The organism is Rhodococcus sp. LB1 (genome assembly GCF_001583455.1).
In the GTDB taxonomy this organism is placed as follows: domain Bacteria; phylum Actinomycetota; class Actinomycetes; order Mycobacteriales; family Mycobacteriaceae; genus Rhodococcus_F; species Rhodococcus_F opacus.
Window position 1 is genome coordinate 68,445 of record NZ_LTCZ01000423.1, and the last position, 49,323, is coordinate 117,767.

The following is a 49,323-nucleotide window of genomic DNA, read 5'->3' on the forward strand; positions in this document are numbered from 1 at the left end:
CGGGCACATGATGAGCGTTCGATGCCGCCGAGCGGGACGACATACACGCCAAGAGAATCCCAGCTAGGTGGCGTTCTGCACGGACCGTCGCGAATGGTCGGCCTGTCGCGAATGGGCAGGTGCCGCAATGGCCGCAACCTGGGCCCGGTCGCGATCCGGCTACAGGGAGCGTCGAACGACCGTTGACGAGCAACAGGGTCGGTGTTACCGTCGCCATATCCACTAATCGGTTCCAATATCCACTTATTGGACATGATTGAGGGTGAGACATCTTCTGCCTGCCGCATTCGCGCCCGAACGATCGGGGCGGTTTCAGGGCAACTGCCCCAAGCCGCGCAGGAATTCGTTGCCCCCACGAACGAAGGACATCCATGAGCTACTCCCGAACCGACGCGCGCTCCTGGGCCCGCGCGAACATGAAGGGCATCTGCGGATGCCTGCTGCCCACCTTCACCAGTGATCTGAAGGGCATCAACGAGCACGCCATTCGGCACGACATCGCCCGTGAGAAGGAGCTGGGTATCTCGGGGGCACTGCTGGTGGCCGAGTGCGGCACCACCTTCGACGAGTTGCTGCAGGTGACGGAAATCGCCGTCGACGAGGCTGCCGGCGGTCTCCAGACGGTCGTACACGCGGTCCTGCCCACCCTCGAAGACAACATCGCCCTCGTGCGCGAGTCCGAGCGTCTGGGCGCGGACATCGTCCTCGTCTCCTACCCGCTCACCTTCTACCCGAAGTCGGAAGAAGAAGTCTTCGAGTACACCCGCGCGATCGCGGAGAGCACCAATCTGGGCATCATCGTGTTCGCGATGCACTTGTGGAACTTCCGCCGCTTCCACCCGAGCCACTTCTCCCCGGACCTGATCGGCCGGATGATCAATGAGATTCCGAACGTCGTGGCCGTCAAGACCGAAGTCGGCGGTCCCGGCGTCGGTGGCATCGCGCAGATCTTCGAGCGCTACCGGAACGACGTGATCGTCATGGACCCGATCGAGTCGAACTCACCCGCCTGGCACGCCGCGTACGGCATGCAGTGGATGGGCACGTCCAACTACGAGGCCTACGGCCCCTGGGTTGCCCGCTACTTCGACTTGATGCGCGACGGCAAGTTCGAGGACGCGATGGAGATCTACTGGAAGCTCCACCCGATCCGGGAATCCGACGCGGTCGTGGTCGGCCAGGCACTCGCGGGCACCGCCATGGTGCCGAGGTACCTGTGGAAATACCAGGGGTGGCTCAACGGATTCAACGGTGGACCGCTGCGAGCGCCTCAGGCCCGCGTCAACGACGGGCAGATGAAGCAGTTGCGGGCCGGGGCGGTCGCGGCCGGCCTCGACGTCACCACCTCACTCGACGAGGAATTCCTGGTGGGCCGTAACCCGGCCTGACCCTCGTCGATCAATCCCACGACAGCCACCGGACCCTGGCCGGACTCAGAAAAGAAGGAACTTCTCATGTCGCTCAACTCCGCCACCCTGCCCCGGGAGTTGGTCATCGGCGCACACCCGATCGAACGCACCCGGGAGTCGATCGACGTCCTGAATCCGTCCACCGGTGCGCTGATCGCCACGGTCCCGGACGGCACCGTCGAGGACGGACTGGACGCGGTCGGCGCCGCGGCGGCCGCCCTGCCCGACTGGCGTGCCACCAGTCCGCGCGAACGCGCGGAGATCCTCCGCCGATGCTGGGAACTGATGACCGACCGCGCGGAGTCCATCGCCGAACTGATCTCCACCGAGAACGGGAAGACGCTCGCCGATTCGCGGGCCGAAACCGCATACGCCGCCGAATTTTTTCGGTGGTACTCCGAGGAAGCGGTCCGCGCGGTCGGTCAGCTCAGCACCTCCCCGAACGGCGCCAACCGCATACTCGTCGAGTACGAGCCGATCGGCGTAGCAGTGCTCGTCACCCCGTGGAACTTCCCGGCCGCGATGGCGACACGCAAGATCGCGCCCGCCCTGGCCGCCGGTTGCACCGTGGTACTCAAACCCGCGACCGAGACCCCACTCACCAGCCTGCTCATCGCGAAGATCTGCCGTGAAGCCGGTGTCCCGGACGGCGTCATCAACGTCGTGACGACCTCACGGGCGGGGCAGGTCGTCTCCGCCATGCTCCATGACTCACGCGTACGGGCGTTGTCGTTCACCGGCTCCACCGAAGTCGGCCGCACCCTGCTGCGCGAGTCGTCGGACTCGATCCTCAAGACGGCGATGGAACTCGGCGGCAATGCGCCGTTCCTGATTCTCGAGGATGCCGACATCGACGAGGCGGTCGACGGACTGATGATCGCCAAGATGCGCAACGGGGGCCAGGCGTGCACCGCGGCCAACCGCATCTACGTGCACAGGTCGCTCATAGACGAGGTCGCCGGTCGTCTCGGACAACGCATGGGCACACTGCGCGTCGGCGCCGGTACCAGCGAGCGTTCGGAGTGCGGACCACTGATCAACGACAAGGCCGTCGACAAGGTGGAGCAACTCGTCGACGCCGCCGTCGCCGACGGTGCGTCGGTGCTGACCGGCGGCCAGCGGCCGATCTCGAGTGGCTCCTTCTACTCCCCCACCGTCCTGGTCGGTGTCGACCCGCAATCGGCGATCGTGCGCGAGGAGATCTTCGGACCGGTCGCATCGTTGATCGCCTTCGACACCGACGACGAAGCGGTCGCCGCGGCCAACAGCACCGACCTCGGGCTCGCGGCCTATGTCTACAGCGGCAATCTGCAGCGCGCCCTGTCCGTCGCGAGCCGGGTGGAAGCCGGTATGGTCGCCGTCAATCGGGGTTTGGTGTCCGACCCCGCGGCACCGTTCGGCGGCGTCAAGCAGAGCGGACTCGGCCGCGAGGGCGCGCACGAAGGCCTGCTCGAGTTCATGGAAGCGAAGTACATCGCCACCAACTGGTGACGACACCGCTCATTTCCCAGTTCAGCTCCAGGAGACGACATGTCCTTTCCCTCAGTCCATCCCATCACGCACGTCCGCTCGGTCACCATCGCCGTCGAAGAACTCACCACCGCGTCGAACTTTTACCGCGACCTCTGGCAACTCGACCTCGTCACGAAAGATGACGGCAAGGCCTACTTCGGAACCGGATGCGCCGACAACTACGCCATCAAGCTCCGCGAAAACGATGTCGCCGGAATCGAACTGACCACGTTCAATGTGACCGACCGCGCCGGCGTCGACTTCCTAGCCGAGCGTGTCGCCGACAGCGGAGCCCAGATCATCCGTGAACCCGGCGACCGCGGCGACTTCGGCGGCGGCTATTCATGCATCTTCTTCGACTGCGACGGGCGCGCCATCGAACTCGCCGCCGAGGTCGACCAGCGAATCTTCCGCGAAGTCGAAGCCGGCGAGTCCCGACCGAAGTTCATCAGCCACGTCGTGTTCAACACCGCAAACTTGCAGAAGACGATCACATGGTACGGCGACGTCCTCGGCTTCAAGATCTCCGACTGGCTCCAGGACTTCTTCTGCTTCATGCGCACCGGTCGCTGGCACCACATCATCGCCTTCGCCCAGTCGAAGAACACCAGCCTGAACCACGTCTCGTTCGAACTGTACGGAATCGACGAGTTCATGCGCGGCACCGGCCGCATGATGCGGGCCGGCCACCAGCCGCTGTGGGGTCCCGGCCGCCACGGCGCCGGTGACAACACTTACTCGTACTTCCAGGAACCGTCGAGTGGCTTCGTCATGGAGTACACCACCGCCCTCCAGGTCATCGACGAAGAGCACGGCTGGACTCCGAAGGTGTGGGGCACCAGCCTCGAGGAACAGGATCAGTGGGGTACCGCCAACGTGTTCGACGAGGTGATCCTCGCGAAGATGGCACCATCGGACGATCCCGTGCTGTGGACGCCGCCGCAACTGTGAGTCGCACCAGCCGGCATCAGGCGCCGGTGACGACCGCGTTCAGAAAGGCGGGCGGAACCGTCGGCCATTCCGCACGCCATCGCGTCGTCCGTTGCCGTTCGAGGAGCCGAGAGGCGACTGCGACAACCCTCGGTCCCGCGTCGCACATCGGACGAACGAGACCCAACTCGGCGCACTGCGCGGCGAGCGGGACGAGTTCACTCTCGGCGTCGTCGTTCCTGCCCGACGCAGACAGGCAATCGGTGAACAGAAGTCGTGCCTCCAGGAGCGCCCGCGGCCGATTCTGAGCGGCGACCGCCTGCACCAGGGCACCCGCCCTGGTGCAGGCGATGTCGACCCGCTCGGTCGACGGCTCGGCAATCAGCCGGCGAATGGCACCGGACTCTGTCAGCTGCACCGTGATTGCCTCGATGCCGGTCGACGGACCCTGATCGTTTTTCACCGGCGTAAGGGAAACACCACCGGCCTGTCTACCCGGTCGCTCCCGAGCGACGGATGGGACGGGGAGCCCGAGGCGACTCCTCTCGTCATCGATCCGTGCCGACAATCGCGGCAGCGACATCGTTCGGGCAATCCGATCGCCCTCATTCAACAATGTTGTTGCAGAATCCATGTCACCCGCCATTACCTTGACTCTGCAGCCGGTCGCATAAATCGCGATCATGAAGTCGACCAACCCGATCTCGGATCCGAGCGCACGGCCCTCGTCGAGTAGGCCTTCGGCTTCGTCGAGGCGGTTCTGCTCATACATCAGTTCGCCGAGCAGTGCACTGGCCATCCGGGCGGCATGGGAATGGATACCCATCGACTTTCTCGCGATCCGAAGTGCTTGCCGATAGCTTTCTTCGGCCGCCACGACGTCCAGTTGCTCATTCGCGGCGAGACCGGCGTAGCAGTGGCCATAGACCGCGCTGAATGGACCGGTGGATCGTCGGTGATAGTCGGCGGCCCAATCTTGGAGATTTCGCGCCGCGTCGAACTCGAACCGGCAGATTCTCACGAACGAAGCCAGATTCGCTGCCACCGAAACGACCCACGGATTCACTGCATCCGGCTCGACCAGGCAGCCCGACACGAGATCGCCCACCCGGTCGATACGATCGGCGGTGACGTCGAGGACCGCACGGACGAGATCTGATTCCAGCACCAGATCGGAGTGTGTCGTCGGAAGCGGTTTCTGTGCGAGACAGGCTTCGGCACGGTCCAATGCCTTCTGCGCGGACGCCGAACGATGCAGTGACACGTCGGCCCACGCGACGGCAATCTGCAATCGCGGGCGCGCCAGAATCACATCCCGCGGAAGCTTCGCGACCAGACCGAGGAGTGTGACCAGCTGCCCGTGCGTCACCAGGAACATGCCGTGGGTCTCCACGAGTTCGACCGCGTCATCGATCTCGCTCGCCGCAAGGGCGTGATCGACCGCCTCGCTCAGCAGATCATGGTCGGCGAACCAACGAGATGCGATTCTGTGCAGTTCCCGCGTCCGCTCGGGTTGGTCGCGTTCGAGCCTGGCACGCAGAAACTCTGCAAACACACTGCTGAACCGACACCACTCCCCGTCATCGTCCACCCGGTACAGAAACAGGTCTCGATTCTCGACGTCCTCCAGCATTGCGCGACCGTGTTCGCTACGGATGAGCGCCGAGGCGAGGCCCCCGCAGATCCGCTCGGGCACGGATATCGACAGCAGGAAGTTCAACGTTCTCGGTTCGAGGGAATCCAGGACATTCTCCACGAGATAGTCACCGACCCCACGGTGGCGGCCCGACAGCTTCTCGACGAACGTCGCAAGGTCGTCACTGCCGCGCAGCGAGAGCGATACCAACTGAAGCGCTGCCACCCAACCATCGGTCGACCTCACAATCGAGGCGACCTGTGCGTTCTCGAGCGCCAGCCCACTTAACTGCACGAGAAACTCTGTCGACTCCGCGAGGTCGAATCTCAAATCCGTGGAGTCTATTTCGACCAACTCGTCGCGGACGCGGGTCCGGCTCATCGGGAGGCCGGACTTGTTTCTGCTCGTCACGATGAGCTGCAGATGGTGGCAGCCGTTGTCGATCAAGTACTCCACAGCGGCGACGGCGGCGTTGTCCGTGACACGATGCCAGTCGTCGATCACGATCGCCATACGCTCACCCCCCTCGTGGATCTCGTCGATCAACGATGCGAGGACGAACCGCTCGACGTCGTTCCCGTGTTCTTCCAGCACCCGGACCAACTCTTCGGCGAGGGTCGGCCGGACCTGCCTGATCGCCTCGATCAGATGGGCAAGGAACCAGACCACGTTGTTGTCGTCGTGGTCGACCGCGAGCCACGCTACCGCGATTCCTTCCGCGCTCAACTGCTTTCGCCATTGGGCAGCCAATGTGCTCTTGCCGAATCCCGCAGGACCGTGAATCACGATCAGGCGGCGTCCTCGGCCCGCGCGAAGAAGCCCGCTCAGCCGGGTGCGGTCGACCAACGGACGGACGGCAGTCGGCGGTCGGTACCTGGTCCGCGGAGTGGGCGGCGACAACCGTGAATGGCGCGCGTCACCCCTCCCCTGCCCGCCCGGCAGGGCCATATCGTCGATGGTGAGCGAGTGTCGACGCTGGACGAGACGGAGTTCGTCGCCGAATTCGACAGCGGATCTCGGGCGGTCGGCCGGATCCTGTTCCATCGCGTGCTCGATGGCGGCGCACAGATCATCCGGAACATCTTCGCACCGCAGGTCCGGGACCGGTTGACGCGCAACGCGAAGGAATTGAGCTACGACACTCTCCCCGGACCGGCGCTCGAACGCAGCATGGCCGGTGACGAGGCAGAACAGCGTCGCCCCGAGAGCGTAGACATCCGACGCTGCTGTCGGAGTCTGCCCGTGCAGCAACTCGGGAGCAGTGAATGCAGGTGAGCCGGTGATGATGTTCTCGGACGTTTCGAAGCCACCCTCGATCCGTGCGATCCCGAAATCGGTCAGGGCAGGTTCACCGTAATCGGTCAGTAGGACGTTGGACGGCTTTATGTCCCGGTGAAGGATGCCGGCCCCGTGCGCAACTTCGAGGGCACCTGCCAGCCGGACCCCGATGCTGACTGCTGCTCGCCAGTCGAGAGGCCCGTCGCCACGAATCCGGGCATCGAGCGAACCGCGCGAGTGGTAGGGCATGACCAGGTACGGATGCCCCGTCGCCGTGACTCCGGCGTGGAAGACGGAGACGATATTGGGATGCTCGGACACAGCGCCCATAGCCCGCTGCTCGCGGAGGAATCGCTCCCTGTTCTCACGATCGACGTCCGACCGAAGGACCTTGATCGCGACGGTGCGGTTCAGGTTGGGCTGGTCGAGCCGATACACCGTGCCGAAGCCGCCTCGGCCCACAACCTGGGCGTTCTCGAAGCCTTCCGCCTCCAGTTCGGGCACGATCCCTGCGGCCGCGTCTCGCTGAGTTGCTAGCGGATCGAATTCGGCCATCGCCGGCCTCGACTTCCGGATCGACTGTCTGCACTGTCCGCGCTTGACGCGGCACGATCAGCATAGTGCCTGGTGAACGGCGAAACTACTGACACATTCTCGGCCGAACACCCCGCTGTGAGCGAGTACGGTTACACGAAGGCCCCGGGATAGGAAGGCGACAGTTCTCATGTCCGCCGCACAACGCAAGTCGGGAAATTTGCCGTGCGAGCTGACGAGTTTCGTCGGCCGGCGCCGTGAAGCCGCCGAGACGAAACGCTTGCTGTCCGTGTCGCGGCTGGTGACGCTGACCGGCATCGGCGGCGTGGGTAAGACACGGCTCGCACTCCGAGTCGCCGACGACGCTCGACGCGCGTTCGCCGATGGGGTCTGGCTCGTCGAACTCGGCGAACTGCAAGCGCCGGAACTGGTCGAAGAAACCATTGCTACCGTGATCGGCGTGCGGGAGCAGTCGGCGCCGGGAACGTCGGCGATCCTGCAGAGACATCTGGCCGATCAGCAGTTGCTACTGGTCCTGGACAACTGCGAGCATCTGGTGGCTGCCGTCGCCACGCTGGCCGCGGCACTGCTGAAGAACTGCCCGAATCTTCGCATCCTCGCAACGAGCCGCGAGGCGCTGGGAATCGACGGCGAAGCTGCCCTCCGTGTCCCTCCGATGCCGGTTCCGGAATCGACCCGATCCTCGTTTCCCGCGGGGATGGCGCAGTACGACTCCGTGACTCTTTTCGCCGAGCGGGCGTCGAGGGCTGTCCCCGGCTTCGCCATCACGGACGACAACGGATCGACTGTCGCCAGAATTTGTGAACGCTTGGAAGGATTGCCGCTACCGATCGAGTTGGCAACCGCTCGGCTGCGGGCGATGACGGCGCAGCAGATTCTCGACCGGCTCACCGACCGATACCGGCTACTGACGTTGAGCAGCCGTGGCGCTCCGTCTCGCCAGCAGACACTACGGCTGTGTATCGACTGGAGCTATGACCTGTGCACGCGGAGCGAACGTGAAATGTGGTGCCGCCTGGCGGTGTTCGCCGGTGGATTCGAGCTGGATTCCGCCGAAGGCATCTGTGCGGGTGGCCTCGAACCGGAGGCGTTGCTCGATGTGATCGCTTCGCTGGTCGACAAATCGATCCTGATTCGTGAGGAGGCCGGCGACGTCGTCCGCTATCGGCTGCTCGACACCCTTCGCGACTACGGCCTGGAGCGGTTGCGTGAATCGGGCGAAGTCGAAGAGATGAGGCGGAAGCACCGCGACTGGTACGAGCGTCTGGCATCGGATGCTCGATCCGGGTGGATCGGCCCCCGACAACTGAGATGGGTCGCTCGGTTGAATCGCGAACAGCCAAATCTTCGTGATGCACTGGAATATTGCGTATCCGATCCGGCGGAGGCCGAGTCCGGTCTACGAATCGCGAACGACATGTATCTGTTCTGGCGCTCGTTCGGTCTACTGAACGAGGGTCGCCGCTGGTTCGACCGTGCGCTGGCCTATTCGTCCGCGATTCCGACCACCGACAGGATCACCGCCTTGCATGCCGCCGGCATGTTGGCGGGGGCGCAGGGCGACCTCGAGGCTGCGAGTTCCCTCGTGAGCGAGGGTCGAGATCTCGCTGACCGATCGGGCGACACCGCGATGACGGCACTCATGACTTCGGCCGAGGGATTCAATTCCCTCTTCCGCGGCGACGACCTGCACCATGCGGTCGAGTGCTTCCAGACGGCCCGGGACAGCTTCCGTGCGGACGCCGATCCCCTGCAGGAGATGTGGGCACTCCTCGGACTGGCCCTGGCGAGTGCGTACCTCGGAGACGTCACCCGAGCAGTCGAATGCCAGCGGGAGATCCAGAAAATCAGCGAGGCGCACGGCGAATCCGTATACCGCGGGTGGTCACTGTGGACCGCGGCGCTGGCGATGTGGCAGCGCGGAGACCACGAGCGGGCCGGTAGCTTCCTGGAGGACGGGCTACGACAGACGCGTCGCGCGGACGACGTCGTCAACTCCGCGTGGTGCATGCAGATCCTGGCCTGGATCGCCGCCGACAATCACCTGCCGAAACGTGCCGCGACCCTCATGGGTGCGGCCGAAGCACTGTGGCAGGGTGTGGGCGGCCCGGCGGCGGTCTTCCCGCAACTCGCCGGCCACCACGACGAACTCGAACGACGAGCGCGCCGTGAACTCGGCGGACGGGAGTTCGACACCGCGTTCCGGCGCGGGTCGGGCCTCGACTTCGAGGACGCTGTCGCGTTCGCCCTGAACGAGCAACCACGAGCGATCACGGATTCGCCCGGCGAGCACCCGTCCCTGAGCCGGCGCGAGCAGCAGGTCGCCGAACTCGTCGCAGAAGGCCTCACCAACAAGGCGATCGCGACCAAGCTGGTCATCTCGCAACGCACCGCGCAGGGCCACGTCGAACACATTCTCGTCAAGCTCGGGTTCACGTCTCGCTCCCAGATCGCCGCCTGGGTCGTCGAGCAAGGTCGGATCGGCCGGCCCTGATCAGCGCTTGCCGACCAGGTCGAGCACCCACGCGAATTCGAACGCTACTTCTTTCCACTTCTCGTAGCGTCCGCTGACGCCGCCGTGTCCGGCGCTCATCTCGGTCTTGAGGAGCAGGGGTGTGTCGCCGGTCTTGGTGGCGCGCAGTTTCGCGACCCACTTGGCCGGTTCGACGTAGAGCACCCTGGTGTCGTTGATGCTGGTGATCGCCAGGATCGCCGGGTAGTCCTTGGCCTCGACGTTCTCGTACGGACTGTACGAGCGCATGTATTCGTAGACCTCGGGGTTCTCGAGCGGGTTTCCCCACTCGTCCCATTCGATGACGGTCAGCGGCAGTGAGGGGTCGAGGATCGACGTCAGAGGGTCCACGAAGGGAACGTTGGCGAGGATGCCGGCGAACAGTTCGGGTGCCAGGTTGGCCACCGCACCCATCAGCAGGCCGCCTGCGCTGCCGCCGTCGGCGATCATCTGCTGCGCAGTGGTGCGTCCGGTGTCGATCAAATGCTGTGCGCTCGAGACGAAGTCGGTGAAGGTGTTCTTCTTCGTGAGCGTCTTGCCGGTCTCGTACCAGTGCCGGCCCATCTCGCCGCCGCCGCGCACGTGCGCGACCACGAACACCACTCCGCGGTCGAGCAGGGACAGCCGCGCGACGGAGAACGCGGGATCCATGCTGGCCTCGTACGATCCGTACCCGTAGAGGAGGGTGGGGGCGGGGTCGTCGACGCCGTTCGTCTTGCGCCGGACGATCGAGAGCGGGATGCGCGTCCCGTCGTCGGCGACGGCCCAGTCGCGTTGCTGCTCGTAGTTGCCGGCATCGAATTCGCCGAGCACGGGTTGCGACTTGCGCAGGGCGAGTTCACCCGTCGACAGCACGTAGTCGTAGACCTGGCCGGGCGTGATGAACGACGTGAACGCCATCCGCAGTGTCGGCTGCCGCCATTCCGGGTTGGCCCCGAGCCCGACACTGAAGAGTTCCTCGTCGAATTCGATCTCCGTGAACTCGCCGTAGCCGTCCTCACCGAGCGGCCAGATGGCCAGCCGGGTCAACGCTTCGCGGCGGTAGCCGAGCACGAGGTGGTCGGCGAACGCGTCGACCTCCTCCAACCGCACGTCGGAGCGGTGCGGAATGAGGATGGTCTGCGACGTCGGGTCGGACACCGGCGCGTCGGCGAGCACGAAGTTCTCGGCCTTCTCACCGTCGACGACGTCGTTGTGCATGATCAGGAAGCGGTCTTCTCCCGCGACGACCGCGTGCTCGACGCCGTACTCGACGCCCTCGCGTCGCGGCAGCACCACTCGGAACTCGCCCTCGGGGTTCTCCGATTCGAGCACCCAGCCTTCGCTGGTGATCTTCGACCCCACCCAGATCATGAGGTACTTCTCGCTCCGCGTGGACCCGACCGACACCCAGAACCGCTCGTCCGGCTCGTGGAACACGGTGACGTCCTGCGCGCGGTCGGTGCCGAGCTTGTGCCGCCACACGGTGTCGGGACGCCAGGACTCGTCGACGGTCAGGTAGAAGACGTGACTGTGGTCGATCGCCCAGGTGGCGCCGGGCGCGGTGTCGGGGATTTCGTCGGGCAGCAGGTCGCCGGTCACGAGGTTCTTGAAACGCAGCGTGTACCGCTCGTCGCCGACCACGTCGACCGAGTACGCGAGGAGCGTGCCGTCGTGGCTGAGCGAGAAGGCGCCGATGGAGAAGAAGTCGTGACCCTCGGCCTCGGCGTTGCCGTCGAGCAGCACCTGCTCACCGGGGAGTTCGACACCCGGAGTCAGTTCCGGCGGGGTCCAGTCGTCGGGGCCGGCGATCGGTGCCCGGCACTGGACGCCGTACTGCTTGCCCTCGATGGTGCGGGCGTAGTACCACCAGTCGCCCATGCGGGTGGGAACCGACATGTCGGTCTCCTGCGTGCGGGACTTGATCTCCTGGAAGATCTGGTCCCGCAGCGGCGCGAGATGGGCGGTCTGCTGCTCGGTGTACGCGTTCTCGGCCTCGAGGTACGCGACGACTTCGGCGTCTTCCTTGTCGCGCAGCCACTCGTACTCGTCGACGAACATGTGACCGTGGTGGACGCGTTCGGTGGGGACCTTCTTCGCGACCGGCGGGGTGAGTTTCGCGCCTTCGGAGGTCATGTCTCAGCCCACCCAGTCCGCGAACGACAGACCCGAGATCCGCTCGTACGCTTCGATGTACCGCTCGCGGGTCGCCTCCACGATCTCCGCGGGCAGCGGCGGCGGCGGAGTGTCGGACGCTCGGTCCCAGCCGGATTCGGGGCCGGTGAGCCAGTTGCGGACGAACTGCTTGTCGAAGCTCGGCTGCACCTTCCCTGCCTCGTACCCGTCGGCCGGCCAGTACCGGGACGAGTCGGGGGTGAGGACCTCGTCGGCGAGAACCAGGTTGCCCTGCGGGTCCAGTCCGAACTCGAGCTTGGTGTCGGCGAGGATGATGCCCCGGTCCGCGGCGAAGTTGGACGCCCGGCCGTAGATGTCGAGGGTGTCGTCGCGCAGCTTCACGGCCAGGTCCTGGCCCACCTTCTCGACCACGGCCTCGAAACTGATGTTCTCGTCGTGCTCGCCCAGCTCGGCCTTGCTGGCGGGCGTGAAGATCGGGTCGGGAAGCTGGCTCGCCTCCACCAGCCCCTCGGGCAGTGCGACGCCGCACACCGCGCCGGTCTCGTTGTAGTCGATCAGCCCCGACCCCGTGAGGTAGCCGCGGGCCACGCACTCGACGGGGACCATGTCCAGCTTCCGGACCACCAGCGCGCGGCCGAGAACCTCTTCGGGGATCCGGCTGTCGTCGGGTTCACCGGCCAGATGGTTGTTGCCACCGAGGACGCCGAAGAAGAAGACGCTCATCGCGGTGAGCACCCGTCCCTTGTCCTGGATCGGGGTGCTGAGGACGTGGTCGTAGGCGGAGATCCGGTCGCTCGCGACCAACAGAAGGTGCTCGTCGTCGATCGTGTAGAGGTCGCGGACCTTGCCACCGGCCAGATGGGCGTATGAATCGAGTGAGGGGCGCACGGTGACCCAGCCTATCGGTCGGGCACCGACCGGCGGCCGCTGACCTTCGAGCTGGGGAGACGTCCCGCCGTCGACTTCCCCGTCATCTCGTCGCCCTCGACGAGGACATCGAACTGCAAGTGGAGGCGCAGCGGCTTGGTGATGGACTGAGACCAGGTGAGCCGGTTCCCGTCGAGCGCCGGGTCGGTGAGCGGGACTTCCTCGGAGGCTCCGCGAGCGGTGCCGCGGAGTTCCCCGTCCTGCGTGACGAAGGTCAGTTCGACGCGTTGCTTCCCGACGGGCGTGGCGATCACGACGTTCCAGGTGCCGTCGACAGACATGGTCCGCTGCTCAGATGATGGTGGGTTCGAGCCCACGGGCACGCCAGACGGTGCCGCGGCGCTCGTAGGCGAACAACGTCTCGACCGCGTGCGCGATGCGCGGTCCCAGCTCCCGTTCGAGCAGATACAGTCCGAGATCCAGACCGGAGGTGACGCCGGCCGCGGTGACGAGGTCTCCGTCGTCGACGACGCGGGCGTCCACGGCGACCACCCCGGTGGCGTCGAGCAGATCCATTCCCAGGTGATGGGTGACGGCGTGGCGGCCTTCGACGAGTCCGGCCATCGCGAGGACGAGCGACCCACCGCACACGGTGGCGACGATCAGTTCGGGGTCGGCGCAGGCCTCCCGCAGCACGTCGGGGAGCCGCGTCTCGAGGGTCCGTCCGAGAATTTTCGGGATGGTGTCGTCGCCCTCGGTGCGCTCTTCCACACGCCCCGACGCACCCGGCACGACGATCACATCGGCCCGGCCGGCGTCGAGCGTCGCGGCGGCCCGCAGACTCAGCGGCACTGTTCCGCTGGGGACCTCGCGCACGCCCTCGGCGGAGGCCAATTCGACGGTCAGCGCGCCGTCGGCGTAGAGGCCACCCGCGTGCAGTACCTCGAACGGGGCGATGACGTCGAGCGGGTCGAAGCCGTCGAACAGCGCGATCTGGACATGCATCCGTGGGCCTTTCACTGTCTGCCTTGTGCCGAGTACACGAGGCGCTAGTGACGTCAGCCAGCCGATCGAGGCCTGAGAACTGGCATTTTTGCCACAATCCAACGGATTGTCGCCACGCTATTTCCGCAGATTTTTGCACAGCGCATCGACATTCACCGGGGTTATGAACGCTTGGCGGAAATCAATCGTCTGCGTATGTTGTAGCCATGCACACCGTGGCAGTCCTGGCACTCGACGGTGTCATCGCGTTCGATCTCGCCACGCCGGTCGAGGTCTTCGGTCGCACCAGGTTGCCGGACGGACGCGCGGCCTACCGGGTGAAGGTGTGCGCCCCGGACGGTGACGTGGATGCCGGCGCATTCACACTCCGCGCGCCCTGGGATCTGAGCGCTCTGGACGCGGCCGACACGATCATCCTGCCGGGGCTGGCCGACCCCACCGCTCCGCTTGCACCCGAAGTACTCGAGACACTGCGCCGGGCGGCCGGCAGTGGCACCCGGATCGCGTCGATCTGCGTGGGAGCGTTCACCTTGGCCGCCACCGGACTGCTCGACGGCAGGCGGGCGACGACGCATTGGGCGGCCGCCGAACTCCTCGCCTCGCGTCACCCGCTGGTCGACGTGGACCCGGCCGTGCTCTACGTCGACAACGGCCAGTTCCTGACCTCGGCCGGCGCCGCGGCAGGCCTCGACCTGTGTCTGCACATGATCCGCTCGGATCACGGTTCGGCGGTGGCCGCCGACGCTGCCCGGTTGTCGGTCATGCCGCTGGAACGCGAAGGCGGACAGGCGCAGTTCATCGTTCACGAACGTCCGCCGTCCGCGGAACTGACGAGCCTCGAGCCGCTGCTGCTGTGGATGCAGGAGAACAGCCGCGCAGACCTGACACTCGACGACCTCGCCCGGCGAGCCGGGATGAGCACCCGCACCCTCAATCGGAGATTCCGCGAGCAGACCGGCACCACACCGTTGCAGTGGCTCCACCGCGTCCGGATTCATCAGGCGCAGTACCTCCTGGAGACCACCGCTCACTCCGTCGACCGCATCGCCGCGCAGGTGGGGTTCGGGTCGCCGACCGCGTTCCGCGACCGGTTCAAGCGCGTCGTCGGGACCAGCCCCCACTCCTACCGCGCGGCGTTCCGCGGATCCTCGGCGACCGCGTAGCGGCGTCCCGGGCACAGCCGCGGAACACTTCGTCTCCCGTTGTCGTTACCGTTGGTCAGGAACTCTTGTGAGCGCGGTAACGGAGAAGGTGGGTAATGGCGACGGACACGACCCCGGTCGACGTCGGGTTCCGTTCGGAACGCGGACCGATTCTCATGTCGCTGATGCTCACGACTTCACTGGTCGCGCTCGATGCGACCATCATCTCCACCGCCGTCTTCACCATCGTCGGGGACCTCGGCGGCTTCTCGCAGTTCCCGTGGCTGTTCTCGATCTACCTGCTCACCCAGGCCGTGTCGGTGCCGATCTACGGCAAGCTGGCCGACATCTTCGGCCGCAGGCCCGTGATGCTCCTCGGCATCGCCCTGTTCGGCGTCGGCTCGGTGCTGTGCGGGATCGCGTGGAGCATGCCCGCTCTCATTGCGTTCCGCGCGGTGCAGGGTCTCGGCGCCGGGGCCGTTCAGCCGATGAGCATGACCATCGCCGGAGATATCTACACCCTCGCCGAACGTGCCAAGGCCCAGGGCTATCTGGCCAGCGTCTGGGGCATGTCGGCGGTGGTCGGCCCGACCCTCGGCGGGGTGTTCTCCGAGTACCTGTCGTGGCGGTGGATCTTCTTCGTCAACATTCCTCTCTGTCTGCTCGCGGCCGTGATGCTGATCCGCAACTTCGACGAGAAGCGGGTGCGCACCCAGCGGTCGATCGACTACGCCGGCGCCGGAATCCTGGCAGTCGGGGCGACGCTGCTCATCCTCGGACTCCTCGAAGGCGGGCAGGCCTGGGCGTGGAGTTCCCCGATCAGCCTCGGCATCTTCGCGGCGGGTTTCGTGTTCCTGATCGTCTTCGTCCTCGTGGAACGGCGGGCCGCCGAACCGGTACTTCCGCTGTGGGTGTTCACCCGTCGGGTTCTCGCGGCGAGCAGTCTCGTGTCACTGCTGGTCGGGGCCATCGTCCTGGGCCTGACCACCTACGTGCCGACCTTCACCCAGGGCGTCCTCGGGACGGGCGCACTGGTGGCCGGGTTCGCGCTTGCCACCCTGACCATCGGCTGGCCGATCGCCGCGTCGCAGTCCGGGCGCGTGTACCTGCGCTTCGGCTTCCGGGTCACGGCCACCGCGGGCAGCCTGCTGGTCGTGACGGGCACCGCTCTCACGTTGAGCCTGTCCATCGACTCGGCGGTGTGGCAGGTGGCGATCTGCTGCTTCGTCATCGGCGGCGGCATGGGTCTCGTCGCGAGCCCCACCCTCATCGCGGCGCAGTCGAGCGTCGACTGGTCGGAGCGCGGCGTCGTCACCTCGACCAACATGTTCGCCCGCTCCATCGGCAGCGCCGTGGGGGTCGCCCTGTTCGGCGCCCTCGTCAACGCGCGACTGGGCGGCGCCGACAACCCCGCCCCGGCCGAACTGGCCGGGGCCCTGCATCTGGTGTTCGTGGCCGCCCTCGGCGCGGCCGTCGTACTCGTCGTGGCCGCGGCGGCGATGCCGAAATCCGCCTCCGCGCCGGAGGTCGAGCCGAGCGCACCGACGTCCGACCGCCGGCTGTGAAGGAGGGACCCGTGCCCGACCCGTGCATCGACGTGCTCGTCGCGTCGTATCTCGAGCAGGACCTGGTCGACAGGATCGCAGGCTGCGACCCTCGGGTCCGGGTGGCGTACGCACCCGAACTGCTCCCCCGGCCTCGATGGCACAGCGATCACGTCGGGGTACCGCGTGATCTGACGGCCGGCGAGCACGACCGGTGGTCGTCGATGTTGCGGACCGCCGACGTGATGTTCGACTTCGACTGGCGGCACCCCGAACGCACACTCGAACAGTCGCCGAATCTGCGATGGATTCAGGCGACGTCCGCGGGTGCCGGGCAGCTGATCGAGAAATTCGGGCTGTCGCGTGCGCCGCTGACGGTGACGACCGCCGCGGGAGTCCACGCCGAGCCGCTGGCGGAGTTCGCGCTCGCCGGCATTCTGTATTTCGCGCGCGGACTCCCCCGGCTGATCGCCGACCGGCAGACCCGGACCTGGCGCAAGCAGGAAACGTCCGAGCTCGCGGGACGCCACGCGCTGATCGTGGGCGCCGGCAAGATCGGCTCGCGCACAGCGGAACTCCTCCGGTGCTTCTCCGTCACCGCAAGCGGGGTCGCCCGCAACCCACGACCCGCAGGCGCCCCCTTCGACAGCATGACCACCACGGACCGGATCGCCGAGCACCTGCCCGCCGCGGACATTCTCGTGATCTCCTGCGCCCTCACCGACGACACTCGCGGACTGATCGGACGCCGGGAACTCGCGGCCCTCCCCGACGGCGCCCTGGTCGTCAATCTCGGACGGGGGCCGATCATCGACGAAGACGCTCTCGCAGAAGCACTGTCGACGGGCCGGCTGGGCGGGGCGGTCCTGGACGTCACCTCCACCGAACCGCTCCGAGACGATTCGCCGTTGTGGACGGCCGACAACGTCATCCTCAGCCCGCACAGCGCTGCCAACGTGCCGTCGGAGAACGCGAAGATCGTCGATCTGTTCGTCGAGAACCTCGGACGCTACCTGTCGGGTGACGACGCGCTGCTCAACGAGTTCGACTTCGACGCGGGATACTGACTGCGCCGAGCGGCCGCCGCCGCTACCGTGGGTATCCACCATGACCGACCGTGACCTCGTCGACCGGATCGACCGGCTCGTACACGACCAACTCGCGAACCACGACAACCGATCCGGGCACGACTCGAACGTGAACCAGGACCCGTGCCCGCACTGCGGACGCGCATGGCACGGGCTCGCGATCACCGAGCGCATGCAGCAGATGCGGCACGCCCGGGCTCTCGACCCGAGATACAGCTACGCCCACGACCACAGCCGGGTGCTGTGCGCGGGTTCCCCGTTCATCGGCCCGATGCCCGAAGAGGTACTGATGCTCGGGGGTTTCGACGTGCACGCCGCCTGGCGGGACATGGTTGCGGCGGCTCGGCAGGCGCCCGATCGGATCGAGCAGCCCGACCCGTTCGACGCGTATCGCACCGCCGGTCCGCGCGGAGGCGAAACACCGGCCGTCGGCCTCGCCGGCGGATGCCACCGCGCGTCGTGGCACTGCCCGCAGTGCGGCGACCGAGCGCACTTTCTCGACGCCGGCCGCGAACCCAACGCCTTCGCGGTCGCGCTGCGCGCCTACGCCGCGCACATCGCCGCGGCGCACGACCCGTCCACGGACGACGAGGACGACACGTCCGCGTTCTCCAGCCGGTGGGCCCTCCCCACTCGCGGGGTGCTCTGGGACAGCAGGCACACCGTGATCGGACGATTCGGGCCCGGCGGGAGCACTTTCGAACCCGGCGCCACCGCCCGCGACCTCCGCGGCTTCGGCGGTCCACCGCCCGCGCGAGCCGGACGGGAGGTCACCGACCTGACCACCTCTCGGAGAGCGCCGGCGAACGGAGACCGCTGATGGACGGCCGCGACGAACAGCCATCCCAGCACAGGCCACGCCACCGGGCGGACACGCCGCGGTGGTGGCGGTTGGCGACCGGAATCGTCCTCACCGCCCTCGTCGCGTTCGCCTGCGCTGCGACGCTGGTGATCACGATTCCGATCGACCCGGTCTTCCCGTACGTCGTGCTGGCTGGTTTCGCCCTGCTGATTCTGGGTGCCGTGTGGCTGGTCCTCGCCGGCGTGCAACTGGGGCGGTACCGGTGGGATCGACGCATCTGCGTTGCGCCGGCGATGGTGGCGCTGACGGCGACCCTCGTATTCTTCGGTGTGCCTTCCGACCTCGGGTGGCGGCTGTCGGTGGGCGAACTGACCGCATACGCGCAGACGTGCACACCGTCGTCCGAGGACCAGAGGATCGGCCTGTACGACACCTGGCGCGTCGAGCAGCTCGACACCGGCTGCCACTTCTACCTCGAAGGTGGCCTGGTCAATCTTGTCGGAGTCGCTCATCTGCCGGGCGGCACCGACAAGATCGGCCGACCCCAGCGTGACGGAGAGATCGGATATCAGCACATCGAATACGACTGGTACCGCTTCGTGCAGATCTTCTGAACCGTGCCGGCCGGTGGAGTCGAACCCAGGCCACCGGTCGTGTGGGCGGGCGGACTCCCGGACGGTTCCGGGACGTCGCTGTTCAGAGTCCGGTAGCCGCGACGATGCGGGCCCCCGAGATGGCCTCGAGGAGGGCCTGATGGTCTCGGGTGTTCTGCTCTGCGTACGTTTCGGCGAATTCGGCTATCGCATGATCGAATTCGGTGTCGTCCCCGAGGTAGGCGGCGATCGCGATCCGGTCGCCGGCCCGCGCGTGCGCATAGGCGAGGACGCGTGCACACAATCGCCCATACAGCATCATGACGCTGGGTGTCTGGGATTCGACCACCGCCGAACCCTTGCCGTCGCGCAGTTGGCGCACGTAGAAGTCCCGCTCGACGCCGTCGGGGCCCGCACCACGTTCCCAGCCCAGGAAGATGTCGCTCGCGGCCTGCATCAGCCGCTGTCCGCTGACCACCCGCTCGCCCTCGGCAGCGAACGACGGGCCGTCGACGTAACGCGACAGCACGGACGGACCCGCCTCCTTCACCTGCAGAAACAGCGGATCGTCTTCGTCTGCTCCCAGCATCAGAATGATCCAGGTGCGGGTGCCCACACTGCCGACCCCGACCACCTTGCGGGCAATCTGCACCATCCGGAACTGGTCGTAGAGGACGCGGTGGTCCCACCGCAGAGACTGTGCATACACGTTCAGACGATGCCGTAGGTCTCGGTACAGCGATGCGAGGTCCTCGCCCGCGTACAGCTCCTCGACCGGGACCAACAGTGGCGGGTTGCTGATGATCCGCCTCTCCCCGTCCACGACGGCGGTCAGCTTGGAGAGCGCTTGAACGCTGTCCCGGCGGCGCGCCTTCTCCAGAGCGGTTCGGGCGCGTTTCCTCTGCGACTTGTCCAGCTCGTCTCGAAGCCCCACGAGTTCCGCTGTGGGCTCGATGTGGGAGTACCAGACGGCCAGGTTTCCCAGTTGCGCCTGGCCGGCCATGGTTTCGCGGTATTCGGCGGCGCAGGCGCGGGTGATCTTCCTGGTCTTCGTGCCGCTGAATCCGTTCTCCTGCGCCGCGATCGCGAGGCTCGAGACCAGGCGTTTGACATCCCATTCGAAGGGGCCGGGATGTGTCTCGTCGAAGTCGTTGATGTCGAATGCCAGCCGGCGTTCCGGGGTGGCGAAGATTCCGAAGTTGCTCAGGTGCGCGTCGCCGCAGAGCTGCGTGCGCAGGCCCGTGGTGGGCGAGTGGGACAGATCGTCGGCCATGATCGCGGCGCCGCCGCGGTAGAAGGCGAAGGCCGTCGCCGCCATACGCCCGTACCGGATCGGAACGAGTTCCGCGACTCTCTCCGTCGCCTGCTTCTCGAGGAGGCCCACCGGGTCGCGCCGATCGGCCACACCGTATTCCGCGAGCGCAGCCGGCGGAGTGTCTCGGCGGGCGGCCGCCCCTCGTTGTGCGCGCTCGGCCCGGCTCGGATGTGCCACCGGTTCGTCGTGTTCCGCGGACATGGCAGTCTGCCTTCCTCGAGTGACGCGATATGGCCGGTTGATTCCCATCCTCCTCCGCTCGGACTGCGTTCGCGGCAAATACCAGCAGGTTCATCGGTAAACGGGGGTGGGCACACCGATGTGGTTCTGCTTGAATTGATGTATGTGCCGGTGGATGGCGTACTCGGGGGAGCCGATCCTCGCGGAGGACCTGCTGTTCCGCCCTAAACATTCGCTGATCGACCAGAGTCTGCACTCCCGTCTCGGGGCGACGACCACCAATGGCGACGGGTTCGGTGTCGGCTGGTACGGCGAAGGCAGTGAGCCGGCGGTGTACAAGAGCATCGAACCGGCCTGGAACGACAGCAATTTGCGGGAGATCGCCGGTCAGGTGCGAACGCCGATGCTACTCGCTCACGTGCGCGCCTCGACCGGGACGCCGGTGCAGCGCAGCAATTGTCACCCGTTCCGGCACGGGCGGTGGTTGTGGGTACACAACGGCGCACTGCGCGGGTTTCACGAGACCCGGCGCGACCTGGTGATGGCCGTCGACCCGGAGCTGTTCTCCGACCTCGAAGGGTCGACGGACTCCGAGGCACTGTTCTTCCTCGCCCTGACGTTCGGCCTCGTCGACGACCCCCTCGGTGCTGTGGCCCGTGCGGTCGGCTTCGTCGAAGATGTCGGCCGCGCCCATGGGGTCGAGCATCCGGTGCAGATGACCGTCGCGACCACCGACGGCGAATCGCTGTGGATCTTCCGCTATTCGAGTGAGCGGCAGTCGAGGTCGTTGTTCTTCTCCACCGAGGTCGCGAAGCTGCGCGCACTGCACCCGGAGGTCGAGGTCCTGCACAACCTGGGCGGGGAGACCCGATTCGTGGTCTCCGAACCCCTCCGCGACCTCGAAGGCGCGTGGAACGAGGTGCCGGAATCCTCGGCCGGGGTGGTCCGACCGGGCCAGGACGAAATCCGGCCGTTCGAACCGATGTCACCGACCTGACTTCGCGGAGCTCACCTGGCGGTGCTCTTGCGGGGCCGCCCCCGACGCGCGGTCTTGACGGGAGGCGGACTCTCCGATTCCGGTTCCGCGTCGGCCGTCGACTCTACGGACGGATCGTCGCGCCAACTGATTTCGATTTCGATCTCGGTCTCGTCGCCTTCGACCTCTATCTCGAGCTCCCACCGGACCCGGTCGGCGACGACGACGGAAATCGAGTCACCACCCGAGCCCAGTTCCACCTCGGAGCCGCTCGCGAGTGCCTGTCCGAGCGCGATGAGCCGGTCGGACACCTCTTTCCGGGAGAGCTCGGACTTCCTCTTGATCTCCAATTTGGGCACGGCGACTCCTCACCTCGGTGCAGTGTCTCATCACCGTAACTGTCGCGAGACCGGTGGCCGGATCGAACCGATAACAAAGTGAAGATGTAGCTTCGTCGTCCCCACGCATGGGACACTCTGTGCAGCGCGCGATGGACGGACGGTGGGCCTCCGATGACCGAAGAACCGACTTCCAGTGATTCGAAGCGGGTAGCGGGCCCTCAACGCCTGCTCGGACTGCTGCTGGCGATGGCGATGTTCGTGCTCGTCGTCGACACATCACTGATGAACGTGTCGATCTCCTCGGTGGTTCGCGACCTCGACACGACCGTCAGCGGCGTCCAGGCGGCGATCGCACTCGAGGCGCTGGTATCCGCCGCGTTCATCCTCATCGGTGGCAAGGTCGGCGATCTCATCGGACGCAAACGGGCGTATGTGCTGGGCCTGCTCGGCTACGCAGTCGGTGCGTCGGCGATGGCACTCGCACAGAGCCTGACCGCGATCATCATCTTCTGGGCAATACTCGGTGGAATCGGCGCGTCACTCCTCTTGCCCGCCATGCAGTCCCTCATCCACGGCAACTTCGAAGGCGCCGCTCAGAAGAAGGTCTACGCCCTGGTCGGGGCGGCGGCCGCGATCGCCGCCGCCGTCGGACCGCTGCTCGGCGGTTTCATCACCACCTACCTCTCGTGGCGCGTCGGGTTCGTGCTCGAAGTCGTCATCATCGCGGTCGTCCTGTCCGGCATCAAACTGGTCCGCGACGTGCCCTACACCGGACCCCGAGTCATCGACCTGGTGGGCGCGGCCCTCTCCGTTCTGGGCATGGGCGGGATCGTGCTCGGAATCCTGGTGTGGCAGGAGGGTGGCGAATCCGTTGGTGCGCTCCTGGTGATCGGTGCGATTGCGATGGCTGTGCTGGCGTACTGGCTCGTGCGGCGCAAACGTCAAGGGAAGCCGGCACTGCTGGACCCGGACCTGTTCCGCTCCAAGGTCTTCCGACTGGGCATCTCTGGGCAGATGCTCCAGCAGATCGCCCTGGGTGGCACGATGATCGCGCTGCCGATCTACCTGCAAATGGTGCTCGAGTACAACGCGATGCAGGCGGGCTTGTCCCTCGCACCTCTCTCGCTCAGCATGTTCGCAGTGGCGGTGCTCGCGGGCAAGAAGGCGGGCGACCGGCGCCCGAGCAGCATCATCCGGTGGGGATTCGTGCTTCTGACGATCGGGATCGCGGCGCTGATCCCGATCGTGCCGCGCGCCGAGTTCGGTTGGGGCCTGGTGATCCCGTTGGTGATCGCCGGATCCGGGTTGGGGTTGCTGGTGTCTCAACTCAACAACTACACGCTGGCACCGATCGAGGAGGAGCGGATCAGCGAGGCCGCCAGCGTCAATTCCGCGGCGGGATCGTTCGGGCTCTCGTTCGGGCTGGCGTTCGCCGGCGCCATCATGCTGGCAACGCTGTCCTTCACCTTCACCTCGATGGCGGAGTCGAGCACCGTGCTCCCGCCGGCCGAGCAGCAACAGGTGGCGCAGGTGCTCGAGGACGACGCCGAAGTCATGAGCAACACCCAGCTCGAACAGTTGCTCGTCGACCAGCCCCCGGAGATTCAGGACGAGATCATCCGCATCAACACCGACGCACGACCGCTCGCCCTTCAAATCGCCCTGCTCATCCCCATCCTCGCCGGTCTCATCGGGGTGTTCAATTCGTTCCGCATGAGGCGCATACCGGACCCGACACCACAGAACTCCGGCGAAGGGACAGACCTGGGCTGAGTCCCCCGCGCGTCGAAACCGCACGGATCGTGGGCACGACTGTCGTTCAGGAGTTTTGCGGGCTCTCCGCGGCGGGGGCATCCCAGGCGGCCGGTGTGCGTTCTGCGTACTTTCGTGCCTCGTCCATGAGCGTCCGCGCGGGTGGCGTGAGATGGGTTCGCCGGCAGACGGCGGCGATGTGCAAGTAGGACTCGGGGACGATGCGGTGCACGGTGGCGCCGGACTGCCGGGCCGACGGCGCCCACGACGACGGCATGACGGCCTGCCCGAATCCGCTGAGGACCATCGGAAGGATCGAGGTTCGGTGGGCGACCTCGGCGACGATGGTGGCTGCGACGCCGCTGGCGAGGACCTCGTCGACGAGGGTTCGCATCAGCGATCCGCGCTGCGAGACGATCAGTCGAAATCCGGACAGTTCCGATCTCCGAATCTCCGGGCGGCTCGGTGTCTCGGCGCCCGGCCCGGAGATGAGGATCAGCGGCTGGCTTTCGAGCGCGACGACGTCGAGTTCGGGGGCACGCACCGCGGCCGGTGAACCCAGGATCCCGACCTCGCAGACGCCGGTGCGCACGGCGTGCAGCACCTCTTCGGGAGTGAACGCCGCCTCGGCATTGACAGTGACCGAAGGATAGGTGCGGCTGAAGCTGGTGAGGATCGTGGTGAGGGGTTCGATCCCGGGTGACGGCATCGTGATCAGGTCCACGCGACCGGCCCGTAGCCCTTTCAGCGCATCGACGGATGCCTTCGCATCCTCGAGATCGCGCAACACCACGCGGGCCGGGCCGACGAGCGTTTCGCCGGCGTCGCTGAGCACCAGCCGGCGTCCGACGCGGTGAAAGAGCGGTACCCCGAGTTCACGCTCCAGCGCGGAGATCGACTGGGAGAGCGAGGGCTGCGCGATCAGCAGTGTTTCCGCCGCGCGGTTGATGCCTCCCTGATCGACCACAGCCAGGAAGTACCGCAACTGACGCGCGTCCATCCAAACCCCTCATTCCCGTCGATATGCGGCCGAACCCTCGAGCGTGGCTGTCGGCGACCGCCGCATGCACACTCACTCTACCTGCGAAAACGCGCCTCGATTAGGTGAAACCTATAAGCCGGATCGACTCTTGGTCATGGACGCTGCGTGATTGTGACGGGTTAATGAATGCATCACACACTGTGACGAGCACAACACGATGGAGGCAACGACATGGCACTGCAGACGTTCAAGATTGCATCGATCCCCGCCGACGGCGTCGGCAAGGAGGTCGTCGCTGCCGGACGGCGCGTGCTCGACGTCCTCGCAGAACAGTCCGGTGGGCGTTTCGCCTTCGACTGGGAAGAATTTCCCTGGGGATGCGGGTACTACGAGCAGACCGGGAAGATGATGGCCGACGACGGCCTCGACACCCTGCAGGCGTTCGACGCCATCTACTTCGGCGCGGTCGGATGGGAGAACGTCCCCGACCACATCAGCCTCTGGGGGCTGCGGCTCAACATCACCCAGAACTTCGACCAGTGGGCCAACGTGCGGCCCGTGAAGTTCCTCCCCGGCGTGCGGTCCCCGCTGCGCAAGGCCGACGACACCGAACTCGACTGGGTCGTCGTCCGGGAGAACAGCGAGGGCGAGTACGCCGGCCTCGGCGGACGTAACCTCAGCGGCCGCGGTCCGGGCAACGAGGTCGCACTGCAGACCGCGCTGTTCACCGAGAAGGGCTGCGAGCGCATCATGCGGTTCGCGTTCGACCTGGCCCGCACCCGCACGGTGAAGAAGGTTTCCAGCGTCACCAAGTCCAACGCCCAGCAGTACGGCATGGTCCTGTGGGACGAGGTCTTCAACCGCGTCGCCCTCGACTACCCCGACGTCGCGACCGAAAGCGTCCTCGTCGACGCGATGAGCGCCAAGTTCATCCTGCACCCGGAGGATCTGTCCGTGGTGGTGGCGTCGAACCTCAACGCCGACATCCTCTCCGACCTCGGCTCCGCGCTGGCGGGAAGCCTCGGCATCGCGGCGAGCGCGAACCTCAACCCGGAGCGCCGCTTCCCGAGCATGTTCGAACCCGTCCACGGTTCCGCACCCGACATCGCGGGCCAGGGCATCAGCAACCCGATCGGCGCGATCGCCAGCGCCGCCCTGATGCTCGACCACTTCGGGCTGCACGACGAGGCCCGCCGCGTCGAAGCCGCCATCGAGGCCGCCACCGCGAGCGGAGCACTGACCCGCGACATCGGCGGCTCGTCGGACACCGACGCCGTCACCGAGGCGATCGTGCACGCGCTGCAGACCGCGCTGACCCCGGCCTGACCGCAATCCACAGTCACAGCCGGCCCGACTCGGCAGGATCTGCCGGGTCGGGCCCCCACCCCTCGAACGGTCGGTAACTCTCGGCCACCCCCGTCTTCACACCTGAACACTCTCACCCGAGGTGAATGTCATGGAAACACCCAGCAGCGCAGCGAGTTACCAACCGGCGACTGTGAAGAAACCTTGGTACAGGCAACTGTACTTCTGGGTTCTCATCGCGATCGTGCTCGGCATCCTGGTCGGGTGGCTCTGGCCGGACACCGGCGAGGCGATGGAGCCGATCGGCACCACCTTCATCACCGCCATGAAGATGCTGATCTGCCCGATCGTGTTCCTGACGATCGTCGGCGGCATCGCGAGTGTCGCGGACCTGAAGAAGGTCGGGCTGACCGGAATCAAGGCGCTGACCTACTTCCAGGTCGGAACGATCCTCGCGCTGCTCACCGGCCTCGTCGCGATCAACCTCTTCCGTCTCGGGGACGGGGTGAATGCCGACGCCGCCTCGCTGGAAACGACCGACTCCGCCAACAAGCTGATTCAGACCGGTGAAGAGAAACAGTGGTGGGAGTTCATCACCCACCTGGTCCCGGACAGCGTGTTCGGCCCGTTCGTCGAGGGCGACATCCTCCAGGTCATCTTCCTCGCCGTCATCTTCGGGGTCGCCATCAACGCGGTGGGGCAGATCGCCGCACCGATCCGGGACGCCGTCGAACGCCTCACCGCGGTGGTCTTCAAGGTCCTGAGCTTCATCATGAAGCTCGCACCCCTCGGTGCGTTCGGCGCCATGGCCTTCGCCATCGGCAAGTACGGTGTCTCCACCCTCACCAGCCTCGGCAGCCTGATCCTGCTGTTCTACGTCACGTCCGCGTTCTTCGTCTTCGTTGTCCTCGGATCGGTCATGGCGTATCTGCGGCTCAACATCTTCCGGATGCTCGGCTTCTTCAAGGAAGAGCTCCTGCTCATTCTCGGCACCTCCACTGCCGAGCCCGCACTGCCCGGTTTGATGCGCAAGCTGGAGTACGCCGGCGTCAAGAAGACCACCGTCGGTCTCGTCGTGCCCACCGGTTACAGTTTCAACCTCGACGGGGCAGCCATCTACCTCTCGCTCGCCGCGCTGTACATCGCGCAGGCCACCAACACCGACCTGTCCATTCCGCAGCAGCTCGGCCTCCTCGGCGTCATGCTCCTCACCTCCAAGGGCGCCGCAGGTGTCGCCGGAGGCGGATTCATCGCGCTGACAGCAACGTTGAGCACTCTCGGCACCATCCCCGCGGCCGGCATCATGCTCATCTTCGGTATCGACAAGTTCATGTCCGAATGCCGCGCCCTGGTGAACTTCATCGGCAACGCCGTCGCCACCCTGTTCGTCGCCAAATGGAACCACGAACTCGACGTCGACCGCGCCCGCCGCGTCTTCTCCGGCGAAGTACTTCCCCCACCCGACGGTGACGTCGAGAACGACTTCGACATGGAGATCCTGGAACAGGAACCACGGGACAAGCACCACCACATGATCGAGGAACCGGACGCTGTCAGCATCGACCACGAACGGCTCGACCCCGCGGCGACGACGCCCGCGCACTCCACCCAGCGATGACCGCATCCGCACTGCACACGAGAAAGGAAGGCCGATGAGGGTTCTGGTTGCCCCGGACAAGTTCAAGGGCTCGCTCTCCGCAGCAGCTGTCGCCGAACATCTCTCGGTTGGCCTCGCGTCGGCGGGAATCGACAGCAGGCAACTTCCTCTCGCCGACGGAGGCGACGGCAGCGTCGACGCGGCGGTGGCGGTCGGATTCACTCCGCACCCGGTCACCGTCGCCGGCGCAACGGGAACACCCCAGCGCGGACGCATCGCGGTCAACGGCACCACCGCGGTGGTCGAAGTCGCCAACACCTGCGGACTGGCCACCCTCCCCAGCGGGCGCACCGCTCCCCTCGACGCCTCCAGCCTCGGGTTCGGCCAGGCCATCGGGCACGCCCGCCGCCACCACCCGCGCCGCCTCGTCCTCGCCCTCGGCGGCAGCGCCGGTACCGACGGCGGAATGGGGATGCTCGCCGCCCTCGGGTTCACCTTCTCCGACACCACGGGACGACCCCTGCGGGCGTGCGGGCGAACCCTTCCCGAGGTCGCGACGATCGACTCCTCCCGCGCAGTGAACCTGTCCGGAATGGAGATCGTGATCGCCGGCGACGTCACCAACCCGCTGACCGGACCGCACGGCGCCGCCGCCGTGTACGGCCCCCAGAAGGGCGCCGACCCCGCAGCCGTGCGCTACCTCGACACCGGCCTCGACAACCTCGTCGAGGTGTTCACCCGCAACGGCTACCCGCAGGCGCGTGCGGTGGCGGACTCCCCCGGCGCCGGTAGTGCCGGTGGGATCGGATTCGCCGCCATGCTGCTCGGCGCGCACATGGTCTCCGGCGCCGAATACTTCCTCGACCTACTCGATTTCGACGGCTACCTCGCAGGAATGGACCTGGTGATCACCGGCGAGGGCAGCATCGACGAGCAGACCGAACACGGCAAACTGCTCGCGGTCCTGGCCCGCCGCGCCCAGCCGGTCCCGGTGATCGCCGTCGCCGGCCGCAACACTCTGTCCCGGAAACAGTGGGCTCCTGCCGGTTTCGAGTACATCCATGCCCTCGGCGACTACACCGACCGGAACACCGCCGCCGACCCGGAGCTGACCGGCGAACTCCTCACCCGCATCGGGCGCGACATCGGCCGCGGCTCACTTCTGCACAACGAAGGACCACGATGACTCTCACCGACATCCCCTCGCCACTCACTGCCGATGTCGACTCGGCGTCGCTGCTGTCGCCGCGCAGGGCGAAGATCGTCTGCACGCTCGGGCCCGCCACCGCCACCGACGAGCGCACCCGCAGTCTCGTCGAAACCGGGATGGACATCGCCCGACTGAATTTCAGCCACGGCGACCACACCGACCACGAAGCCAACTACCGGCGCGTCCGCGCCGCAGCCGACAGCACCGGCCGAGCCGTGGGAATCCTCGCGGACCTGCAGGGACCGAAGATCCGCCTCGGCCGCTTCGCCGACGGCGCGACCGTATGGGCGGCCGGCGAACAGGTCCGGATCACCGTCGAGGACTGCGCGGGCACCCACGACCGGGTCTCGACCACCTACACCCACCTCGCCCAGGACGCACGCCCCGGAGACCGCCTCCTCGTCGACGACGGCAAGATCGCGCTGACCGTGATCGCCGTCGACCGCAACGACGTGGTGTGCCGAGTGACCGAGGGCGGCCCGATCAGCAACAACAAGGGCGTATCCCTGCCCGGGATGAACGTCTCCGTCCCCGCCCTGTCCGACAAGGACATCGACGACCTCGAATTCGCCCTACGCCTCGGGGTCGACCTGATCGCCCTGTCCTTCGTGCGCGCCCCCACCGACATCGACCCCGTCCACGAGGTGATGGACCGGATCGGCCGCCGGGTCCCGGTGATCGCGAAGATCGAAAAACCCGAAGCCGTCGACGACATCGAGGCGATCGTGCGGGCCTTCGACGCGGTCATGGTCGCGCGCGGCGACCTCGGCGTCGAGGTCCCCCTCGAACAGGTGCCGCTGGTGCAGAAACGGATCGTGCAGATCGCGCGGGAGAACGCCCGACCGGTGATCGTCGCCACCCAGATGCTCGAGTCGATGATCGCCAATTCCCGGCCCACCCGGGCCGAGGCGTCGGACGTGGCCAACGCGGTCCTCGACGGCGCCGACGCGGTGATGCTGTCCGGGGAAACCTCCGTCGGCGCCTACCCGATCGAGACCGTCGCGACGATGGCGCGGATCCTCGCCGCCGTCGAACACCAGTCCACCACCGTCCCCGCCCTGACCCACACTCCCCGCACCCACGGCGGGGTTCTCTCGTTCGCCGCCCGCGACATCGGCGAACGCCTGAACGCCACCGCGCTGGTCGCGTTCACCCAGTCCGGGGACACCGTGCGACGACTCGCCCGACTCCACACCCCGCTGCCACTGCTGGCATTCACCCCGGTACCCCAGGTGCGCAACGAACTCGCCCTCACCTGGGGCACCGAAACGTTCCTCGTCGACCCGGTCGAATCGACCGACGAGATGATCCGCCAGGTCGACACCGCCCTCCTCCGACTGGGCACCTACCGGCACGGCGACCTCGTCGTCATCGTCGCCGGCTCACCCCCGCACACCGTCGGATCCACCAACCTCATCCACGTCCACCGCGTCGGCGAGGACGACGTCACGAAGGGCTGGACGCTGCCGCCTGGAGCAGGTGCGGACGGGTGGCTCCGACGGGGTTGAGCTGCTCGTACGCCCGCGCCACGTCGAGCAGGAACAGGTCGTTGCCGGGAGCGGCGACGATCTGCACGCCGACCGGCAGACCGTCGGCGCTGAATCCGGCCGGAACGGAGATCGACGGGCACCCCAGGACCGTCACGGTCAACGCCGACGTCATCCAGTCGAGGTAGTCGTCGCAGCGGCGTCCGTCGACGGCGGCCGGGTATTCGAGTTCGGCATCGAACGGAAGTACCTGGGACACGGGCATCACCAGAACGTCGTGGCGGCCGAAGAATTCGACGGCGCGATACTGGATCTCCGCCTGCGCCACCATGGCCTTCGCGACGTCGTCGGCGGACAGCCGGTCTGCCTGCCGGATGTTGTCGAGGAGCGACGGCTTCAGCATGTCGGGGGTCGCGTCCGCCTGCGCGCCGAAGTCGATCTTGAACCGCCATGCCCGCAGCGTGCGGAACACCCACTCGGCGTCGGGAATCGACGGCGCGTCCTCGGCCACCACCGCTCCCGCCGCGGCGAAGATCGACGCCTGACGGTCGTGAATCTCGCGGACCGGCGCGTCCAGGGGGAAGACGCCGTTCAGATCCGCGGACACCGCGACACGCAGACCGTGAAGGCCGGCGACACCGAGACGAGGAGCGACGGCATCGGCGCTGAGCGAGCTGCGGACGCGTGCGTCGGGTCCCGCGATCACCGACAGCAGCAGTTCGACGTCGTCGACGTTCCGGGCCATCGGGCCCTGCGTCACGAGCGAGTCCCAGGGTGCGCGGTTGGGCCAGCACGGAACACGGCCCGGGGTCGGGCGCAGTCCGACGACGTTGCAGAACGACGCCGGGTTGCGCAGCGAACCACCCATGTCGCTGCCGTCGGCGAGCGGTACCAGCCCGGCGGCGAGCGCGGACGCGGCGCCGCCACTCGACCCGCCCGCGCTCTTCGTCGGGTCGTACGGGTTGGTGGTGGTCCCGAAGACGGTGTTGAACGTGTGCGAGCCGGCGGCGAATTCGGGAACGTTGGACTTGCCGATCGTGACGGCCCCGGCCGCGGTGACGCGTTCGGCGATCAGCTCACTGGTCTCGGGCACGTTGTCGACGAACAGCGGCGAACCGGCGACCGTGGGGAACCCGGCGACGTCGTGAGTGTCCTTGAACGCGAACGGCAGTCCGTGCAACGGCCCCACCGGCCCGCCTGCTGCCGTCTGTGCGTCGGCGGCGGCGGCGGTGGCGTGCGCACGGTCCAGGTCGAGGCTGACAAGCGCGTTGACCGTCGGATTAACCTGCGCGATCCGGTCCATGTGCAGGCCGAGCAGCTCCCGCGCCGAGATCTCCTTGCTGCGGAGTGCGGCGAGCATCTCTCGCGCGGTCGAGTAGTGATCGATGGTCATGTCGTGGTCTCCAGGATCGGGGTGGCAGCCGGACGGTCGTCCGACGGCGCGGGGGTCGGGGTGCGGGGACGGGTGACACGGACGGCGGCCTCCACGACGGCGATCACCGCGAGGTTGAGGACCAGTCCGCAGATGCCGGCGTCGATGTTGGCGAGGTTCAGTTCGAAGACGGTCATCACGATGACGGTGAGCATGCCGACGACGAGCCCGGCGAACACGGACTGCTTGGCCAGCAACGGCTTCTCGGGCAGGGCCAGCGCCAGACCCGGAGCGAGCTGGCTGAGACCGCCGAACGTGAGCAGCAGCAGGTTGGCCAGCAGGTCGGGGCGCGTCAGGCCGAGCACCAGGGCCGTGGTGGCGGCGGCGATCACGACGAGGTGGTTGAACCGGAGTTTCGTGCGCTCACTCTGGATCTTGACCAGGTTGTGCGACGCCAGTGTCGAGATGCCGATGCAGATGGCGCCTGCGGGGAGCATCGCCGCCGAGGCTGCAGCGATCGCGATCAGTCCGAGCGCCCAGTTCGGCAGGGCGCCCCCGGCCAGCGTGAGCAGGACGGCGTTGCTGCTGGTGTTGGGGTTCAGGGCGAGGATCCCGACGAAGCCCAGCATGATCGGGAGAATCATGACCACCTGGTACATCGGCAGAAAAGTGTTGTTGGAGCGGATCACTCGGCCGTTCTTCGCGGCCAGCAGCGGCGGCCAGAGGTGCGGGGTGGTGAGGAATCCGCAGCCGATCGCGGAGATCAGCAGGCTGGTGGTCCACCAGACCTTGTCGTAGTCGCCGGGATTCACGGTCAGCATCTCGCTGTGCGTCTGCGCGATCTGGCCGAACACGTCGCCGATGCCACCGGCGAAGTGCAACGGGATCACGATGGACAGCACCACGACGGCGAGCAGGATCAGGACGTCCTTGACGTAGGCGGTGCGTGCCAGGCCGTGGATGCCGGCCCACAGCACGAACCCGACGACGAGGACGGTCGCGACGATCATGCTGAGCGTGCCCGAACTCGCGCTGCCCGTCACTAGGCGGACGATGAGGCCGAGGCCGGTGATCTGCAACTGCAGGTACGGCAGCAGGAAGATGATGCCGCACAACGCGACGAGTCGGCCGAGCAGCGGGCTGCGGTAGCGGTCCGCGAAGAAGTCGGCCTGGGTGATGTAGCCGCGGTCCTTGCTGAGCTTCCAGATCCGCGGGCCGATGAAATACAGGGCCACGTAGCCGAGCGGGATGTACGGGATGGCGTAGGTGGCGCCGATGCCGGCGGTGAAGGCGATACCGGCGACACCGAGGAACGTGAACGTGGTGAACGATTCACCGGCCTGCAGGAAGAAGCTGGTGACCACACCGAAGTTCCGCTTGCCGACCGTCCACTCGCTCAGGTTCTGAGCGCGTTTCCGGCGTCCACCGACCGCGATCACCGCCAGCCCGATCATGCCGGCCAGGGTGATCCACAGAGCTGAATTCGTCATAGTGTCGCCTCCTCGTGCGGCCGGACGAGGCCGAACTCCACCGCCGCCAGCGCGGGCAGCAGCAGGAGCACCCAGGCCGAACACCACACGAGCAGCCGCGGCATCCCGAGCCACAGATCGGCTGTGTTCACAAACGGCAGCCACACGGCGGTGACGAGTGCGAGAACCGGGGCGACCGGGACGAGCAGCAGCCAACGGCGCTGCGGCGAATCCTCGATCGCCCCGAGAATGGCTTCTCGTTGCATGCTGTTCCTTCTTCCATCCGGGGAGTAGAGGAAGCATGCGTGGTGTGGATCACAGCACTCAACAGCTGTGCGAGGTTCGGCGAAATCGGCCACCGGACTGTCGGAGATCGCAATCAGGGGCGCCGGAGGGGCCGTCCGATGTCGAAATCCGTCACATGACCCGTCCGCTGCGCTTGACCGCCTGCACCACCATGTTGGTCTCGAGGGCCATCGCGTCGGCCACCCACGGCGCGGTGGTGATGTAGTCGTAGAGCACCGACTCGTCGGGCGCGGCGATGTTGGCGACCACCTGGTATTCGCCCGCCGTGCCGGCCGCGTACCGCACGTACGGCATCTCGAGCATTCCCCGCACGAGCGGTTCGATCCGGTTGCGCTGGGTCTTGATGAACAGCATCGCCTCGGCGCGCAGCCCGAACAGGGCGGGGTCGACCACCACCCGGAGACTGATCGCAGCCTCGGTGAGCAGCGCCTGGACGCGTCGCCGGGCCGTCGCCTCGGAGACACCCGCGGTCCGGGCGAGCGCCGTGGTCCCCACCCGCCCGTTCTGCATCAGCTCGCGGATGATCGTCCGGTCGACGGGGTCCCGGGTGCCGCGTTCCAGGTCCGTGAGGAAGGTCGCCGGAGGCGCCACCCCGCCGATCGCTTCTTTCTCGGCGGGGGTCAGGACCCCGGCCTCCCATTCGCGGACCGTGCGGAAGTACCGCAGCACCGGGTCGGTCCAGCTTCGGACGACGCCCATCGTCGCGGGCAGTTCGTCCATGACGAGCTTCGGGAGACGATCCCGGGACACGTGGATTTCGGCCACACAGTCGGCGGTGCCGGTGAGGATGTACACGAAGATGCAGTCGCTGCGCTGAGCGAGGGCGCTCGCCGCCACCCGCACCGTTCCCGGTGAGCACTGCAGGCGCACGATCGCGGTGCCGCCGCTGTTCGCGACGGCGGTGACCGCCACCCGGCCGGACTCGAGGAGCGCGATGCCGTGCCGGGTCACGTTCCGCTCGGGTTCGCCGAGCGCCTGCGCAATTCGGCTCCAGGAGCATCGCCCGTCGACCTGGAGGGCGGCGACGATCCGCTGATCGAGCGAGAACCTGCGTTCGGTCATTGAAGCCGCCTGCCCTCCATGCAACGTGTGCATGCGATGTTAGGCCAGTCGGTGGTGGCGAGAATCCAGATGCTGTTCGCGGCTGATATCGCGCCCCATGTCGCGACTCGAAATCGCTGGTCTGCAACGGAATACGTGTCGCAACGGGACCGCAGGCGGACAAGCTGAATCACCAAAGGTTAGGCTAACCGTATATGGTCTGAACGTGACGGTGCGCATCGCCAGGCGCACCGCGTTGTCCGCTACGAAAGGTGATCGCATATGCAGTCGACGGCCGTTGCCGAGTCCGCAGAGACTTCGGCGGACCTCCCGCCGGGCGCGCCGTTCGTTCTCTCCCGCCCGCACGGCACCGTGATCGCCGACGGCATCCACACCGGTTACGACTCCGCCCGCGACGCCGCCGCGGCCCTGCGGAGCGGCACCGCGACGTCGGTGGTCGGCGCGCTCGCCTTCGACCCGTCACATCCCGCCGCGCTGATCGCACCACAGACGCTGCGTCATCGCCCGCGAAGCTGGTCCCCGCGTCGGCAGGCCCTTCCACACGTACGCGCCGGCAAGTCGATTCCCCCGGAGGACGAGCACGTCGCCCGGGTCGCCGCCGCCATTCACGTGCTGCGAGAGCCCGAGGCCGCACTGCACAAGGTGGTGCTCGCCCGATCGGTCGTCCTGCACGCCGACGAACCGCTGCATCCGCACGCACTGCTCGCGCAACTTGTCGCGAACGACCTCGGCGGCAACGGCTTCAGCGTCGATCTGAGCGCCGCGGGCACCGGCTGGTCGGGACGGCACCTCGTCGGCTCGAGTCCCGAGGTGCTCATCCGTCGCCACGGCGACACCGTGACCTGCCATCCTCTCGCCGGATCCGCTCCCCGGCACACCGATCCCGAGATCGACAGGCTGACCGCGGAGAACCTCGCGGCGTCGGAGAAGAATCTGCGTGAGCACGCCCTCGTCGTCGAGGCTCTGCGAGCGAGCCTCGAACCGTTCTGCACCGAACTCGACATCCCCGACCGGCCCACCCTCACCAGCACACCGCAACTGTGGCATCTCGGCACACCCGTGTCGGGACGACTGCGGGACCGCTCGGTGACCGCACTGGACCTCGCCGTCGCCGTGCACCCGACCCCGGCCGTGTGTGGCACCCCCACCGACGCCGCGCGTGCACTGATCGGCGAACTCGAGGGCGACCGCGGCTTCTACGCCGGCGCCGTGGGCTGGGCCGACGCCGACGGTGACGGCGAATGGATGGTCACCATCCGGTGCGCGCAGATCGACGCCGACCGCACCACCGTCACGGCGTACGCCGGCGGCGGCATCGTCGCCGCCTCCGAACCGGACGACGAACTCGCCGAGACCACAACCAAACTGGGCACAGTCCTCGCCGCACTGGGACTCCCCCGATGAGCGGCACGACACTGGTCGTCGGGGCGGCCCAGGGCATCGGACGGGCCACGGCCGTCACACTGTCGCGGTCCGGCCACCGCCTGGTACTGCTCGATCGTGATGCCGACGGCCTCGCCGCCACCGCGGCACTGCTCGACACCCCGCCGCTCGGCACCGCCGTCACCGACATCCGCGACACCGCCGCCGTCACCGACACCGTCCGCCGGATCGAGGACGAGCACGGACCCATCACCGCACTCGCGCACGTGGCGGGTGTACTCGAGACCGGCTCTGTTCTCGACGCCGACCCCGAGAGTTGGCAGCGCGTGTTCGACGTCAACGTCACCGGCCTCGTCAACGTGCTGAGGGCGGTCGGCACCGGAATGCGCGAGCGTGCAGCCGGTTCCATCGTCGTGGTCGGTTCCAACGCCGCGGGCGTCCCCCGCACCGGAATGAGCGCGTACGGCGCGTCCAAGGCCGCCGTCTCGATGATCGTCCGGGTACTCGGCCTCGAACTCGCCGAATACGGGATCCGCGCCAACATCGTCGCCCCCGGCTCGACGGACACCGCGATGCAGCGGTCGCTGTGGTCGGATCCCGCCGACGACGCCGGAGCACGCGGAGCGATCGACGGAGACCTGGGCTCGTTCAAGGTCGGTATCCCACTGGGCCGCATCGCCGACGCCGCCGACATCGCGGACTCCGTCGAGTTCCTCCTGTCGGATCGGGCACGTCACATCACCATGCAGGCGCTCTACGTCGACGGCGGCGCTACCCTCCGAGCCTGACGACCCCGAACAGCCATGCCCGTGAAAGGACTTTCGATGACCACGAGCGTTCGCGCTCCCCTGGAGACCACCATCGGCTACCCCGCCGACCTCGCCGCACGCTACCGTGACGCCGGGTACTGGACGGACGAGACGTTCCAGCAGTTCCTGGGCGCCCGCGCCGAGCAATTCGGGGACGCGATCGCCGTGACCGGACCGGACGCGTCCGGGGCCGACCGCGCCCTCACCTACCGGGAACTGTCCGACCGCGCCGACCGGCTCGCCGCCGGGCTGCAGTCGTCGGGGGTGCAGCCCGGCGACCGGGTCGTGGTGCAGTTGCCGAACATCGTCGAGTACGTCGAGGTGATCTTCGCGGTCTTCCGGCTCGGCGCACTGCCGGTGTTCGCGCTGCCCGCGCACCGCGCCCAGGAGATCTCCTACTTCTGCAGCTTCACCGACGCCGCGGCCTACGTCGTCACCGATACGCACGCCGGATTCGACTACCGCACACTCGCCCGCGACGTGGTGGCCTCGGCCGAGAATCCGCCCAGAATCATCGTGGCCGGGGACGCGGAGGAGTTCACGTCACTCGACGAACTGCGGGCGGCGGAACCGATCTCGGACGGGCCGGCGGTGGGTCCGGAATCCGTGGCGTTCCTGCAGCTCTCGGGCGGAACCACCGGGGTGTCGAAGCTGATCCCGCGCACCCACACCGACTACCTGTACTCGGTGCGCGAGTCGGACCGCATCTGCGGCGTCGACGCGAGCACCCGCATGCTCGTCGTTCTGCCTGCGGCGCACAATTTTCCGATGAGCTCACCGGGCATCCTCGGCGTGCTGCACGCCGGTGGTCGCGTGGTGCTCGCGCCGGATCCGAGCCCCGACACCGCGTTCGCGCTCATCGAGAAGGAGGGCGTCACGATTGCGTCGCTGGTGCCGCCGCTCGCGTTGGCCTGGCTGGCCGCCCGTGGTCGCACGGTACGGGACCTCTCGAGCCTCGAGGTGCTGCAGGTGGGCGGTGCCAAGTTCAGCGCCGAGGCCGCGAAGCGGGTGCGTCCCGAACTCGGGTGCACGCTGCAGCAGGTCTTCGGGATGGCGGAGGGCCTGGTCAACTACACGCGGCTCGACGATCCGGAAGTCACGATCGTCACCACCCAGGGCAGACCGATCAGCCCCGACGACGAGGTCCGGGTCGTCGACGACCTGGGCGAGCCCGTCCCGAACGGCACGTCCGGTCATCTGCTCACCCGCGGCCCGTACACGATCCGCGGGTATTACCGCGCTCCCGACCACAATTCGACGTCCTTCACCGAGGACGGCTTCTACCGCACCGGCGACATCGTCCGGCTCACGGACGACGGCTACCTCGTCGTCGAGGGCCGCTCGAAGGATCAGATCAACCGCGGCGGCGAGAAGGTGGCCGCGGAAGAGGTCGAGAACCATCTGCTCGCACACCCCGCCGTCGCCGACGTCGCGGTGGTGTCGATGCCCGACCCGTATCTCGGCGAACGGAGTTGCGCGTTCGTCGTGGTGCGAGGTGAGCAGCCGAAGGCCGTCGAACTCAAGAAGTTCGTCCGCGGCCGCGGGCTCGCCGACTACAAGGTGCCGGACAAGGTGGTGTTCGTCGACGAATTCCCGGTCACCGGCGTCGGCAAGATCAGCAAGTCCGACCTGCGCCGGGCACTGGAGAAGACGTTCGTGACCTCGTAGCTCACCCCGGCTATCGGGACAGTCTCCCCAGCAGCGCGGACGCGACGGCGATCCCGAGCACCGCGGCCGCCACGAGCACCCCGAAGTCCAGCCAGTAGTTCGTGGGCTGGCCGATCAGCAGCCCCCTGAGTGCGGACACCTCGTAACTCAGGGGGTTCACGCGGCTGATCGCCTGAACCCACCCCGGCATGAGTTCCACCGGGTACAGCGCGTTCGACGCGAAGAACAGCGGCATCGTGATCGCCTGGCCGATCCCCATCAGCCGGTCACGTTTGAGCACCACCCCGGCGATGGCCACCGATAGGCACGAGAAGAACGCCGCGCCCAGCACCACGACCGCGACGACACCCAGAAGACGCACCGGATTCCACGTCATTCCGACCCCGAGCAGCGCCGCCACGACCACGACGACCACGGCCTGGGCAACCGCGCGGACGCCGGCGGCGAACGCCTTACCCGTCACGAGAGCCGCGCGCGGAGTGGGTGTCACGAGCAGTTTGGTCAGGACCCCGGCGTCGCGTTCCCAGATGATCTGGATGCCGTAGAAGATCGCGACGAAGAGCGCCGACTGGGCGATGATGCCCGGTGCCAGGTAGTCCAGGTAGGGGACGTCGCCGGTCGGGATCGCGCGGATGCGGCTGAACGTCTCCCCGAAGATGACGAGCCACAGAATCGGCTGGATCGCCCGGGTCATTAACTCCGTCCGGTCGTGGCGGAGCTTCTGCAGCTCGACCAGACAGAACGTGACGATCCGCGACAACAACCGGAGCACACCCCGGGTCGGCGGTTCAGCCCAGACGGCGGGCAGTGCGGCGGGCGCTACGGACATCCCGGAGCCCTCCCTTCTCGTCGGCGGTGAGACTGTCACCGGTGAAGTGGCGGAAGACGTCGTCGAGGGTCGCGTCGGGCCCCAGTTCGGCGACGAGCCCCGATGGGGAACCGACCGCCCGCAGTTCGCCGCGGTGCATCAACGCGACCCGATCACACAGTGCCTCGGCCTCTTCCATGTAGTGGGTGGTGAGCAGGACCGTCATCCCGTACTGCTTCTGCATCTCGGTGACGCGGGTCCACACCGAATCCCGCGCCACCGGATCCAGCCCGACCGTCGGCTCGTCGAGCACCAGCAACGACGGCCGGTTGACCAACGCCTGCGCGAGTTCGAGGCGCCGGACCATGCCGCCCGAGAAACTCGACGCCACCCGGTCTGCGACGTCGGCGAGATCCACCATCTCCAGCACCTCGTCCACCCGGCGCCGGCGTTCGGACCGGGGCACGTCGTAGAGGCGGGCGAACCAGGACACGTTCTCACGGGCGGTGAGCGCGCCTTCGATCGACAACTGTTGCGGCACATACCCGAGCAGCCGTCGAACGGCCATGGCCTGGGTGCGCACGTCGTACCCGAAGATGCTCACGTCGCCCTCCTGCAGCGGAAGAAGCGTGTTGAGCAGTCGGATCGTGGTGGTCTTCCCCGCCCCGTTGGGGCCGAGAAGGCCGAAGCACTCCCCCGCCTCGATCACGAGGCTCAGGTCCTTCACCGCGGTGTAGCCCCCGAACGAGTAGGTCACGTGCGACAGTGCCAGCGCGTCGTGGGACGGCCGCTGTCGTGCGGCGGTCCGCGCCCTGCGAAACATCATCTGGCGACCTCCTGATCGCTCGGCCCGGCCTGATCCGGGTGGAGGGCTCCGGCGAGGCGGGTGATGGCGGGTACGGCGGATTCGATGGCCTTCCGGTCCTCGGCACTCAGTCCGTCGAATGCGGCGGCGACCTCGATGTTGCGGCGGTCGCGCCACCGTTCGACCTGGGCCCGCGCGTCGTCGGTGAGCGCCAGGCGGGCGACGCGGCGGTCGGACTCGTCCGGCACCCGTTCGATCAGCCCGGCGTCGGTGAGTTGCCGCACGAGGGTGGAGACGGTGTTCGCCGCGAGGCCCAGGGCCGCCGCGGCTTCCGCGACGGACGTGCCGGGCCTGCGGCGGAGCAGCCGCACCAACTCCACCTGCGACCCCGTCAACGGTGTCTCCGGCCACGGCCGCCCGACCCGACGGCGCGTGTGCCGGCGCAGCAATCCGATTGCGGCGAAGAGCTGTTCGGCAGGCGCCGAGTGGTCGGGTGCCTCGTTCTGTGCCATGGATTCAATATAGCTCTGTTTCAGAGGTATTACGAGGGCGGCTACGCTCGGGCATGCACACCGAGTTCCGATGATCGAGGTGACGAGGAGACGTCTGCATGTGCCTGGTCCTGTTCGCCTGGCATACCCGCCCCGATCTCCCCCTCGTCGTCGCAGCCAACCGCGACGAGTTCTACGCCCGCCCCACCGAACCGCTGAGCAGGTGGGACGACGGGTTCCTCGCGGGCCGCGATCTGCTCGCCGGCGGCACCTGGATGGGAATCGCCGACTCCCTGCGATTCGCGGCCGTCACCAACGTCCGCAACGGCGCACCCTCCACCGGGGCACGGTCCCGCGGGGCCCTGCCCGTCGACTACCTCCGCGGTCGGCTGTCACCCGCCGACTACGCCGCACAGGTGGCCGCAACGGGCGCCGAGTACGGCAGCTTCAACCTGCTCGTCGGCGACCCCGCGGAACTGTGGTGGGCCACCAACCGGCCCCATGGTCGGCGGCAGCGGGTGGAACCCGGCGTCCACGGCCTGTCCAACGCCGAACTCGACACACCGTGGCCGAAGGTGACCGGCGGAAAGCAGGCGTTCGCCGCTGCACTCGCTGCCGACGACGGCAGCCCCGATGCGGATCCGGGGGCATACTTCGACGTGCTCGCCGACAGCGACCCCGCACCGTGGGAGGCGCTACCCGACACGGGCATCGAACCCGAACTCGAACGCGCCCTGTCGTCCCGGTTCATTCACTACGCCGACTACGGGACGCGGGCGTCGACACTGCTGCGGGTCCGGCCGGACGGCACCTTCGACATCACCGAACGACGGTTCGACGAGAACGGCCCCACCGGCGAGGTCCGCTACCCCGCACGTGAGTGACAAAGTGTGCTCCCGCACGCTTTGCCACTCACGTCAGGGAGGAACGGATGACGCCCGCCGTCTGATCGAGCGCGATCCGGCTCGGCGACTTCGGCATTCCGCGCAGCCCGAACCCGTCACCGGCGGTCCGGGGAACGACGTGCAGGTGGACGTGGAAGACCTCCTGGCCGGCGGCGATCCCGTCGGCCAGGAACAGGTTGACGCCCTGAGCCCGCATCGGCCCGCGGCGCAGCGCGGTCGCGATGCGCTGCCCCACCGCGAACACCGCCGCGCCGTCACCCGCGTCGAGGTCGGCGAGCCCGGTCGCGTGCCGCTTCGGGACCACCAGCAGGTGTCCGGAGGTCCACGGCCGGATGTCCATGAACGCCATCACATCGTCGTCCTCGTGCACGACGCTGGCGTCGGATCGGCCCGACACGATCTCGCAGAAAATGCAGTTCACGGGTTAGGCACCTCCGGTGCTTGTGCGTGGTTGACGAGTGCCTGCACTCGTTAACCACGCACGGGCGGCGAAGCCGCCTACAGGATCGGGGACGGCTGGTAGGCGGCTGCCTCGGGGTTGGCGTCGACGAGCTTCTGCACCTGCGCGACGACCGTGGCGACCTGCGACTCGGCGGCGCCGATGAACGCCTTCTTGTCGGCGAGGGCCTCGTCGAGGGCGGCCCGGTCGAGGGGCAGGCGGTCGTCGGCGGCCAGGCGGTCGAGGAGGTCGGGCTCCTTGCCCTCCTCGCGCATCGCCAGCGCGACGGCGACGGCGTGTTCCTTGATGACCTCGTGCGCCGTCTCCCGGCCCACTCCGGCCCGCACCAGGGCCATCAGGACCTTGGTCGTGGCGAGGAACGGCAGGTACCGGGTGAGTTCCTTCTCGATGACGGCGGGGTAGGCGCCGAATTCGGCGAGCACCGTCAGGAACGTCTCGATCAGTCCGTCGATCGCGAAGAACGCGTCCGGCAGCGCGACGCGGCGCACCACCGAGCAGAACACGTCGCCCTCGTTCCACTGCGCGCCCGCGAGCTCGGCGGCCATGGACGCGTACCCGCGCAGCACGACCTGCAGTCCGTTGACGCGCTCGCAGGAACGGGTGTTCATCTTATGCGGCATCGCGGACGACCCGACCTGGCCGGGTTGGAAGCCCTCGGTGACCAGTTCGTGGCCGGCCATCAGGCGGATGGTGTGCGCGAACGACGACGGCCCGGCCGCCACCTGAACCAGCGCGGACAGCACGTCGTGGTCCAGCGACCGCGGGTACACCTGGCCGACGCTCGTGAACACGTGGGAGAAGCCGAGGTGCTCGGCGACCTTCTGCTCGAGCGCCTCCAGCTTCGACGCGTCGCCGTCGAGGAGGTCGAGCATGTCCTGCGCGGTGCCCATGGGTCCCTTGATGCCGCGCAGCGGGTAGCGGTCGATCAGCTCGCGCAGCCGGGTGACCGCGACGAGCAGTTCGTCGGCCGCCGACGCGAACCGCTTGCCCAGTGTGGTGGCCTGCGCCGCGACGTTGTGCGACCGGCCGGCCATGACGAGGCTGCCGTACTCGGCGGCCCGCTCGGCCAGCCGGGCGGCGACCGCGACACCGTGCGCGTGCACGTGCTCGAGCGACCGCAGGATCTGCAGCTGCTCGACGTTCTCGGTGAGGTCACGGCTGGTGAGACCCTTGTGAACCTGCTCGTGCCCGGCGAGCGCGTTGAACTCCTCGATGCGGGCCTTCACGTCGTGGCGGGTGACACGCTCACGGTCGGCGATGGAGTCGAGGTCCACCTGCTCGAGCACCCGCTCGTAGTCGGCGAGCGCCTCGGTCGGCACGTCGATCCCGAGTTCCGCCTGGGCACGCAGCACGGCGAGCCACAGCTGGCGCTCGAGGACGATCTTGTGCTCGGGCGACCACAACTCGACGAGTTCGGGGCTGGCGTAACGGTTGGCAAGGACGTTCGGGATGCGGCTCACGAGTCCTCAGTTTACGGCGGTGCTACAGCTCGACGTGGTCCGGCCGGTCGAGGGCGGGCGCGACGACGTCGACGACGTCGAGCAGCATGGCCCGGGCGAGGGCCCGCAGGTCGGGGTCGTGTTCGCCGAGCGCGGTCACCAGAGCTCCGTCGACGACGGCGACGAGCCGCCGGAGTTGCTCCTGCCGGACGTCGCGGTCGGAGCGTCGCAGGGCCTCGGTGAGTACGTCGTCGAGTTGCGCGCGCAACCGCAACTGCACCTCGCGCAGTTCGGGGCGACGCGCACAGGCCGTGAACCGCTCGTACCGGGAGATCAGCCTCTCGCGGCAGTCCTCACTGATCAGGGCCGGTCCGACGAGTAGGTCGAGGAGGAGGTCGACGGTGGATTCGCGGCCGCGGCGCCGGTGCGTGACGTCGTCGACGCGGCCGCGCATGACCGCGAGATCACGGTTGCCGTTGCATTCGACGGCCTTCGCGATCAGGTCGTCCAGCGACTCGAAGTAGTAGGTGGTCGACGCGAGCGGAAGGTCGGCCCGGGTGGCCACCGAGCGGTGCCGGACCGCGTCGAATCCACCCTCGAGCAACAGATCGGCGGCAGCCTCGACCAGCGCCTGTCGGCGCCGTTCGCCCTTGGGAGTTGCCGCAGATGACACCAATTCATCCTGCCAGCCGCGGGTGCCGAACCAGGGCAAATTGGACGACAGACCGTGAAGTATGTGGGCTGTGGAGGCCACCCGCGTAGCGTCGGGACCATGCGGGTGTCGGTGCGGATCGCAGGCGCGGACCGCGGCCGAAACCTTGTCGCGGTCCGGGGTCCTCGAGTTCCCCGGGGCTCGGCCCACGACGTCCTGCAGTCCTCGCAGTGCGCCCCCTCCGTCGCCGTCGGCTTCCTCGAAAGTCCGGGCGGGGACTACGACACAAGCTGCCTCGACCGGGTGCGGGTGCCGACGTTCACGACGCCCTGAGTGTCGGCCGTCGTACGAGGCGACGGAGCCGCAGGGCGACCGTCAGCAGCGCGGGGAACGTCACCGCGAGAAGCGTGAACCGCTGGAGAAGCCCGGCGACGTCGTGCAGTGGGGCACCCTCCGGCATCGCGAACCGGCCCAGCATCACGAAGCACCCCAGTCCGGCCACCCCGGCGACCCCGACGTATCGCGCCAGGCCGCGCCACCGCGGATCGGCGGCGAACCGGCGCGACAGCACCAGCAGCGCCAGCGCGCTGCAGGAGAAGAATGTGATCCCCGCGATCACATGGTTGCCGGGGTCGTAGGCGTTCCCGGTCGCGTCCTCACGCAAGGGGAACACGGCGGCGAGAACCAGCCCTACCGCCGCGGCGCCGAGCAGGGCCGGTCCCGCCCAGCCGAAGCGTGTCGCCGCGATGCCGCGGTGCAGTCCGGCCGCGAAGATCAGCAGTAGCGCGGCGAAGGCCAGGAAGTTCAGCTGCTGGATCCACCCGCTCGGGTCCGCCTCGAGGGCGCTGATCGGGTCGGCGATCGGGCTGTAGTCGTCCCGGAGGACTGCCTCCTGGGCGACGAATCCCGCGGTGAACACGAGCGGTCCCGCTGCGCCCGCACGGGCGGCCCACCGCTGGAAGTCGGAGCGCGACACGAGAACTGACGTGGTGACCATGCCATCGACGCTAGAGCGACGTCACCGCGCGGGCATCGGAAAATTCACCCATTTCGCCCCGGGCGGAAAATGGGTCGTTCTACCCACTGCGGTCAGTTGTCGGGAACGACGGCTCCGGTCGACGCGTCGACGTTCACGTCGTAGTCCCAGCCCTTGGCGTCGCGGATATGGATGTGCCACACCGTCTTACCGTCCCGTTGTTGCTCCTCGGCGTTCGCGACCGGATCTGCTCCGCCTGCTGCTGGGTCACCGCTCCGCCGGCGGGAGGGGCCGGTACTGGTGCAGCTGTGGTCTCCCCGTCCTGACTCTCGGGGACCACCGCGCCGGTCGCCGCATCGACGTCGACGTCGTAGTCGTAGCCCCGTGTGTCGCGGATGTGGACATGCCACACCGTCTTTCCATCCCGTTGCTGTTCCTCGGAGTTCGAGACGGTGCCGCCCGGGACTGCCGCGACAGCGATCTGCTCCGCCTGCTGCTTGGTGACCGCCGACGCCACCGCCGTGCCCGTGGTTGTCGGCGGCGCCGTCGTGGCCGTGGCCGATGCCGTGGCACTGGCAGAGGTCGACGAGGTGTCACTGCTGTCGGAACCGCAGCCACCCAGCAGCAGAGCGGAGGCCGCGACAACCGGGATCAGGCTCGCACATCGCACAATTCTGGGGGTCATCGTGGCTCCTCGATCGCTCGACGGCGTGGACCTGCCTGTCAGAGTACGGGAGCGACAACCGACCTCGAGGTAGTTTTCAGCAGTTCTCGCCGGTCCGGGTCAGAGCGTCACCACGCCCGGCACGACCGCCTGCCGAAGCCGCGACGGGCCAGCACGAGCCAGACGATGGGCAGGAAGACGAGCGGGGGGACGCGGACCAGGGCGACCCACAGGATCGCGGCGAGCACGGCCACCACGAACACCAGCGTCCGCAGCGCCGCGGCCTCCCGTCCCGGATCGCGGCGCACGCGATCGGGTTCGGGCGCGAAACGCTGTTCGTCCGGGAGGTCCGCGAAGAGCGGCATGAGGTCGGCGGCGGTCTTGGCGAGGTACGCCTGGCGGACCCTCGCGTCGAACTCGTCGGTCTCGAGCCGTCCGGCTGCGAAATGTTCGGCGAGTGCCGCCGCGGCTTGCTCCCGTTCCACGGTCCCGATGCGGACTCCGCCGGGAACGGGTGGCTGTGGATGACTGATGTCGCTCATGTCGTCGCCTCAGGGCCGGTGTGTAACAGTGTAATCCTAGCCACAGTGTAGGCCTTCTACTCCTGGTCGCGCCCGTGGAAACCTTCCCGGCGCTGTTCCTCGGCCCGTTCCCGGCACCGCCGCACGAACTCGGCTTCCCCGGGGTCGGCGGGCAGCCGATCGCCCGGGTCCTTCTGCGGCCGTCCGACGACGAGCCACAACACCGAGCCGACGAGCGGAAGCAGCAGCACGATCACCAGCCAGCCCTCCTTCGAGAGGTTCCGGAACTGGTCGTCGTCGGTGGTGATGGCGTCGGCGAAGCACAGGACCCACAACACGAATGCGAACAACGCGATGTACAGCATCGCCGTTCTCCTTGCCTGGCACGCCCGAACACGCAGTGCGCCCAAGTCCATCGAACAACTGCTGCGGCGGTGCCGCAAGAGGTGTCGTCGAGAAACTCCGCCTACAGCCAGCGACCCAGTCGCACCAGCGATTCCCGGACCTCGGCGGTGGATCCGGCGAACGACAGCCGGACCGTCCGGTCGCCGTGGACGGTGTCGAAATCGATGCCCGGGGCCAGCGCCAGACCGGTGTCCTGCAGCAGTCGCGAGCACCATTCCGTCGATGTGCCGCCGTGGGATCCGCCGAGCAGGTGCCCGATGTCGGCGTACACGTAGAACGCGCCGTCGGCGGGCGCCAGGTCGGCGATGCCCAGTTCCGGAAGCCCGGTGAGCAACAACTCCCGGTTGACGGCGTAGCGCTGGACGTGGCCGTCGAGCTCGGCCCTCGATTCCTCGGTGAACGCGGCGATCGCCGCGTACTGGGAGATGGCCGGCGGGCACACCGTCATGTTCGAGGCCAGGCGCTGCAGCGGCCGGCGCAGCCCCTCCGGGACCAGCATCCAGCCCAGCCGCCAGCCCGTCATCGAGAAGTACTTGGACACCGATCCGACGACGACGGATTCGCGCGACGTCTCCCACGAACTCGTCATCGCCTGCTCGCCGTAGCCGATGCCGTGGTAGATCTCGTCGGAGATCAGCAGCGTCCCGTGGTCGTCGCACCAGCGGGCGAGGGCGGCCAGTTCGCCGGGGTCGATGACGGTGCCGGTGGGGTTGGCGGGGCTGGCGACGATCAGTCCGGCAGGCGGCTCGGGCAGGGCGTCGAGCATCGCGACCGTCGGCTGGAACCGGGTGTCCGCTCCGCAGTCGATCTCGATGACGTTGCAGCCGAGCGCGGCGAGCGTGTTCCGGTAGGCCGGGTAGCCGGGGCGGGCCACCACGACGGTGTCGCCGACGTCGAACGCGGCGAGGAACAGCAGCGTGAACGCACCCGAGGATCCGGTGGTCACGACGACGTCCTCGGCGTCGACGTCGATACCGGATTTGGAGGAGTGGTATCCGGCGATCGCCTCGCGCAGCGGCAGTATCCCGAACGTCTCGGTGTAGCCGAGCAGGTGTCCGTCGAGCACTTCCCGCGTCGCGCGGAGAACCGGCTGCGGAGCGGGAGTGGACGGCTGCCCCGCTGCGAGCGTCAGCACGTCACCGTGGGTGCGCTGACGTTCGGTGGCGGCCTTCCACACGTCCATCACGTGGAAGGTCTGGATGTTGGACCGCTGGGATTCTGGACGCACCCCTTGACGCTAGCGTGACGCGCTCACTGCCCCGCCAACGCGTCCCGCTGCGACTCCACCGTCTCCCGGATGGCACCCACCACCGCCGCGACCTCCGGTCGGCGCAACGACTCGGGTCTTGCCACGAGCCAGTACGCCAGCGTGGCCTCGACCTGCCCGGGCAGCACCCGGACGAGGTCGTCGTGGCGGTCGGCCATGAAGCACGGCAGCAACCCGATACCTGCCGACGCCCGGGTGGCCTCGACGTGCACGAACACGTTGGTCGACGTCACCGATTCGCGCATCGAGACGGTGAGGCGGCGTGCGAGGTCGAGCTCGTCGACCTGCAGCATCGAGTCGATGAAGTAGACGAGTGAATGATCGGCCAGATCACCCACCTGCCTCGGTGTGCCGTGTGCGGACAGATACGACTTCGCGCCGTACAGGCCGAGGGTGTAGTCGGCCAGCCACAGCGCCTCCGCCCGGTGCACCTGCGGCTTGCCCACGACGATCTCGATGTCGAGCCCCGAGCGATGCTGTGAGGCCCGGCGGGTGATCGCGACGATCTCCACGGACACCTCGGGGTGCCTGCTGCGGATCAGCGCGCCGGCGGGTGCCGCGATGTAGGCGCTGAACCCGTCGGTCGCCGATACCCGGACCACGCCCTTCAGGTGGTCGGCGCGGCCGGGTTCGGCGACGAGTCCGTGGACGGCGGCCTCCACGCGTTCGGCCGCGGTCAGCGCCTGCCGCCCGAGGTCGGTGAGTTCCCACCCGCCCGCGGCCTTCACGAGTACCCGGCCGCCGAGGCTTTTCTCCAGACTCGCGATCCGCCGCGAGATGGTCGTGTGGTTGACGCCCAGGTCGTCGGCGGCGGTGTTGAAGCGGCCGGTCCGCCCCACTGCCAGCAGTACGAGCAGGTCGTCGGCGCTGGGCAGGGCTGTTCCAGAGGTCACTTGTGCATATTTGCACATGCCGACTGCAGGTTGCGTCATTGTGTGCGCACAAATATGCATCAATACTCGGCAGGACCAACGAACTGTGTCCCCAGTCACAACGGGGTACGGAGTGTAACGAGGAGCGACAGATGAGCGTCGACGAAACAGCGCACGCGAAGGAAGCCCCGCCGTCCGGGCTGAAGAAGGTGGTCGGCGCATCCATGGCCGGCACCGTCGTCGAATGGTACGAGTTCTTCCTCTACGGGACCGCGGCGACGCTCGTGTTCAGCAAGGTCTTCTTCGCGGCCGGGGACAACGAACTCGACGCGATCATCGCGGCGTTCGTCACGTACGCCGTCGGCTTCGTCGCCCGGCCCCTCGGCGGCATCGTCTTCGGTCACTTCGGTGACAAGTTCGGCCGCAAGCAACTGCTCCAGTTCAGCCTCCTGCTCGTCGGCGCGGCCACGTTCCTGATGGGCTGCCTGCCCACGTACGGCCAGATCGGGTACTGGGCCCCGGCCCTGCTCGTCACCCTCCGCTTCATCCAGGGATTCGCCGTCGGCGGCGAGTGGGGTGGCGCGGTGCTGCTGGTGGCCGAGCACAGCCCGAACAAGTCCCGCGGCTTCTGGTCGTCGTGGCCGCAGGCCGGCGTGCCTGCCGGCAACCTCGTCGCGACCGTCGTCCTGCTGATCCTGACGACGACGCTGTCCGATGCGGCGTTCCTCAGCTGGGGCTGGCGCGTGGCGTTCTGGCTGTCGGCCGTGATCGTCCTCGTCGGCTACTACATCCGCACGAAGGTCACGGACGCTCCGATCTTCATCCAGGCGCAGAAGGAAGCGGAGCACATCAAGGA

Annotated in this window: 45 protein-coding genes; 21 read left to right on the forward strand and 24 right to left on the reverse strand. The window is 67.5% G+C overall.

Annotation, left to right across the window (positions count from 1 at the left end; all coding sequences use genetic code 11):
- Positions 1-371 precede the first annotated feature (371 nt).
- From AZG88_RS43795 to AZG88_RS43805, 3 genes are all read left to right on the forward strand, one after another.
- Positions 372-1,388, forward strand: a complete 1,017-nt coding sequence (locus tag AZG88_RS43795; protein WP_061701206.1) for a dihydrodipicolinate synthase family protein — start codon at positions 372-374, stop codon at positions 1,386-1,388.
- A gap of 66 nt (positions 1,389-1,454) precedes the next feature.
- Positions 1,455-2,900 carry an NAD-dependent succinate-semialdehyde dehydrogenase gene (locus tag AZG88_RS43800; protein WP_061701207.1) on the forward strand — a complete coding sequence of 482 codons (1,446 nt, stop codon included), beginning with the start codon at positions 1,455-1,457 and terminating at the stop codon, positions 2,898-2,900.
- A 39-nt stretch (positions 2,901-2,939) separates the two neighbouring features.
- A complete protein-coding gene (locus AZG88_RS43805; protein WP_061040635.1) occupies positions 2,940-3,872 on the forward strand; it encodes a VOC family protein in 933 nt (310 codons plus the stop codon).
- 16 nt (positions 3,873-3,888) lie between these two features.
- Here AZG88_RS43805 and AZG88_RS43810 read toward each other — a convergent pair whose 3' ends face one another.
- Positions 3,889-7,320: a serine/threonine-protein kinase gene (locus AZG88_RS43810; RefSeq protein WP_061701208.1), complete on the reverse strand. Its 3,432-nt coding sequence runs from the start codon at positions 7,318-7,320 to the stop codon at positions 3,889-3,891.
- Positions 7,321-7,489: 169 nt separating this feature from the next.
- Here AZG88_RS43810 and AZG88_RS43815 point away from each other — a divergent pair, with 169 nt between their 5' ends.
- The gene (locus tag AZG88_RS43815; protein WP_061040633.1) at positions 7,490-9,814 is read left to right on the forward strand and encodes an ATP-binding protein; all 2,325 of its coding nucleotides are present in this window, start codon (positions 7,490-7,492) and stop codon (positions 9,812-9,814) included.
- On the opposite strand, the gene AZG88_RS43820 is transcribed toward AZG88_RS43815, so the two are convergent.
- From AZG88_RS43820 to AZG88_RS43835, 4 genes are read right to left on the reverse strand one after another with little or no spacing between them, the layout of a single operon-like run.
- Complete coding sequence (locus AZG88_RS43820; protein ID WP_061040632.1) at positions 9,815-11,947, reverse strand: S9 family peptidase; 2,133 nt, start codon at positions 11,945-11,947, stop codon at positions 9,815-9,817.
- Between the two features lie 3 nt (positions 11,948-11,950).
- Positions 11,951-12,835: a phosphoribosylaminoimidazolesuccinocarboxamide synthase gene (locus AZG88_RS43825; protein ID WP_005244419.1), complete on the reverse strand. Its 885-nt coding sequence runs from the start codon at positions 12,833-12,835 to the stop codon at positions 11,951-11,953.
- An 11-nt stretch (positions 12,836-12,846) separates the two neighbouring features.
- On the reverse strand, positions 12,847-13,155 hold the full coding sequence (locus AZG88_RS43830; protein WP_061040631.1) for a hypothetical protein: 309 nt from the start codon (positions 13,153-13,155) through the stop codon (positions 12,847-12,849).
- Positions 13,156-13,165: 10 nt separating this feature from the next.
- Entirely contained in the window at positions 13,166-13,819 is a 654-nt protein-coding gene (locus AZG88_RS43835) for a DJ-1/PfpI family protein (protein WP_061701209.1), read from the reverse strand.
- Positions 13,820-14,025: 206 nt separating this feature from the next.
- Between AZG88_RS43835 and AZG88_RS43840 the strand changes: the two genes are divergently transcribed.
- The 5 genes from AZG88_RS43840 (at position 14,026) to AZG88_RS43860 (ending at position 19,009) form a co-directional block, all read left to right on the forward strand.
- Positions 14,026-14,982 (forward strand): GlxA family transcriptional regulator, encoded by a 957-nt coding sequence (locus AZG88_RS43840; protein WP_061040630.1) that lies wholly within the window; start codon positions 14,026-14,028, stop codon positions 14,980-14,982.
- A gap of 95 nt (positions 14,983-15,077) precedes the next feature.
- Positions 15,078-16,526, forward strand: coding sequence for an MDR family MFS transporter (locus tag AZG88_RS43845; RefSeq protein ID WP_061701210.1), 1,449 nt, complete (start codon positions 15,078-15,080; stop codon positions 16,524-16,526).
- Positions 16,527-16,537: 11 nt separating this feature from the next.
- Entirely contained in the window at positions 16,538-17,572 is a 1,035-nt protein-coding gene (locus AZG88_RS43850; RefSeq protein ID WP_025431860.1) for a D-2-hydroxyacid dehydrogenase, read from the forward strand.
- Positions 17,573-17,612: 40 nt separating this feature from the next.
- Positions 17,613-18,413 (forward strand): hypothetical protein, encoded by an 801-nt coding sequence (locus AZG88_RS43855; RefSeq protein ID WP_005244425.1) that lies wholly within the window; start codon positions 17,613-17,615, stop codon positions 18,411-18,413.
- Positions 18,413-19,009 carry a hypothetical protein gene (locus tag AZG88_RS43860; protein ID WP_231914407.1) on the forward strand — a complete coding sequence of 199 codons (597 nt, stop codon included), beginning with the start codon at positions 18,413-18,415 and terminating at the stop codon, positions 19,007-19,009. Before AZG88_RS43855 ends, AZG88_RS43860 begins: the two co-directional genes overlap by 1 nt.
- An 82-nt stretch (positions 19,010-19,091) precedes the next feature.
- Here the strand turns inward: AZG88_RS43860 and AZG88_RS43865 are convergent, their stop codons facing one another.
- On the reverse strand, positions 19,092-20,504 hold the full coding sequence (locus AZG88_RS43865; protein WP_061701211.1) for a DUF2252 domain-containing protein: 1,413 nt from the start codon (positions 20,502-20,504) through the stop codon (positions 19,092-19,094).
- 154 nt (positions 20,505-20,658) lie between these two features.
- On the opposite strand from AZG88_RS43865, the gene AZG88_RS43870 reads away from it, so the two are divergent.
- Complete coding sequence (locus tag AZG88_RS43870) at positions 20,659-21,480, forward strand: class II glutamine amidotransferase (RefSeq protein ID WP_061040627.1); 822 nt, start codon at positions 20,659-20,661, stop codon at positions 21,478-21,480.
- Between the two features lie 11 nt (positions 21,481-21,491).
- On the opposite strand, the gene AZG88_RS43875 is transcribed toward AZG88_RS43870, so the two are convergent.
- A complete protein-coding gene (locus AZG88_RS43875; RefSeq protein ID WP_005244429.1) occupies positions 21,492-21,818 on the reverse strand; it encodes an amphi-Trp domain-containing protein in 327 nt (108 codons plus the stop codon).
- 153 nt (positions 21,819-21,971) lie between these two features.
- Between AZG88_RS43875 and AZG88_RS43880 the strand changes: the two genes are divergently transcribed.
- Complete coding sequence (locus AZG88_RS43880; RefSeq protein ID WP_005244430.1) at positions 21,972-23,573, forward strand: MFS transporter; 1,602 nt, start codon at positions 21,972-21,974, stop codon at positions 23,571-23,573.
- Between the two features lie 46 nt (positions 23,574-23,619).
- On the opposite strand, the gene AZG88_RS43885 is transcribed toward AZG88_RS43880, so the two are convergent.
- Positions 23,620-24,552, reverse strand: coding sequence for a LysR family transcriptional regulator (locus AZG88_RS43885; protein ID WP_025431857.1), 933 nt, complete (start codon positions 24,550-24,552; stop codon positions 23,620-23,622).
- A 213-nt stretch (positions 24,553-24,765) separates the two neighbouring features.
- Here AZG88_RS43885 and AZG88_RS43890 point away from each other — a divergent pair, with 213 nt between their 5' ends.
- The 4 genes from AZG88_RS43890 to pyk all read left to right on the forward strand — a co-directional run bounded on the left by AZG88_RS43890 (position 24,766) and on the right by pyk (position 30,154).
- Positions 24,766-25,860 carry a tartrate dehydrogenase gene (locus tag AZG88_RS43890; protein WP_025431856.1) on the forward strand — a complete coding sequence of 365 codons (1,095 nt, stop codon included), beginning with the start codon at positions 24,766-24,768 and terminating at the stop codon, positions 25,858-25,860.
- Positions 25,861-25,990: 130 nt separating this feature from the next.
- A complete protein-coding gene (gene dctA / locus AZG88_RS43895; RefSeq protein WP_005244433.1) occupies positions 25,991-27,457 on the forward strand; it encodes a C4-dicarboxylate transporter DctA in 1,467 nt (488 codons plus the stop codon).
- A 34-nt stretch (positions 27,458-27,491) separates the two neighbouring features.
- Positions 27,492-28,622, forward strand: coding sequence for a glycerate kinase (locus AZG88_RS43900; RefSeq protein WP_061701212.1), 1,131 nt, complete (start codon positions 27,492-27,494; stop codon positions 28,620-28,622).
- Positions 28,619-30,154 (forward strand): pyruvate kinase, encoded by a 1,536-nt coding sequence (pyk, locus tag AZG88_RS43905; protein WP_061701213.1) that lies wholly within the window; start codon positions 28,619-28,621, stop codon positions 30,152-30,154. The genes AZG88_RS43900 and pyk overlap by 4 nt, the downstream gene beginning before the upstream one ends.
- Here pyk and AZG88_RS43910 read toward each other — a convergent pair.
- From AZG88_RS43910 to AZG88_RS43925, 4 genes are all read right to left on the reverse strand, one after another.
- Positions 30,093-31,526, reverse strand: coding sequence for an amidase family protein (locus tag AZG88_RS43910; RefSeq protein ID WP_061701214.1), 1,434 nt, complete (start codon positions 31,524-31,526; stop codon positions 30,093-30,095). The genes pyk and AZG88_RS43910 overlap by 62 nt on opposite strands.
- Positions 31,523-32,995, reverse strand: coding sequence for a sodium:solute symporter family protein (locus AZG88_RS43915; RefSeq protein ID WP_061701215.1), 1,473 nt, complete (start codon positions 32,993-32,995; stop codon positions 31,523-31,525). Before AZG88_RS43915 ends, AZG88_RS43910 begins: the two co-directional genes overlap by 4 nt.
- Entirely contained in the window at positions 32,992-33,240 is a 249-nt protein-coding gene (locus AZG88_RS43920; protein WP_005244438.1) for a hypothetical protein, read from the reverse strand. The genes AZG88_RS43915 and AZG88_RS43920 overlap by 4 nt, the downstream gene beginning before the upstream one ends.
- Before the next feature lie 151 nt (positions 33,241-33,391).
- Positions 33,392-34,342 (reverse strand): Lrp/AsnC family transcriptional regulator, encoded by a 951-nt coding sequence (locus tag AZG88_RS43925; RefSeq protein ID WP_005244439.1) that lies wholly within the window; start codon positions 34,340-34,342, stop codon positions 33,392-33,394.
- A 261-nt stretch (positions 34,343-34,603) separates the two neighbouring features.
- Between AZG88_RS43925 and AZG88_RS43930 the strand changes: the two genes are divergently transcribed.
- From AZG88_RS43930 to AZG88_RS43940, 3 genes are read left to right on the forward strand one after another with little or no spacing between them, the layout of a single operon-like run.
- Positions 34,604-35,746 (forward strand): isochorismate synthase, encoded by a 1,143-nt coding sequence (locus tag AZG88_RS43930; protein WP_061701216.1) that lies wholly within the window; start codon positions 34,604-34,606, stop codon positions 35,744-35,746.
- A complete protein-coding gene (locus AZG88_RS43935) occupies positions 35,743-36,513 on the forward strand; it encodes an SDR family oxidoreductase (protein ID WP_061701217.1) in 771 nt (256 codons plus the stop codon). Before AZG88_RS43930 ends, AZG88_RS43935 begins: the two co-directional genes overlap by 4 nt.
- Before the next feature lie 36 nt (positions 36,514-36,549).
- Complete coding sequence (locus AZG88_RS43940; RefSeq protein ID WP_061701218.1) at positions 36,550-38,202, forward strand: (2,3-dihydroxybenzoyl)adenylate synthase; 1,653 nt, start codon at positions 36,550-36,552, stop codon at positions 38,200-38,202.
- 10 nt (positions 38,203-38,212) lie between these two features.
- Here AZG88_RS43940 and AZG88_RS43945 read toward each other — a convergent pair whose 3' ends face one another.
- The 3 genes from AZG88_RS43945 to AZG88_RS43955 are packed head-to-tail and all read right to left on the reverse strand — an operon-like array spanning position 38,213 to position 40,327.
- Positions 38,213-39,031: an ABC transporter permease gene (locus tag AZG88_RS43945; RefSeq protein WP_061701219.1), complete on the reverse strand. Its 819-nt coding sequence runs from the start codon at positions 39,029-39,031 to the stop codon at positions 38,213-38,215.
- Positions 38,991-39,836, reverse strand: a complete 846-nt coding sequence (locus AZG88_RS43950) for an ABC transporter ATP-binding protein (RefSeq protein ID WP_061701220.1) — start codon at positions 39,834-39,836, stop codon at positions 38,991-38,993. Before AZG88_RS43950 ends, AZG88_RS43945 begins: the two co-directional genes overlap by 41 nt.
- Positions 39,833-40,327, reverse strand: a complete 495-nt coding sequence (locus AZG88_RS43955) for a MarR family winged helix-turn-helix transcriptional regulator (RefSeq protein WP_061042214.1) — start codon at positions 40,325-40,327, stop codon at positions 39,833-39,835. The genes AZG88_RS43950 and AZG88_RS43955 overlap by 4 nt, the downstream gene beginning before the upstream one ends.
- A 98-nt stretch (positions 40,328-40,425) precedes the next feature.
- On the opposite strand from AZG88_RS43955, the gene AZG88_RS43960 reads away from it, so the two are divergent.
- A complete protein-coding gene (locus tag AZG88_RS43960; RefSeq protein WP_005244446.1) occupies positions 40,426-41,190 on the forward strand; it encodes an NRDE family protein in 765 nt (254 codons plus the stop codon).
- A 28-nt stretch (positions 41,191-41,218) separates the two neighbouring features.
- On the opposite strand, the gene AZG88_RS43965 is transcribed toward AZG88_RS43960, so the two are convergent.
- From AZG88_RS43965 to AZG88_RS43975, 3 genes are all read right to left on the reverse strand, one after another.
- The gene (locus AZG88_RS43965; RefSeq protein WP_061701221.1) at positions 41,219-41,632 is read right to left on the reverse strand and encodes an HIT family protein; all 414 of its coding nucleotides are present in this window, start codon (positions 41,630-41,632) and stop codon (positions 41,219-41,221) included.
- Positions 41,633-41,709: 77 nt separating this feature from the next.
- Positions 41,710-43,131: an adenylosuccinate lyase gene (gene purB, locus AZG88_RS43970; protein WP_061701222.1), complete on the reverse strand. Its 1,422-nt coding sequence runs from the start codon at positions 43,129-43,131 to the stop codon at positions 41,710-41,712.
- Between the two features lie 22 nt (positions 43,132-43,153).
- Positions 43,154-43,783: a TetR/AcrR family transcriptional regulator gene (locus tag AZG88_RS43975; RefSeq protein ID WP_005254889.1), complete on the reverse strand. Its 630-nt coding sequence runs from the start codon at positions 43,781-43,783 to the stop codon at positions 43,154-43,156.
- 99 nt (positions 43,784-43,882) lie between these two features.
- Here AZG88_RS43975 and AZG88_RS54800 point away from each other — a divergent pair, with 99 nt between their 5' ends.
- Entirely contained in the window at positions 43,883-44,095 is a 213-nt protein-coding gene (locus tag AZG88_RS54800) for a hypothetical protein (protein ID WP_061042215.1), read from the forward strand.
- Here AZG88_RS54800 and AZG88_RS43985 read toward each other — a convergent pair.
- The 6 genes from AZG88_RS43985 to AZG88_RS44010 all read right to left on the reverse strand — a co-directional run bounded on the left by AZG88_RS43985 (position 44,082) and on the right by AZG88_RS44010 (position 48,506).
- The gene (locus tag AZG88_RS43985) at positions 44,082-44,759 is read right to left on the reverse strand and encodes a DUF998 domain-containing protein (protein WP_061701223.1); all 678 of its coding nucleotides are present in this window, start codon (positions 44,757-44,759) and stop codon (positions 44,082-44,084) included. The two genes, AZG88_RS54800 and AZG88_RS43985, sit on opposite strands and share 14 nt — an antisense overlap.
- Before the next feature lie 133 nt (positions 44,760-44,892).
- Positions 44,893-45,423, reverse strand: coding sequence for a PepSY domain-containing protein (locus AZG88_RS43990; RefSeq protein WP_231914408.1), 531 nt, complete (start codon positions 45,421-45,423; stop codon positions 44,893-44,895).
- 107 nt (positions 45,424-45,530) lie between these two features.
- Entirely contained in the window at positions 45,531-45,944 is a 414-nt protein-coding gene (locus tag AZG88_RS43995) for a DUF1707 SHOCT-like domain-containing protein (protein ID WP_005244452.1), read from the reverse strand.
- A 56-nt stretch (positions 45,945-46,000) separates the two neighbouring features.
- Complete coding sequence (locus AZG88_RS44000; RefSeq protein ID WP_061701224.1) at positions 46,001-46,288, reverse strand: PLDc N-terminal domain-containing protein; 288 nt, start codon at positions 46,286-46,288, stop codon at positions 46,001-46,003.
- Between the two features lie 101 nt (positions 46,289-46,389).
- On the reverse strand, positions 46,390-47,556 hold the full coding sequence (locus AZG88_RS44005; protein WP_005244454.1) for a pyridoxal phosphate-dependent aminotransferase: 1,167 nt from the start codon (positions 47,554-47,556) through the stop codon (positions 46,390-46,392).
- 23 nt (positions 47,557-47,579) lie between these two features.
- Positions 47,580-48,506, reverse strand: a complete 927-nt coding sequence (locus tag AZG88_RS44010) for a LysR family transcriptional regulator (protein WP_037180062.1) — start codon at positions 48,504-48,506, stop codon at positions 47,580-47,582.
- Positions 48,507-48,619: 113 nt separating this feature from the next.
- Between AZG88_RS44010 and AZG88_RS44015 the strand changes: the two genes are divergently transcribed.
- The coding region (locus AZG88_RS44015) for an MFS transporter (RefSeq protein ID WP_156517761.1) at positions 48,620-49,323 on the forward strand (704 nt) is incomplete at its 3' end.

Coding starts and splice junctions, on each gene's coding strand:
- AZG88_RS43900 (WP_061701212.1), top strand. CDS start 27,492: ATGAGGGTTCTGGTTGCCCCGGACAAGTTCAAGGGCTCGCTCTCCGCA.
- AZG88_RS44000 (WP_061701224.1), bottom strand. CDS start 46,288: ATGCTGTACATCGCGTTGTTCGCATTCGTGTTGTGGGTCCTGTGCTTC.
- AZG88_RS43990 (WP_231914408.1), bottom strand. CDS start 45,423: ATGACCCCCAGAATTGTGCGATGTGCGAGCCTGATCCCGGTTGTCGCG.
- AZG88_RS43935 (WP_061701217.1), top strand. CDS start 35,743: ATGAGCGGCACGACACTGGTCGTCGGGGCGGCCCAGGGCATCGGACGG.
- AZG88_RS43820 (WP_061040632.1), bottom strand. CDS start 11,947: ATGACCTCCGAAGGCGCGAAACTCACCCCGCCGGTCGCGAAGAAGGTC.
- AZG88_RS43960 (WP_005244446.1), top strand. CDS start 40,426: ATGTGCCTGGTCCTGTTCGCCTGGCATACCCGCCCCGATCTCCCCCTC.
- AZG88_RS43985 (WP_061701223.1), bottom strand. CDS start 44,759: ATGGTCACCACGTCAGTTCTCGTGTCGCGCTCCGACTTCCAGCGGTGG.
- AZG88_RS43920 (WP_005244438.1), bottom strand. CDS start 33,240: ATGCAACGAGAAGCCATTCTCGGGGCGATCGAGGATTCGCCGCAGCGC.
- AZG88_RS43910 (WP_061701214.1), bottom strand. CDS start 31,526: ATGACCATCGATCACTACTCGACCGCGCGAGAGATGCTCGCCGCACTC.
- AZG88_RS43855 (WP_005244425.1), top strand. CDS start 17,613: ATGACCGACCGTGACCTCGTCGACCGGATCGACCGGCTCGTACACGAC.
- AZG88_RS43915 (WP_061701215.1), bottom strand. CDS start 32,995: ATGACGAATTCAGCTCTGTGGATCACCCTGGCCGGCATGATCGGGCTG.
- AZG88_RS43800 (WP_061701207.1), top strand. CDS start 1,455: ATGTCGCTCAACTCCGCCACCCTGCCCCGGGAGTTGGTCATCGGCGCA.
- AZG88_RS54800 (WP_061042215.1), top strand. CDS start 43,883: ATGCGGGTGTCGGTGCGGATCGCAGGCGCGGACCGCGGCCGAAACCTT.
- AZG88_RS43805 (WP_061040635.1), top strand. CDS start 2,940: ATGTCCTTTCCCTCAGTCCATCCCATCACGCACGTCCGCTCGGTCACC.
- AZG88_RS43860 (WP_231914407.1), top strand. CDS start 18,413: ATGGACGGCCGCGACGAACAGCCATCCCAGCACAGGCCACGCCACCGG.
- AZG88_RS43840 (WP_061040630.1), top strand. CDS start 14,026: ATGCACACCGTGGCAGTCCTGGCACTCGACGGTGTCATCGCGTTCGAT.
- dctA (WP_005244433.1), top strand. CDS start 25,991: ATGGAAACACCCAGCAGCGCAGCGAGTTACCAACCGGCGACTGTGAAG.
- AZG88_RS43925 (WP_005244439.1), bottom strand. CDS start 34,342: ATGACCGAACGCAGGTTCTCGCTCGATCAGCGGATCGTCGCCGCCCTC.
- AZG88_RS43845 (WP_061701210.1), top strand. CDS start 15,078: ATGGCGACGGACACGACCCCGGTCGACGTCGGGTTCCGTTCGGAACGC.
- AZG88_RS43890 (WP_025431856.1), top strand. CDS start 24,766: ATGGCACTGCAGACGTTCAAGATTGCATCGATCCCCGCCGACGGCGTC.
- AZG88_RS43950 (WP_061701220.1), bottom strand. CDS start 39,836: ATGATGTTTCGCAGGGCGCGGACCGCCGCACGACAGCGGCCGTCCCAC.
- AZG88_RS43810 (WP_061701208.1), bottom strand. CDS start 7,320: ATGGCCGAATTCGATCCGCTAGCAACTCAGCGAGACGCGGCCGCAGGG.
- AZG88_RS43795 (WP_061701206.1), top strand. CDS start 372: ATGAGCTACTCCCGAACCGACGCGCGCTCCTGGGCCCGCGCGAACATG.
- AZG88_RS44010 (WP_037180062.1), bottom strand. CDS start 48,506: ATGTGCAAATATGCACAAGTGACCTCTGGAACAGCCCTGCCCAGCGCC.
- AZG88_RS43835 (WP_061701209.1), bottom strand. CDS start 13,819: ATGCATGTCCAGATCGCGCTGTTCGACGGCTTCGACCCGCTCGACGTC.
- AZG88_RS43870 (WP_061040627.1), top strand. CDS start 20,659: ATGGCGTACTCGGGGGAGCCGATCCTCGCGGAGGACCTGCTGTTCCGC.
- AZG88_RS43865 (WP_061701211.1), bottom strand. CDS start 20,504: ATGTCCGCGGAACACGACGAACCGGTGGCACATCCGAGCCGGGCCGAG.
- AZG88_RS43880 (WP_005244430.1), top strand. CDS start 21,972: ATGACCGAAGAACCGACTTCCAGTGATTCGAAGCGGGTAGCGGGCCCT.
- AZG88_RS43815 (WP_061040633.1), top strand. CDS start 7,490: ATGTCCGCCGCACAACGCAAGTCGGGAAATTTGCCGTGCGAGCTGACG.
- AZG88_RS43995 (WP_005244452.1), bottom strand. CDS start 45,944: ATGAGCGACATCAGTCATCCACAGCCACCCGTTCCCGGCGGAGTCCGC.
- AZG88_RS43830 (WP_061040631.1), bottom strand. CDS start 13,155: ATGTCTGTCGACGGCACCTGGAACGTCGTGATCGCCACGCCCGTCGGG.
- AZG88_RS43930 (WP_061701216.1), top strand. CDS start 34,604: ATGCAGTCGACGGCCGTTGCCGAGTCCGCAGAGACTTCGGCGGACCTC.
- AZG88_RS43885 (WP_025431857.1), bottom strand. CDS start 24,552: ATGGACGCGCGTCAGTTGCGGTACTTCCTGGCTGTGGTCGATCAGGGA.
- pyk (WP_061701213.1), top strand. CDS start 28,619: ATGACTCTCACCGACATCCCCTCGCCACTCACTGCCGATGTCGACTCG.
- AZG88_RS43945 (WP_061701219.1), bottom strand. CDS start 39,031: ATGTCCGTAGCGCCCGCCGCACTGCCCGCCGTCTGGGCTGAACCGCCG.
- AZG88_RS43955 (WP_061042214.1), bottom strand. CDS start 40,327: ATGGCACAGAACGAGGCACCCGACCACTCGGCGCCTGCCGAACAGCTC.
- AZG88_RS43940 (WP_061701218.1), top strand. CDS start 36,550: ATGACCACGAGCGTTCGCGCTCCCCTGGAGACCACCATCGGCTACCCC.